General features: G+C 67.5%; 34 protein-coding genes and 5 pseudogenes. 12 read left to right on the top strand and 27 right to left on the bottom strand.

Annotation, left to right across the window (positions count from 1 at the left end; all coding sequences use genetic code 11):
* Nucleotides 1-579 precede the first annotated feature (579 nt).
* Nucleotides 580-3,030: a helicase associated domain-containing protein gene (locus tag AC07FK_RS33030; protein ID WP_479108601.1), complete on the top strand. Its 2,451-nt coding sequence runs from the start codon at nt 580-582 to the stop codon at nt 3,028-3,030.
* A gap of 164 nt (nt 3,031-3,194) precedes the next feature.
* Here AC07FK_RS33030 and AC07FK_RS33035 read toward each other — a convergent pair whose 3' ends face one another.
* On the bottom strand, nt 3,195-3,932 hold the full coding sequence (locus AC07FK_RS33035; protein WP_479108602.1) for a DUF6193 family natural product biosynthesis protein: 738 nt from the start codon (nt 3,930-3,932) through the stop codon (nt 3,195-3,197).
* 150 nt (nt 3,933-4,082) lie between these two features.
* Between AC07FK_RS33035 and AC07FK_RS33040 the strand changes: the two are divergent.
* Together AC07FK_RS33040 and AC07FK_RS33045 are read left to right on the top strand one after the other, a co-directional pair.
* Nucleotides 4,083-5,323 (top strand): annotated as a pseudogene (locus tag AC07FK_RS33040) (IS3 family transposase).
* 916 nt (nt 5,324-6,239) lie between these two features.
* Nucleotides 6,240-7,454, top strand: a complete 1,215-nt coding sequence (locus AC07FK_RS33045; protein ID WP_479108603.1) for an ice-binding family protein — start codon at nt 6,240-6,242, stop codon at nt 7,452-7,454.
* Between the two features lie 93 nt (nt 7,455-7,547).
* Here AC07FK_RS33045 and AC07FK_RS33050 read toward each other — a convergent pair whose 3' ends face one another.
* The 7 genes and pseudogenes from AC07FK_RS33050 to AC07FK_RS33080 all read right to left on the bottom strand — a co-directional run bounded on the left by AC07FK_RS33050 (nt 7,548) and on the right by AC07FK_RS33080 (nt 11,938).
* Nucleotides 7,548-7,847, bottom strand: coding sequence for a class F sortase (locus AC07FK_RS33050; protein WP_479108633.1), 300 nt, complete (start codon nt 7,845-7,847; stop codon nt 7,548-7,550).
* Nucleotides 7,824-8,384: pseudogene (gene lexA / locus AC07FK_RS33055) on the bottom strand (transcriptional repressor LexA); the annotation flags it as partial. The pseudogene lexA and the gene AC07FK_RS33050, both read right to left, overlap by 24 nt.
* 84 nt (nt 8,385-8,468) lie before the next feature.
* Complete coding sequence (locus AC07FK_RS33060; protein WP_479108604.1) at nt 8,469-8,654, bottom strand: hypothetical protein; 186 nt, start codon at nt 8,652-8,654, stop codon at nt 8,469-8,471.
* 537 nt (nt 8,655-9,191) lie between these two features.
* Nucleotides 9,192-10,037, bottom strand: coding sequence for a replication-relaxation family protein (locus AC07FK_RS33065; RefSeq protein WP_479108605.1), 846 nt, complete (start codon nt 10,035-10,037; stop codon nt 9,192-9,194).
* 345 nt (nt 10,038-10,382) lie between these two features.
* Nucleotides 10,383-10,796, bottom strand: coding sequence for a hypothetical protein (locus AC07FK_RS33070; protein WP_479108606.1), 414 nt, complete (start codon nt 10,794-10,796; stop codon nt 10,383-10,385).
* Between the two features lie 553 nt (nt 10,797-11,349).
* Nucleotides 11,350-11,585: pseudogene (locus AC07FK_RS33075) on the bottom strand (thioredoxin domain-containing protein); the annotation flags it as partial.
* Nucleotides 11,576-11,938, bottom strand: a complete 363-nt coding sequence (locus AC07FK_RS33080; RefSeq protein WP_479108607.1) for a hypothetical protein — start codon at nt 11,936-11,938, stop codon at nt 11,576-11,578. The pseudogene AC07FK_RS33075 and the gene AC07FK_RS33080, both read right to left, overlap by 10 nt.
* Nucleotides 11,939-12,702: 764 nt before the next feature.
* Between AC07FK_RS33080 and AC07FK_RS33085 the strand changes: the two genes are divergently transcribed.
* From AC07FK_RS33085 to AC07FK_RS33095, 3 genes are all read left to right on the top strand, one after another.
* The gene (locus tag AC07FK_RS33085) at nt 12,703-13,515 is read left to right on the top strand and encodes a helicase associated domain-containing protein (RefSeq protein WP_479108608.1); all 813 of its coding nucleotides are present in this window, start codon (nt 12,703-12,705) and stop codon (nt 13,513-13,515) included.
* A 482-nt stretch (nt 13,516-13,997) separates the two neighbouring features.
* Nucleotides 13,998-15,143: a hypothetical protein gene (locus tag AC07FK_RS33090; RefSeq protein WP_479108609.1), complete on the top strand. Its 1,146-nt coding sequence runs from the start codon at nt 13,998-14,000 to the stop codon at nt 15,141-15,143.
* Nucleotides 15,144-15,158: 15 nt separating this feature from the next.
* Nucleotides 15,159-16,448: an MAC/perforin domain-containing protein gene (locus AC07FK_RS33095; RefSeq protein WP_479108610.1), complete on the top strand. Its 1,290-nt coding sequence runs from the start codon at nt 15,159-15,161 to the stop codon at nt 16,446-16,448.
* Nucleotides 16,449-16,486: 38 nt separating this feature from the next.
* Here AC07FK_RS33095 and AC07FK_RS33100 read toward each other — a convergent pair whose 3' ends face one another.
* On the bottom strand, nt 16,487-17,323 hold the full coding sequence (locus tag AC07FK_RS33100; protein WP_479108611.1) for a trypsin-like serine protease: 837 nt from the start codon (nt 17,321-17,323) through the stop codon (nt 16,487-16,489).
* Nucleotides 17,324-17,481: 158 nt separating this feature from the next.
* On the opposite strand from AC07FK_RS33100, the gene AC07FK_RS33105 reads away from it, so the two are divergent.
* Nucleotides 17,482-17,712 (top strand): hypothetical protein, encoded by a 231-nt coding sequence (locus AC07FK_RS33105; RefSeq protein WP_479108612.1) that lies wholly within the window; start codon nt 17,482-17,484, stop codon nt 17,710-17,712.
* A 229-nt stretch (nt 17,713-17,941) separates the two neighbouring features.
* Here the strand turns inward: AC07FK_RS33105 and AC07FK_RS33110 are convergent.
* The 4 genes and pseudogenes from AC07FK_RS33110 to AC07FK_RS33125 form a co-directional block, all read right to left on the bottom strand.
* Nucleotides 17,942-18,421 (bottom strand): annotated as a pseudogene (locus tag AC07FK_RS33110) (transposase); the annotation flags it as partial.
* 722 nt (nt 18,422-19,143) lie between these two features.
* Nucleotides 19,144-20,157, bottom strand: a complete 1,014-nt coding sequence (locus AC07FK_RS33115) for a PI-PLC domain-containing protein (protein WP_479108613.1) — start codon at nt 20,155-20,157, stop codon at nt 19,144-19,146.
* 151 nt (nt 20,158-20,308) lie between these two features.
* Nucleotides 20,309-20,920, bottom strand: a pseudogene (locus AC07FK_RS33120) (IS5 family transposase); the annotation flags it as partial.
* Nucleotides 20,826-21,500 (bottom strand): cytochrome P450, encoded by a 675-nt coding sequence (locus tag AC07FK_RS33125; RefSeq protein ID WP_479108634.1) that lies wholly within the window; start codon nt 21,498-21,500, stop codon nt 20,826-20,828. The pseudogene AC07FK_RS33120 and the gene AC07FK_RS33125, both read right to left, overlap by 95 nt.
* Before the next feature lie 453 nt (nt 21,501-21,953).
* Between AC07FK_RS33125 and AC07FK_RS33130 the strand changes: the two genes are divergently transcribed.
* On the top strand, nt 21,954-22,166 hold the full coding sequence (locus AC07FK_RS33130) for a hypothetical protein (RefSeq protein ID WP_479108614.1): 213 nt from the start codon (nt 21,954-21,956) through the stop codon (nt 22,164-22,166).
* A 92-nt stretch (nt 22,167-22,258) separates the two neighbouring features.
* Here AC07FK_RS33130 and AC07FK_RS33135 read toward each other — a convergent pair whose 3' ends face one another.
* The 5 genes from AC07FK_RS33135 to AC07FK_RS33155 all read right to left on the bottom strand — a co-directional run bounded on the left by AC07FK_RS33135 (nt 22,259) and on the right by AC07FK_RS33155 (nt 27,281).
* The gene (locus tag AC07FK_RS33135) at nt 22,259-22,570 is read right to left on the bottom strand and encodes a hypothetical protein (protein WP_479108615.1); all 312 of its coding nucleotides are present in this window, start codon (nt 22,568-22,570) and stop codon (nt 22,259-22,261) included.
* Between the two features lie 143 nt (nt 22,571-22,713).
* Entirely contained in the window at nt 22,714-23,244 is a 531-nt protein-coding gene (locus AC07FK_RS33140; protein ID WP_479108616.1) for an N-acetyltransferase family protein, read from the bottom strand.
* A gap of 1,178 nt (nt 23,245-24,422) precedes the next feature.
* A complete protein-coding gene (locus AC07FK_RS33145) occupies nt 24,423-25,892 on the bottom strand; it encodes a UvrD-helicase domain-containing protein (RefSeq protein ID WP_479108617.1) in 1,470 nt (489 codons plus the stop codon).
* Between the two features lie 97 nt (nt 25,893-25,989).
* The gene (locus tag AC07FK_RS33150) at nt 25,990-26,859 is read right to left on the bottom strand and encodes a DUF6083 domain-containing protein (protein ID WP_479108618.1); all 870 of its coding nucleotides are present in this window, start codon (nt 26,857-26,859) and stop codon (nt 25,990-25,992) included.
* Between the two features lie 158 nt (nt 26,860-27,017).
* The gene (locus tag AC07FK_RS33155) at nt 27,018-27,281 is read right to left on the bottom strand and encodes a helix-turn-helix transcriptional regulator (RefSeq protein WP_479108619.1); all 264 of its coding nucleotides are present in this window, start codon (nt 27,279-27,281) and stop codon (nt 27,018-27,020) included.
* A 197-nt stretch (nt 27,282-27,478) separates the two neighbouring features.
* Between AC07FK_RS33155 and AC07FK_RS33160 the strand changes: the two genes are divergently transcribed.
* Nucleotides 27,479-28,501 (top strand): hypothetical protein, encoded by a 1,023-nt coding sequence (locus AC07FK_RS33160; protein ID WP_479108620.1) that lies wholly within the window; start codon nt 27,479-27,481, stop codon nt 28,499-28,501.
* Between the two features lie 160 nt (nt 28,502-28,661).
* Here AC07FK_RS33160 and AC07FK_RS33165 read toward each other — a convergent pair whose 3' ends face one another.
* Nucleotides 28,662-30,059 carry a sporulation protein gene (locus tag AC07FK_RS33165; protein ID WP_479108621.1) on the bottom strand — a complete coding sequence of 466 codons (1,398 nt, stop codon included), beginning with the start codon at nt 30,057-30,059 and terminating at the stop codon, nt 28,662-28,664.
* 333 nt (nt 30,060-30,392) lie between these two features.
* Between AC07FK_RS33165 and AC07FK_RS33170 the strand changes: the two genes are divergently transcribed.
* The 3 genes from AC07FK_RS33170 to AC07FK_RS33180 all read left to right on the top strand — a co-directional run bounded on the left by AC07FK_RS33170 (nt 30,393) and on the right by AC07FK_RS33180 (nt 34,018).
* Nucleotides 30,393-32,159: an asparagine synthetase B family protein gene (locus tag AC07FK_RS33170; protein ID WP_479108622.1), complete on the top strand. Its 1,767-nt coding sequence runs from the start codon at nt 30,393-30,395 to the stop codon at nt 32,157-32,159.
* Between the two features lie 28 nt (nt 32,160-32,187).
* Nucleotides 32,188-32,628, top strand: a complete 441-nt coding sequence (locus AC07FK_RS33175; protein WP_479108623.1) for an NUDIX domain-containing protein — start codon at nt 32,188-32,190, stop codon at nt 32,626-32,628.
* Nucleotides 32,629-32,698: 70 nt separating this feature from the next.
* Nucleotides 32,699-34,018, top strand: a complete 1,320-nt coding sequence (locus AC07FK_RS33180; protein ID WP_479108624.1) for a UDP-glucose dehydrogenase family protein — start codon at nt 32,699-32,701, stop codon at nt 34,016-34,018.
* A gap of 103 nt (nt 34,019-34,121) precedes the next feature.
* Here AC07FK_RS33180 and AC07FK_RS33185 read toward each other — a convergent pair whose 3' ends face one another.
* From AC07FK_RS33185 to cas3, 8 genes are all read right to left on the bottom strand, one after another.
* Nucleotides 34,122-34,937: an AAA family ATPase gene (locus tag AC07FK_RS33185; RefSeq protein WP_479108625.1), complete on the bottom strand. Its 816-nt coding sequence runs from the start codon at nt 34,935-34,937 to the stop codon at nt 34,122-34,124.
* On the bottom strand, nt 34,934-36,505 hold the full coding sequence (locus AC07FK_RS33190) for a transposase (protein ID WP_479108626.1): 1,572 nt from the start codon (nt 36,503-36,505) through the stop codon (nt 34,934-34,936). Before AC07FK_RS33190 ends, AC07FK_RS33185 begins: the two co-directional genes overlap by 4 nt.
* Nucleotides 36,506-36,528: 23 nt before the next feature.
* Nucleotides 36,529-37,176, bottom strand: a complete 648-nt coding sequence (gene cas6e / locus AC07FK_RS33195; RefSeq protein WP_479108627.1) for a type I-E CRISPR-associated protein Cas6/Cse3/CasE — start codon at nt 37,174-37,176, stop codon at nt 36,529-36,531.
* Entirely contained in the window at nt 37,173-37,964 is a 792-nt protein-coding gene (gene cas5e, locus AC07FK_RS33200; RefSeq protein WP_479108628.1) for a type I-E CRISPR-associated protein Cas5/CasD, read from the bottom strand. Before cas5e ends, cas6e begins: the two co-directional genes overlap by 4 nt.
* Nucleotides 37,961-39,121, bottom strand: a complete 1,161-nt coding sequence (gene cas7e, locus AC07FK_RS33205) for a type I-E CRISPR-associated protein Cas7/Cse4/CasC (protein WP_479108629.1) — start codon at nt 39,119-39,121, stop codon at nt 37,961-37,963. Before cas7e ends, cas5e begins: the two co-directional genes overlap by 4 nt.
* 129 nt (nt 39,122-39,250) lie before the next feature.
* Entirely contained in the window at nt 39,251-39,946 is a 696-nt protein-coding gene (locus tag AC07FK_RS33210) for a type I-E CRISPR-associated protein Cse2/CasB (protein WP_479108630.1), read from the bottom strand.
* Complete coding sequence (casA, locus tag AC07FK_RS33215) at nt 39,946-41,505, bottom strand: type I-E CRISPR-associated protein Cse1/CasA (RefSeq protein ID WP_479108631.1); 1,560 nt, start codon at nt 41,503-41,505, stop codon at nt 39,946-39,948. Before casA ends, AC07FK_RS33210 begins: the two co-directional genes overlap by 1 nt.
* A 352-nt stretch (nt 41,506-41,857) precedes the next feature.
* Complete coding sequence (gene cas3 / locus AC07FK_RS33220) at nt 41,858-44,731, bottom strand: CRISPR-associated helicase Cas3' (RefSeq protein ID WP_479108632.1); 2,874 nt, start codon at nt 44,729-44,731, stop codon at nt 41,858-41,860.
* Nucleotides 44,732-46,349 lie beyond the last annotated feature (1,618 nt).

A 46,349-nucleotide genomic window follows, 5' to 3' on the forward strand; every position in this document is an offset into this window, starting at 1 on the left:
CCCCGCGGAGCGGGTACCACAGCGCTGCGCGCTGTGCAAGGGAAACGCTTCGCTCCGCTCAGCGGAAACGCATTGCTTCGCAATGCGTTGAGGCGCTTCGCGCCTTAACCCCCTTGCTTCGCAAGGGGGTTCGGAATTACGCTTCGCTTAAATTCCGGAAAGCGGGCATGTCCGCTTCGCTCCCATGCCGGGTTCCGGCTCCGCCGGAACGGCTGGCTACAGGGGAAGGTGGGTGTGTCACTGCGGGCCTGTGTAGGATCCCGAAGAATACGGCACCCCCGGAACCATGACGGCCCATCACCCCGCGAGCGTGGCCGGCCTCCCGGAAATCCAGGGCTCGAATTCCGCTTCGCTCCATCCGAACCCTGACACCCACTCACTACCCAACGGGGCGAGCAGCATACGCATCAGTCTACCCGAAACTCCCCGCACCGCTCCCGGTTCCGCTAGGGTAAGACCTGTGCATCATTCGTCATGATGCATCATGGCGCGCCTTCGGATGCTGTGTGTAGCATCCCGAGCGAACTGCTACCCCCTCCGCCAGGGCTGTCCGCTTTCTCGCGATTTCTGGAGTACGGAATGCCGAATGCCGGTGAGATTCGTCTGTTTCCGCATCAGGTCGAGGCGGTTGACGCGGTCGTGCGGGGTTTTGATATCCCGCCGGGGAAGCGGATCCCGCGTAATGGCCTGCGGGCCACGGTAGTTGCTGCCTGTGGCACAGGGAAAACTTTCATCGCTGCCCATTCTGCTTTGCGGCTGGCGCGTAATGGGCGAGTTCTGGTGTTGCTGCCCACATTGGATCTGCTGACACAGACCATTCGGGAGTGGCGGTCGGTCGGGCATACCGGTCCTGCTGTGGCGGTGTGTTCTCTGGACGATGACCCGCAGTTGTGGTCGTTCGATGTGCGGTCCACGACCAACCCGATTCAGCTGTCCCTGTGGCACGGGGAGGGGCCAGTGACCGTCTACGGCACCTACGCGTCCCTGCCCGCTCTGGCAGAGGCGATGGAGGGAGCGTACGGGCAGAAAATGCTGCCGTTCGACCTAGTGGTGGTCGACGAAGCCCACCGCACAAGCGGATCTTCAGGTAAGGCGTGGGCTGCCGTGCACGACCAGGACGTCATCCCGGCCTTGCGCCGGCTGTACATGACGGCCACCCCGCGGATCTGGAAGGAACGCCCGCCCCGGCCCTCGTGGGCGGAGCGGCAGCCTGGGTTCGAGAACGCGAGGGATCCGCTCCCGCACGAGCTGGCCTGCTCCATGGACGACCCGAAAATCTACGGGCCCGTCGTGTACGAGCTGTCCCTGGCATCAGCGGTCTCACGTGGGCTTTTGGCGCGATATCAAATTGTGGTGGTCGAGTTGACCGACCCGGTGGTGACTCCGGCCCGCCTGGCCGGCGAGGAGAAACGGGAGGAGCATCTGCGGGGGGAGCGGATGGGAGCGTTGCAGGCCGCGTTGCTGGAGACGATGGCGGAGCACCAGTTGCAGACGACCATCACGTTCCATCACCGGACCATAGAGGCTGCCGCGTTCACGAAAGGCTTGCCGCGGGTCGCGAAGCGGCTGCACGCGTCGGATCCGGACAGGTACCCGCAGCGGGTGTGGGCGGACTGGCTGTGCGGTGAGCACGAGGCCGACCATCGGCGCCAGGTGCTCGGGGACTTCGGCCGCCGGGCCGGGCGCGCGGTGCTGTCGAATTGCCGTGTCCTGGGTGAGGGCGTCGATATCAGGGCGGTCGATTCCGTGGCCCTGTTGGACCCGAAGGGGTCGGCGGTCGATATCGTGCAGGCCATTGGGCGGGCGTTGCGTCAGAAGCCGAATCAAGGGAAGCTCGCGACGCTTATTGTGCCCGTGTTTTTGGCGGCTGATGAGCGGCCTGAAGACATGTTTACTTCCGCGTCGTATCGCCCCTTGGTGAAAGTCCTTGAAGGGCTTCGGGCGCATGATGAGCGTGCTGTGGAAATGCTCGCTATTCCGCAGGAGGACCAGAAGCGCGTCGTCGATCCGTCGCAGACCATTGGTGAGGAACCGGAGGACGGTGAGGAGGAGTCACGGCTGCTGCTCCGCTTCGCCGCCCCCAGGGACCCGGTGATGATCGCCAAGTGGATCAAGTTCCAGATCCTCGACACCGAACGCCAGGACTGGACCCGCGGATACGACGCCGCCCGCCGCTACCGGGACCGGGAAGGCACGCTCGACGTGCCCTACGAGCACCAGGAAGGCGCCTACCCCTTGGGCCGGTGGCTGTCCGACCAGCGAAGGGCTTACCGGGCCGGCACGATGCTCGGCTCCCGGGCGGACGAGCTGGACGAGCTCGGCATGATCTGGGACACCGCCGACGCCCAGTTCGAAGAGAACCTCGCCGCGGCCCGCGCCTACAACGCCCAGGCCGGCACCCTGGCCGCACCCCGCCACGCCACCATGCTGGACAAACCCGTGGGGCAATGGCTGACGAATCTCCGACGCCCCGGAGGGCTCGGGAAGGACCCGGAGCGCGCGGCGCGACGTGCGCAGCAGCTCGCCGCGATCGACCCCGACTGGAACCCCGGCGCGTTGGGGTGGACCGTCGACTGGCAACGCCACTACGTGGGCCTGCGGGCCCTGCTGGAGGCCGGCGGCACTCTGGAGGACGTCCAGCCGGGGGTGACGTATCGCGGCGACGACATCGGCCGCTGGCTCGCCCGGCAGGCCCGCGACTGGGGCCGGCTCAACGAGGAACAGCAGCGCCGACTGGGTGAACTGGGCGTGAAACCCGCTGCACGGCCGCAGAAAGCCCCCGCACGGACCGGCGCGAAGGCTGGGGCAACGAACGGCTCCGACGCGTTCACGCGAGGCGTAGCAGCCCTCCAGCAGTACATCGCCCGGGAAGCCCGCACCGTCGTACCCCGCGGGCACACCGAACACCTCGAAGACGGCACCCCCGTACGGCTCGGGGTATGGCTCTCCAACCAGAAAAACCGACGCGAACGGCTCGACGAACAGCAGCTCGCCGCACTCGCCCAACTCGGATACGACTGGGCGGCGTAAGCGTGAAGGCGAAGAGGGCCCCGCCGCAATCCGGTGGTCTCTCTTCGCCAGGACCAAGGGCCAGCCTGAGTCCGCGTCGGCGGCGGCTGAGTCGGCGGTAGAGCGAAGCTACCGCCGACTCAGGTGCGGTACCTGTAGATCACCAGATCCCTGGCACTCCTTGTTCAGGCTGCTCCAGAAGTGACAGGGTCAAGGCCAAAGGGCAGGTGGCGCACAGCCGTTGCCACGGCCTCCTGCGCTGTCGTCGTCTCGACGAGGACTTCACCCATGTAGTGGGCGCTGACGGTGTACCGGCTCTCCGGACGAGCGGCGGCCAGGCAGATCGGAACGTCGGTCAGCCGAGGGCGGGTAGTCGTGGAGAATTGCAGACTCCAATGGCTGGTGAACGGGTAGAGCCCCCGCAGCGTCGGCTCGGCATACGCCGCCTCGATCAGTGCGTGGTATTCGGGCCAGTCCGTCTCACCTGCCTTCGTGCGCAGGTGCTGCCACTCGGACTCGGCCAGTTGCACCGGATCGCGATCGGGCACCTCGAAGCGGCCGGTCAGGTGCACGAACGGAGCGGCCCGGTGGATATCGGCCAGCTCCGCCCCGTCGTACCAGGCTTGCGCGGCTTGGACGACCTGGGCGAGATCCTGTGTGTCTCCGTCGACGAGTGGCATGTCCTGGAACGACTCACCCCCCCGGATCGACCAGCGTCGTTCGGCAAGCCGAGCAGTGATGGCCAGGGGCGCGCGATGCGGAACGGTGCTCTCAACGGCGGCTTCGCGCAGCAGGTCGGACTCGGAGACCGTGAACGGGACGGAGAGGCCGTTCTTGGTCGCGGTGGCTTGGAGCGCCGCACCGAGGCTACCTTCTGCCGCAATGTCGGGATACAGAACGGCGAGATCAGTGGATGTGGCCATGGATCACGATTGTGCCGTAGCCACCATCCCATGGTGCGATGTACCGCCTTCATGGCAGTGAGCCACCTGCGGATGTACGGGGCCTCCCCCTGAGTGGTGGACACGCTGATACTGGATCTGCTTGATCCGGAGGAAGCGAGAAGACCGCCGATGGCGATGAAGGACTACTCGGACGAGTTCAAGGCTGATGCCGTGGTCCTGTACGAGTCCACACCCGGGGCGACATACAAGAGCATCGCTGCCGACCTGGGTGTCAACCGGGCGACCCTGCGGGAGTGGGTGCTGCGGGACCGCGCACGCCGTGGCATCACCGCCGCGGTAGCGAAGCCAGGCGCCCAGCCTCGGGAGGCGGCGCCGTCCGCTGATCCGGACGAGCGGGTGCGGCAGCTGGAGGCCCGGGTGGCCGAGCTCGAGGCAAGTGAGCGCAAGCTCGCGACCGAGCGGGACATCCTGCGCAAGGCGGCCAAGTATTTCGCCGGAGAGACGAACTGGTGAGGAGCCGCTTCCAGTTCGTTGACGACCATCGCAACACCTACGAGGTCAAGCGGCTCTGCCAGGTCCTGGACGTGAACCGGTCCAGCTACTACAAGTGGCTCGCCGGCGCCGAGGTCCGGGCGACCCGGCAGCGGCAGGACCTGATCCTGGCCGAGGAGATCCGCGAGGTCCACGGCGAGTCCGGCGGCGCCTGCGGCTCACCGCGCGTGACCGCCGAGCTTCGCGAGAGAGGGCGGCGGGTCAACGAGAAGCGGGTCGCCCGGATCATGCGGACGTTCTCCATCACCGGAATCCGCCTGCGCAGACGCGTGCGCACCACCGTCCCCGACCCGGCAGCCTCACCGGTCCCGGACCTGTTCCAGCGGGACTTCACCGCCACCGAGCCGGGGCGGAAGTACATGGGCGACATCACGCATCTCCCACTCTCATGCGGGAAGTTCCTCTACCTCGCGACCGTGCTGGACTGCTTCAGCCGCAAGGTTGTCGGCTGGTCCATCGCCGACCACATGCGCACCGACCTGGTCGCCGACGCGCTGCGGATGGCAGCCGCGACCCGCGGCCGCCTGGACGGCGCCGTGTTCCACTCCGACCACGGGGCGCAATAAGGATCCCGGGCCTTCGCCCGCCTCTGCGACCAACTCGGAGTCACACGGTCGATGGGCGCGGTCGGCACCAGCGCCGACAACGCGGCCTGCGAAAGCTTCCACGCCTCCCTCAAACGCGAGACCCTCGGGGGCGCCCATGACTACGGTGACGCCCGCACCTGCCGCAGGACCGTCTTTGCCTGGCTGACCCGCTACAACACCCGCCGCCGGCACTCCGCCAACGGCCACCTCAGCCCCGACGAATACGAACGCCGACACCACACCGTTAAACTCACGCTTGCCGCGTGGTAAATAACCGCGTGCCCACCTTCACGGGGGAAGGCCCCTCCGGCTTATGGCGATGGCGGCCGCTGACACGGGGTGGTGCTTTTTGTCTGGGCGGCTGGCATGGAGCGGTACATCCGCAGGTGGCTCACTGCCCTGAAGGCGGAACATCGCACCTGCGAGAGGTGCGCTGAGCGTTCATGCCTTCAGAATGAGCCGCTGCGGGATGCGCAACATGTCGTGAGGCGGGTCAAATCGCTGGGGCAGAAGCCACACGGATTACTTGACCTTCCGGCTACGTATTGCATCTCCGCTTATAAGCAAGACCCGGAAGCGAAGGTAGCGGGGGCGTAGTCCGACCAATGAATGCGCGAGGTGGCAGCGATGCGTGGTGCCGTGGTGGGCGGGAACCACGGGCCGCCTGGCCGCACTACCCCGCCCCGCCAGCTGACCGGCCGCCCCCCTGACACCTACGACCCGACGGACCTTGGAGAAGCGGACCACCGCGCCGGGACGCCACCATGCCCACCGGCCGGCACCGCCTCAAACGACCCCGCTCAGCCACCCAACTGCCTCAACTGAAACGGCGAGGCTAAGCAATATCGCCACGCCCGTCTGCGGTGAGCTCGTGAGATCACCTGGTTGGCAGCACTCTTCCAGGCAGGGTTGAGTTTGAGGTATGAACAGGGGGCACTATCGGCTCATTTGAAGTATTGCAGCCTGCGCGTTTGGGGGTATGGCGGGCGATAATTGGAATCAATTTGCAGATTATCATCACGCTTCGCCGTTTTGTTGAATTTCTCATTACTCCCCTCCCTGTCCTTGCTTATGCTGGTGCGGGAATGTTCCTGCGTAATATGCAGGAGCGATATAAGGAAGGCTTCCCGGGCGATCGGTGGGGCCCGGGAAGCCACGCCCCGCCCTCACAGGAAATGGCCTCTCGATGAAGCAACAGTTCCCTCAAGCGGCTCGGCGCCGCATCTTGTCCGGCTGGCTGGCCTCGGCTCTCGCCGCAACGGTCGCCGCCGTCATGGTCGCTGTGACGCCGACACAGGCCCTGGCCATCGCGACCCCCGTCCCTCTGGGCACAGCCGCCAGTTTCTCCGTTCTGGCAGGTTCGGAGGTCACCAACACCGGACCCTCCGTGATCGACCACGACCTTGGGGTGCACCCGGGCACAGCCATCAGCGGGTTTCCCCCCGGCATCGTGCTCGGCGAGATCCATTCCGCGGACGCTGTCGCCCAACAGGCCAAGTCCGATCTGGTCGTGGCGTACAACAACGCGGCCGGCCAGGCCACGGACTTCGCGCTTCCGGCAGGCATCGGCAACGGCGACACGCTGCTTCCGGGCGTCCACACCGCTGTATCCGGTGTCGGACTCACCGGCGACCTGATCCTGGACGCCGGGGGAAACCCCAACGCCGTCTGGGTGTTCCAGATCCCCGAAGCGCTGACAACAGCGTCCTCCAGCCGGGTGCTCCTCACGAACGGCGCCTCGGCGTGCAACGTGTACTGGCAGATCGGCAGTTCGGCCACCCTCGGCACCGACTCCACCTTCGTCGGCACGATCATGGCCCTGACCTCGATCAGCGTGACCACGGGGGCGAACATTGAGGGCCGCGCACTGGCCCGCAACGGCGCCGTGACGCTCGACACCAACCGGATCTTCCTCGGCGGATGCGCGACCACCACCGGCGGAACGACATCCGGCACCACCACCGGAACCACGACTGGCACCACCACCGGAACCACGACTGGCACCACCACCGGAACCACGTCCGGCACGACCACGGGCACGACCACTGGTGGAACCTCGGGGAGCATCTCCGGCAACACCGCCGGGAACACGCGGGGCAACACCGCCGGGATCACACAGGGCAACACCTCCGGGAACACCGCGGGCAACACCGCCGGAAACACCACCGGCGGGAACACCCAGGGCAACATCGCCGGAAACACCACCGGCGGACACGGCGACAAGCCCGGCAAGCCGGACCACCACAAGCCCGGCTGGCCTGGCCACCACGACAAGCCGGGCGGGCCCGGCCACCACGACAAGCCCGGCGGGCACGGCCACCACGACAAGCCGGGCCACGGTGAGGAGCACGACGTCTACAGTTACGGCTACGGCGACAAGCCCGTAAACCACCAGCGCTAACCTCACCGTTTCGGTTGCGCGCGCCCGCAACAGGGGGCCCTGGTATCCGGGGCAGGTCCAGGGCCCCCGCCGGCGAGGTATGCGCCGGGGGGCCTATCGGCGGTGTGCGGTGATGACGAGGTTGGACCGGTAGTCGTTGGCCGCGTCGCCCCAGTCGGCGCAGGTGATCAACGTCAGCTGAGGGGTGGGGGTCGGGGCGTAGACGCGCTCCGAGGGGAAGTTGTTCTTGGGCCAGACGGTCATGGTGGTGACGGTGAAGGTGGCGGTGGTCCGGTCGCGGCGTGTGAGGGTGATGCGGTCGCCGTTGCGCAGGGCGCCGAGTCCGTAGAACGCTGCGGGGCCGTCGGAGGAGTTCAGGTGCCCGACCAGAATGGTGTTGCCGTTCTCGGCCACCGGCTGACGGCGTACCGTCACCCAGTCACCGTCACAGATCGCCGCCTCGACATCGAGTCGCCGACGACCTTCAACGCGAACAGAGGTCCCTCGCCAACGAGCTGCGCAGGGGGACGTACGACGCGGCGGGCTTGCCGGCCGTGTCGGTGGGCTGGGTGCTCGGCTGGTCCGAACCCCGCACCTCGTACGCCCAGGGGCGGTGCGGGTCACGGCGCAGGAAGCCCTTGCGCTCGAGAGCCATCAGCTGATGGGCCACGGAAGAGGTACTGGAGAGGCCCACCGCCTGACCGATCTCGCGCATCGACGGCGGGTACCCTCGCCGTTGCACCGAGTCCCTGATGACCTCAATGACCCGTCGCTGCCGATCAGTGAGGCCGGAACTGTCCGCCCGGATTCCTGGAGGCCGGCCGGGCAGCGAGCGTGAAGGCTTGGGGCCCTCCGGATGTGTGGCTGCTTCATTCATGGCATGCACCGGTTCGAGTCGGCTCTGGGATCGGTCCTGGGCAGTGATAGTTGCCTGTCGGCGGTGGTGGTCACGTCGGCCCCTCTCGAGATGTCTCTCTCCCTGGGGCTGCACAACGATAGTTACTTTTCGAAAGGTCGCGCCAAACACACGTTCGATTAAAAGAAGGGCGGAGTGGTTTTCTCCATCGCAACCGCCAGGGCCATGTCCAGCAGGATCTCGACCGGATCGTGAATCCCCCAACCTTCCGCCATGGCGCCAGCGCCGCTGATATCGCGGTCGGAACCGTCCGCAAGGCCGGCTTGGCGAAAGCACCACCCGGCCGCCGCCCTCAGTGCGGACATTCGGGAGAGCCGAGAGTGCTCCCGGACAGCAACGATGGGACTTGTCTAGGGTCCTGTTGGCTGCACGGAGCGAAGCACTCTCCAGTGAAGAACCTGTTCGACGCGCGCGAGGTGCAAAAAATGCACCAAACCCTAGATCTAGTAGTCGCACGGCTACAGCTGCCCACAAGTTGTGGTGCAAGTGGGCTCCGCGGACCGTCGGAGACTTGAACTCCCTTATGCTGAAAGCTGCTTCGACGGGTTGACCCCTCTCGTTCTTCGCCGGTGAACGGTGAAGGCCCGGGATTCCAGGGCTCATGGGGTCAGTCGGAAGGAGCTGCCGATGGATCCGAAGGATCTGTGTGCCTACTGCGAGCAACGCCCGCCGTTCAGGCAGGTACTGCTCGCGTGGATACCGGTGATCGCGGTGATCGTCGAAGGCGTGCTGCGGTTCGTACGGTGAAGCTCACCGAACGAAACGTGACCTCGGACGTACGGCGCGGACTCAGCAGTGAGCCCGGCCGGATAAAGGACGGCCGGGCTCACTAACTGCTGCACCTACGAGGGGCCTGCCGCCGGAGGCAACCGGCGTCGGGCCCTTCCCGCCTTTCCGAGGCCGGTAAGCGGGATCCATTGCATCGTACGTGACCCGTCCCGGGCGACAACATCCCTGCAGCCCGACACGGGCCCCGAGCACGCTCGGGTGTCGAGACGGCGCACACGGCCCTCCCCTCTGCACCAGAACCGCCGACCCAAGGGCCTTTGGCTGACCTCGCCACCGGGGTTTTCAGGGCGCGGCAGCTGTCCCGCCGTCCTGGGGGTCGTCCTCGCGGCGGGGCGTTGCTCTTCCCGGGTGTGGAAGGCGCGGTGGTCGTCCGGGTTGTCGAGAGCGACTTCGAGGGTCTCCCGGTCGGAGTGGCCGTATCGCCACCAGGTGGGGCCGTGGGGGCCGTGCTGCTGGAGGCGGGCCAGGGTCGTGACGATGACGGGGACGGTGTCGTCGTAGCCGCGGTAGCCGTCTTTGCCGTACATGCTGGCGTTGTTCCAATGGCCCTTCCAGCACTCCAGGGAGAGGTCGCGGACGGCCTTCATCCGGTTCATCATCGCCTCGGGGCCGACCGGTGCGGTGAACACGAACGCCACCGGCGGGTAACCCGCACGGTCATGGTCACGGGTGTGGTCGCTGTAGAGGGTTTGCCACATCGGGATGTCCCGGCCGTTGGTGTCCTTGACGGTGCGGCGGAAGAACCTGCGGTACTTGTGAATCTTGTTCGCGATGATCTCCCGGGGTTCGGTGCCGTTGTCGACCTCCACGAACAGCACCGGCAACCCCGCCTCCGGAGCCGTCAGGACGGCGTCCGCGCGGGGACTGCCCTTGCTCGGGTTCGCCAGCGTTGCGCTCACCGGAAACACAACCTCCGTCTCCCACCCGGCCAGCGTCCCCAGCCCAGCCGGCCGGGCCAGCTTCGCAGCGGTCGTCCGAGCCGGGACAGGCCGGGGCGGCTGGTTCTTCCTCACTCGCGTCCCAGTCAGCAAACCGTGCCATCCGGGGGCGCCGGCATGGGGACACGGCTTCCCCGCTCCGGTCTACGGCCAGGACACAGACCGCGCGACCGGCGCCAGCGGGGCGGCGCGACAGTGAAGGCCCTCACCACTGCCCGGTGAGGGCCTCGCCGTGCATTCCCATACCTCAGAGCCGAGCTGCCTTTCGCGCAGCGTGTCAGTCTCCGGAAGGCTGGTAGGGCTCTGCTACTCGATCCACATCTCGACGGCTTCCAGGTTCAGAGCCTCGCCCGTGGTGCCGAGGTGGATCTGAAAGCCGGTGTCAGGCTCCAGCCAACCCTTGTTCTGGACGTGGGCCCGCCCGTGGAGGCCCAAGTAGTCGGGTTGGACCATAACTTGTTCGATGCGCAGCGACTTGCCCACATCTCCCACCCTGATGACCTGGCCGCTGTTTGCAGACTGGGCGCCCTGCCAGCCAACATTCCGGATGTGGGCGTTCGCGACGAAGCTGCCGAGCCCCCAGACCTGTATCTCAAGGGCCTCAATGGGCGCGTTGACACCAGTGAACCCAGCCTGCCCACCACCGCACTTCCAGCCCTGCCAGCCGTAGTTGGCGATATGGGCCCGGTAGCAAACCTTTCCCTCCGCAGCGTGGGCCACACCGCCCGTCAGTAGGCCCGATACAATTACGGTACTAAGTGCCAGGAATGCACTAATGGCGCGACGTCGCACAATAAGACCCTTTGTTCGCCCGATTGGAGTAAGCGCCCAAAACATACACGATCTTGATCGCGTCGCTGGCAGGGGCGCTGCCTGGGAGTCCACCCACCGCCTCACCAGGAGCGGCAAGCGGAGGGAGCCCCGTCTTCTTCCATGTCGGCCCGGTGGGCGAGCAGCCCAGCCCCACAGCTCGCGACTCAAGTGGCGGCCTCCTGGTCGAAGCCGCTGCTGTGCCTCCCGCGATCGATGCTGCCGTTGCCGGTGGTCAGTGAAGCCTCGCGAACGCACGGCTCGGGCCGGGCAGGGGCGCAGGGAAGGGGCAGGCATGAGCCTGAAGGGCTATCCCATGCGGCCCAGGATGGGGACGTTGATAGGGAGGACCGCGTTCTCCTGTGGCAGGCCGAGGTTGCCGCATTGGTTGGCGGGGGCGGTCGCCGGGGAGCACCTGGTCTCCGAGAGCAGCGCCCCGCACGGCTCGGGCGAGAAGTTCGAGGACGGCTGGGACGGGGGCGTGCGCGCGGTCGCCGTCGACCTGTTGCGCATCGCCGGCTCCAGCCGGGTCGCGCCAGATGTCGACCCAGTGCATCTGGCGGGCGCTGCGGCCCCCCGGATGCGCAGTCGAATGCAGTATTTGCAGCCGGGTCGCCAGAAGACGACCGGCCGGCCGTCGACCGCGCTGCGGCGTTGCGCCTCCAGCACGCCGGTCGACCTCGGGAAGATCAGAGGAGTCCGACTGGTACCGGATCGTCCGTGGTCTGGAGGAAGGCCGCCTGGACGCGCAGCAGGTGGGTTTCGGGGTGGGTGTCCTCGTAGCGTTGCAGGAGCTTCTCGTAGCGGCCGGCCGTGAACAGTTCGGGGGCGTGCTTGTCCTCGTCCATGCCGCACGCCATGGCGAGCTTCGCTCCTTCGTGCAGAGCGGCTTTCTTCGAGGGGTACACCCAGACGTCCAGGCGCCCGCATCCGCTGTAGCCGCGGTGAGCCAGCGTCCACACCGCCGGATCCTTCGTCGTCTGAACCGTGCCGTCCGGACGGTACAACTTCGAGGAGATCCGCTGCTTAATGAAACGGGCGTAAACGGTCACCTCCGGGAGGCTACCCACACCCCGACCCGTGTTGGCTGGATCCGGCGAAGTTTGAAAAGGCCACGGCGAGCGCGGAAGAAACTGCGGAAACACGCCTCGGGGCCGACCGCGCTCACTACGGTCGGCCCCTGGAGGGATGTGCACCATGTCGCAACCACTCACTCATCCGTCGAGTGCCCGCTCGAGACGACCCTTAACGCCCCTCCTGTACATCCGACCCGTGTCCCTGGGGCCGCCGACGCCGTTGTGCCTGACGACCCGTGTATGGATCCCCCATGCCATGCGCGCGCCGCAGGGGCCCTGAACCGCGCCTGGCCCAGGGCCCCGCTCCAACCCTTCGCGCCCACGCCCAGCCGGTGAGCGCGTGCCAGACCGGCAGAGCTCCGGTGCTTCACCTTCGCAGGAAGCCGCAGATGCCGTTCTCTCTGCGCCACACATCCGCTTCCGCCTTCGCTTGCGCCTCCTCAGCGGCCCGTTCTTCGGCCTGCTGGCGCTCGCGCTCCTTGCCTCGGATGCAGATGTCGCAGTCGCCGCCACGGGGTACGGTCTCCCACCCGTCACCGCTGGGCCAGACCTCACGCCCACAGGTCGGGCACGCCCACGCGCGGGCCTTCTGCCGCCGCCGGGTCTACGCCCGCTCCCGCTGCTCCTGGGCGCGGCGCTCGGCCCGGCGTTGCTCTTCCCGGGGCGTGGAAGGCGCGGTAGTCGTCCGGGAGTACGGACTCTCACCCCAATGAACAGGGATTTCTCATCGCGAAGCAGCCATGATCCTCAAGCCGTGTCCGACCATTGCGCTCGTTGAACGCCCCCTCCCAGGGCTCTCAGATCCAACTGACTCCGGCACCTCAATAAGAACTCACCTGGGCAACGAGGTGAGAGTCAGCACCGCAGACGCCGCCTTCGAAGAGAACCTCGCCGCCGCCCGCCCCTACTACGCCCAGGCCGGCACCCTGGCCGCCCCCAGGCACGCCACCTGTCTCGACAAGCCCGTAGGGCAATGGCTCACCAACCTCAGGCGCCCCGGCGGACTCGGCAAAGACCCCGGGCGCGCAGCGCGGCGCAGTGAGCAGCTCGCCGGGATCGATCCGGACTGGAACCCGGGGCAGTTGGAGTGGACCGTCGACTGGCAGCGCCACTACGTGGGGCTGCGTGCCCTGCTGGAGGCCGGCGGCACTCTGGAGGAACTCCTGCCTGGCGTCACGTACCGGGGTGACGACATCGGCCGCTGGCTGGTGAGGCAGGCGCGCGACTGGGCGCGCCTGACCGAGGAGCAGCAGCGGCGCCTGGACGAGCTCGGGGTGAAACCCGCTGAGCGGCCTCAGAAGGGTTCGGCGCGAACCAGCGCGAAGGCTGGGGCAGCGAAGGGCTCTGAGGCGTTCACGCGGGGTGTAGAAGCCCTACGGCAATACATCGCGCGCGAAGGGAAAACCATCGTAGGGCGGCAACACGCAGAAGCACTCCCCGACGGGACGTCCGTACGCCTCGGTGTATTTCTGAGCAACCAGAAGGCACGCCGCGACCGGTTGAGTGAGCAGCAGCTGGCGGCGCTCGCCCAACTCGGTCTCGACTGGGCATAAGCATTGGGTTGATGGGCGGCCTGTCAGGTACGAGCAGCCCGCTCATCTCGTCACGTGACGGTGACTATCCCCGCCGCCCCGGCCGCAGCCCCACGCGAGGTGTAGACGTTCGCCTTCAGACTGATGGTGGTGGGCGAGTAGATCGGCAGCTCGGTAGTGGCCTGGCGGCTACATCCCCGCGTGCGCGGTGATGGATTCTCACCGCAATGAGACCTCACCTGGGCAACGACGTGAGAGTCAGCAACTGAGAGATCGCAATTCGAGCCCGTACAGAACCACGGCATGCGGGTGAACTAATCGGTTTGGTGCGTGGGGTCGGGGGCGGTGCGGGTATCCGAATGGCGTCCCCTGCGATTTCAGCGCGCCGTGCCCCACGGCGCGGCGTCTGGCGCCGGCGCGTGCCCGGCGGCGGCCGCCGGCCGTGTGACCGGTGTGCGTTGCGCGGAGGGACGGGCCGCCCCTGCCGACGGGCGGCTGCGCGGATGCGCCGCATCCGGTCCGCTCCACACCGATTGGTATATCGCATGGCTGAACCAATGACCGTCACCTGTTACAAGGGAACCGGTTCCAACGACGAGAAAAAGCTCCAGCTCGATCCGGAATCCACCCTCGCGAAGGTCCGTAAGGAACTGGAGAGTTCCGGGTTTCTGACACCGGACGACGGGAAGCAGAAGTTCCGGTTCGTCAATACCACCACGGCGTCGAAAGAGGACCTGGCGAAACGCGGCGGGGGGATGATCGAGCCGAAATTGGAGAAGTACGTCCCGCTGAGCGAGGTCCTGCGCAACGAGAACTTCTTCGTCACCAACATCGCCGCCGACCGGCCCGACCTGCTCGGGGTCCGCAACGGGTTCTTCGAGGACAGGCACCTGTTCGTCCGAGTGCGCCTGAACCAGGGCGACGGCAAGACGGAGAACGCGCAGATCAACGCGTTCGACCCGATCATGCTGACGAATGTCAAGCCGACCAACCCCGACAGCCCGGCCGCCTACTACGACAACGTCTGCGTCGTCGTGGAGAACAGCGTCGTGCAGTTCGACATCTGCAGCTTCGCCTCCGCCGGGTTCGCGTTCAAAGTCGAGCCGAACATCGTCACCGGCGAGATGGCTGTGCTCCGCAACCCCAGCGAAAAGCGCGACTACCTCACCACCACATTGGACCGCTACTCGGCGGCCGAGAACACCATCAAGATCGTCGGGGCGGAGCAGGCGAACGTCCAGCGCGGCCGCAGCGTGCGGTTCCAGAAGGTCACCTTCACCTCCCGACGCCTGACAAAATTCAGCACAACCGGGCAAATCATCCAGCGGGACATGCAGCCGCCGAACCTCACCCGGTCGAGCGGGCCGACGAGCCGAGTGCTGTTGTCCGGTGTGCCGGAAGGCGCAGCCACCGCGTTGTCGAACCTCCAGGTGGTGCCGGGCAGGTCGGTCAAGGTCGGTGGCCCGGTCCAAGGCAGCATTTCGAAGACGAAGTTCGGGGCGGCGGCCGGTTGGGAGGGCGACGACTGGACCCAGGCACTGGGTCAGATCACCATCTACTTCTTCGTCTTCGCCTCCTGGGCCGATGCGAAGAAGGTCGTCGACTCCTACAGCGCCCCCGAAACCACCACCTGGGACGACCGGTACTAGGCAAGGAGCACGTTCATGAGCAGCATCGAGAAGCTGGCCGACAGCACCACGAAGAAGCTGGTGACCGTCACGAGCACCTCTGGCGCCAGCGGGGCGTACCGGCTCGACCCGAACAAATCGTTGAGGGACGCCCGGGCCGTCCTGCAGAAAGAGCGCTTCATGAAGGAGGGCGACGCCTTCCTCCTGAACGGCAAGACACCCGTCAGCAGGGCTGACGAGGCGGACACCAAGCTGTCGGAGGTGCTGGGCAAGGACAACACCCTGCAGATCGGCGCGCCCCCGGTCGATGACCTGTTCAAGAAGGACGGCGTCGACCGGTACAAGCGGATGAACCCCACCAAGCAGAAGGCCCTGTTGGACCTGCTGGACGTCTTCCGCGGCCGGACCTTCACCCAAAAAGACGGCATGGTACCGACGTACAAGGACGTGTACACCGCGGAGGAGGGCTACCTGCCGGCGGTGAACCGGCCGCGGACCACGAGTGAGAAGTCCACCAGCTTCACCTTCTCCGAAACCGTCCGCGAGACCACCGTCTCCGGAGTGCAGTCCGGATCGGTGTCCCTCAACGCCTACTTCGTCGAAGCGCAGGCGGAATTCAACCGCGAGCAGAGCAAGTCCAAGACCAGCAAGAAGGTCACCGAGCACCTGATCAGCCGCTTCATCGTCCGCAAGGCCGAACTGGAGACCGACCGCACGAAGCTGCGCCCGACCGCAGGCTTCGTCCAGGCTGTCGCCGAAGCCGTCGACAGCGCCAACCCCGGCCGCAAGCCCACCGTGCAGCACTACGACGCACTGATCGAGGTGCTGGACACCTGGGGGTTCTACATCCCCGTCCGCTTCGCCATCGGCGGGCTGGTCTACGCCACCGAGAGCACCCAGATCACATCCTTCGAGCAGTCGGAGAAGGAGAAGAACGAGTTCGGGGCATCGTTCAAGGCCCAGTTCAACAAGATCGGCGGCGGTGCCGCCTACAAGCAGGCCAAGGGCACCGAGAACACCACGACCAGCAGCACCAAGTACCAGGAGACCACCATCCAGACCCTCGGCGGAGTCGCTCTGGCCTCCACCGACGACTACAAGGACTGGGTCATCTCCCTGGAGAACGCCCAGAACTGGACGATCATCGAATACACCAAGTTCTGCCCGACCCTCCTGCTCCTCGCCACCGCAGGCCAGGACGCCATCCAGGCCATGAACAAGGCCATCAAGACCATCGAGGCCTGGCGGACGACGCACCCGCACCCCCTGCTGAACATGGAGGAGTACAACCTCAGCATCCAAGAGCAGCTCAGTTTGTACCCGTAAACCGGGCCGGGGATCCCCCGCGGCCCCGGGACTGCCGGTCAGTCCTGGGGCCGCGCCTCAAGCTCCCGGCGCCAGCGCGAGACGATCCCGACCGTGGTCCGGCCCTCCGCCGGCCGCGCGACACAGCCCTCGTCCGGCCCGGAGATGATCACCCCGGCCAGCACGTCGACGCCGTTCTCGACCAGCACCACCGGCCCGCCGGAGTCGCCCGAACACGCCCGGGCCCGCTCCGGGGTGTCGTGGACGGCACTGTAGACACGAGGGCGTGACAGCCGCCGCTCCTGCGTCGTGGCCGACAGCCGGTTAACCGCCGTGGCCGCACCCGCAGGGGTCGTCCCAGTGCCGTACATGCGGACCTCCTTGTTCAGCACATCCGCCTTTACCCGCGACCGGATCACACGCAGGGGCTGGGTCCCGCTCAACGGTTGGGGCAGAAACAGGCGCCCGATATCCGCGTCATTGCTGTAGTTATCCTGGTTCGGAGGCGAGATGATCTCCGGCGCGTACGCCACCGCCGAGGTGGTGGAACCGACCAGTGGCCGGAACACGGTGAAGACCGCCCCCTCGGCAGGCTTCGGAGGGCTTTCGTCCTTCGGGCCCCGGGGGCCCGTCAGGCAGTGCGCGGCCGTGACCACTGTCCGCGCCGTGGTCAGCGCCCCGCTGCACCTCCAGGTCTTCCCCTGCGGCGTCCTCACCTGGAGAGAGACGTAGAACGCGGGCACCTCTGCACCCCGCAATTCGGCGTAACCACCGGTGAACGCCTCCGCCGTCGGCGTAGGCACGACCAATGCAATACTCCCCGCAGCCGCAGCCGCAGCCGCAGCCGCCAGCCAGCGGCGGCAACCCGCCCAGACACAGACCTTGCACTTCGCCATCATGGTTCCTTGCCCTCGCCAACAGCTTCCGGCGCGAGCAAAACGCTGCCCGCCAACGTCCCGCCGTGCCTTCGGCATGTTCCCCGCTCGTCGGCCGATCAGTGCACGCCATCCGAGTCACAACGCCACCGACCCGCCGCACGTGGGCCTTCACCCGGGTGACGAACTGGCCGGCGCAGGCGGAGTCGGCCCATCTCGTCGACCAGGCGCCGTACCGCCTTCATGTCAGTGCGGTGGGTGTCAGCGAGCGCCCGCTCCAGCCCCTGGCCGTCGTCTTCGGCGGTGTCGCCGGCGGCGGGGAGCGAAGACCGGCGGAGTTCGTCGACGGCCTGGCCGCGATAGCGCGGACCACCGTCCACTCGGGCTACCCGGCCTGGGCAGCGGTCTAGCCCCGGCCGGCGGACGCCTGAGACAGAGCACTCAAACTCGCCCCCGCGTTCCGTCCGACCAGGAAGCCGCCGAGACCGTCCTCGCCCGGTACGCGGACACCCTCGGGATCGATGTGGAAACGGCACTGGGCCCTACGCCGCTACGCCCTCACCGGCGACCGCCGAGCGCTGGAAGGCACCTGGCTCCGAAAAGAGCGTTTTGTCCCAGCGAGGTTGTTTGGTTCGAGGTTCAGGTGTCGCGCCAGTTGGGGGTGGATTCGCGGGTGAGTCTGCGGCTTATCAGGTCGATCATCGCGACGCGGATCATGGCTTCTGAGCGGTGGGGGTGGGTCTCGTAGTCGCGGGCGAGTCGACGGTGTTGCATGAGCCAGCCAAAGGTCCGCTCGACAACCCAGCGTCGGGGGATGACTTTGAACCCTTTGACGCCTGGGTCGCGTTGTACGACCTCGACGTCGACGCCCAGACGTGCGCCGTGGTCGATGGCTTTGGTGCGGTAGCCGGTGTCGGCCCATGCCTTGGTCACGCGCGGGTGGGTGGCGGCGATGTGTGACATCAGGTGCATGCCGCCGACGTTGTCGGAAACACTCGCCGCGGTGACCCAGACGGCCAGGAGCAGGCCGAGGGTGTCCACCCCGATGTGGCGCTTGCGGCCTGCGATTTTCTTGCCGGCGTCGATGCCCTGGCCCACCGCGGGTACGTTCGCGGACCGTCGGGCAGCCCGTCTCTCCAGGGCGCAAACAGCGCCAAGCGGGGGCGCCTTGGGATCAGACAGGAGCGAACCGAAGGAAAAGGGCTGCCGAAGGAAAGCACCTGCCCCATCCGTCACATGGAGCACCTCCGCCCCATCAGCCCTCCCCAACTCGCCCTCTGAAACCCCACCAAACAACCTCGCTGGGACAAAACACTCTTTGAGAGGGTGTTTTAGCCGTAATCACAGTGATTTTAATGGATATCGATGTCGGGTCGATTAGGGCCGCTGAGACTAATGTGGCCTGAGTTGCAGGAGGGCTGATCGTGCGGGCGTCTTGGCCTGCCTGCTCCTGTTTCATCCCATGGCCGTGCACTCCAATTCCGGAACCCAGATGAGGGTGTCCTCGATGTAGTGGGTCAACAACCAGCGTTCGTTTCGCGAGTCGGGAAATCCGAGTCCGCGATGGCGGCGTACCTTTTGACCAGTGAGTGCTTCTCTGCGATGAATCCCAGGGCGGCTATCCGGGTTCACCACTCGGCTTCGAAGCGCCGTCACACTCTGCCCTGGTCCGCCTGGTCAAGTCGCCCGCTGCCTGCCAGCGTGCTCCGGCGGTACAGGGCGACTTGCGAAAACACCCCGGACAGCCGGAGGGCCACCTCTACCGGCGGGCATCTTGCTCCCCGCTGTCTGGGCTAGGATTTCGGACCAAAGGGCAAGCCTTGAGGACTGGTATCAGGACGTCATAGCGGTACAATTCTCGGTCCCTGCCGGACGATGTCGTCTATGTCGACCGGCACGAATTGGTCTTTTGTGGTCGCCATGCGCCAGCCAGAAGTGCCGTTTACGTGCTCCTTCAGGACCTTGAGCCACTGTCTGGTCTTTTCATTGGACTGATAGTTCCACGTGTCGAGACCGTAGATGATGCCATCCGCGCCGGAATTGAGGATGTATCTGGCATAATTTTCGAGCGCCACCTTTTTGTCGGGCGGTATCGGAAGTGACGGGTAGGCCGCAGTCCACCCGAGTACGCGATGATACTTTCCGTCCTCATCCCTTTCCTTGACACCCTTCTGTATGCCTTCGAGGACCGTCGTGTCAATCCTCGGGATGCCCAGATAGGTAATGCCTCTACTCATCACGCGTTTGCGCGTCGGCAGTCGGCTGCCGGCGAGCTTTTCGAAGGTTTTTGCGACATCACGCTTCCCGTGCTGTCCGTCCACCACCACACTTTCACAGACGCCGACATTCATCAAGAGATTCCATGCGGCGCCTCCCTCTGCCTTGTCGATCTGCCAGAGCACCTGGATGCCATCTTCAGTCTCCATCCTTTTTAGCGGCTGAACCAGAATTTCGGTCGCCATTTTTGCTAGCTTGGCAATGCTACTTTCCCCTTGCGCGAATTCATCTGGGTTTTTTACATCCAGCCACACGAGGCTGATATTGGCTCCATTCTTTACTCTGTAAGCGATGTGCTTGAAGAGGTCTTCTATTTTGTCTCCCCACGTCCCGGTCGGGAAACTCCTGCCATCATGGTCGGCATACCATCCCCGCCTCGCTCCCCAACTCTTCGGATTGAGACTGACTACGCCCTTATTGTTCCAGGCCGTACAATCGATTTCCAGCGCATTGGCACCATCGGAGATAGCCGCGTCAACGGCCCCCTTGGTCAAAACTCGGTGAGCGATCAACCAAATCGGCTTGTCGGCCATAACTGCTCCAGATTTCAGGCGCTGGTTGGCGCTGTCGTATGCCAAATGGACTCCCCCTATTTACTCACAGGAATTGGCCGCAGGCGCGCCCAGAGGTGGTCCAGTGCGCCATATGGGTGAAATCTTTCCGGGGTAGGTTCCGAGACCGCTGAGAGGGCGTTGCGTCCCGTTGTTTCATCCCGAATTGCTGGGGTGGGCCGCGCCATGTTGGGTTGGATTCGGCGGTGAGTCTGCGGGTCATGAGGTTGATCATCGCAAGGTGGATCATGGCTTCGGACCGGTGTGGGTGGGCTTCGTAGTCGCGGGCCAGGCGTCGGTGGTTCATGAGCCATCCCAGGGTCCGCTCGACGGTCCAGCGGCGGGGCAGGACTGCAAAGCCCCTGGTGGTGGGGTCACGGCGGACGATGTGCATGTCGATGCCGAGGGCGGCGGCGTGCTCGACGAGGTGCTGGCGGTAGCCGCCGTCGCCCCATGTCTTGCGGACGGTGGGATGCTCGGCGGCGATCCGTTCGATGAGGGTTCGGCCGGCGGTCGAGTCCTGCACGCTGGCTGCGGTGACCAGCACGCCGAGGAGGAGTCCGACGGTGTCGATGACGATGCTCCGCTTGCGGCCGACGATCTTCTTGCCGGCATCGATGCCTTGCCCGGTGGCGGGAACGTTGGTAGAGGTCTTGATGCTCTGGGAGTCGATGACGCAGGCAGTTGGTTCCTCGTCACGGCCTTCCTGCTTGCGGACCTGGCGCCGGAGCAGGCTGTTGAGCTGATCGAATACGCCTTCTTCCTGCCAGCGGGCGAAGTAGGCGTAGACGACGATTGGCCGGTGTGGGGATTTTCGCCCAGCTGGAAGGGGTGATGGTCTGGGCAAACGCACCGTGCAGCAGCACCGGAAGCGCCCACCGGAAGGTGTCCACGACCGTCCGCCCGCGATCCCCGGTGAACAGTGTCCCCGCCGTGACCGAGATCATCAGATCCTGCATGGCCTGCAGGATCTCCACCGTCTGCCCCTCCCGCCACGTGCCCGCGAGATCGGCAGCGCTCTGGCTGGAAGCTTCGATGATGTGGGCGGCCTGCTCGCGGTGGTACGCCGGCTGTAGCAGGCGCCGCATCCGCTGGTGCGCGGCCCCGTTGGTCGTGCCGACGCTGGTTCCGATGAAGCGGCTGGCCTTCATGAACATGCGGCCCTTCTCGAACCGCGAGGCATCAGTGACCAGAACCTGATGAAGCAACTGCGGGTCATTGACGACATACACCGGCAACGGCCCTACATACATTCTGGCGACCGGCCCGCACTGGGGCAGCGAGGCCATGAACGACAGCGGCCGACGCAACAGCGAAAACGTATGCCCCACAAAGGGAAGCCGGCCCGCAGCGACCGGCGGCCGATCCATCGGTGAAACCGTACCCACCAGCACAACACCTCCCAGTTCAAACTGCACCGTGGCACGGAAAGACCCCCGAACAGCGCAGGCACCACCCCCGCAGCCCCGAAATGCCCACGATGCGATGCGCAGGCAACCGCCCCCTATGTGAAGCGGCCAGACCAGCCAGATGGCATCGAGAACATGACGCTTCAGGGCGAGCGTCCCCGTGGACGCTGGGTAGGGCGCACCGCTTCAGAGGGCGGACGGGAGCGGACAGCGGTATCGGGGAACGAGTGATCTCGTCAGAAAGGACAGGGCAAGATGCGGCAGGGAGCCGGAGGACCTGATCGAGGTCACGCCCATCATCGGAGCTCTCTGTCACCGTATGGCCCACCAGTTCGGGCAGCCCCGCTGCGCAGTCCAGACGATGAAGGCATCCCGGCGCATCACGCCGGGCCTCCGTCAAGAAAGGAAGACGTCATGCGCCGTCTCAGCACCGCCCTGCTGGGAGCCGCCGTACTCCTCGGCATCCTCGCCATTCCCGCCCACGCGGTCCATGCCACCGCAGCACCTACCGCGTCCGCAGCTGCCCCCACCGACCCCCCGCCCCCGAACCTTCTTCCTCCCGGGATCAAGCTGCCCGAGATCAAGCTGCCCGATATCCCCGGTATTGAGCTCCCCGATGCCAACTGACCAAGGTGCGGTCGCATAGCACCGTGTGAAGCTCGGCGCTGAGGGCCTCGGAGGGATGGCGGAACAGCGGACAGCGCAGCAACCGCTGCGCTTCAGAGGCGGTTCATCAGACTTCCCCCCGCTGGAGATTCGTCAGGGCGAGGCCGCAGTAGCTGGAACACGCAGCACAGACGGCGACAGCCGACGACCGCGCCGACCACCGCGAGGTCCTCGCCCCGGTCATCCAGGCACTGGCCCACATCACCGCCGGGCGGCCAGGCCGGGCGGCAGACCTGCTGGAGAACCTGGAGCAGACCCGCCGTATCCGCGGGGTGCGCGTCGAGCGTGAAATCATCCAGGGCACCCTCGCCCGCGCACTGATCGACGCAGGCCACCCCGACCGCGCCGCCCACCTGCTGCACCATCGCCGTACCACCCGCGGCCACCACACCTACGAGGACCTGCTCCTTGGCTCACAGACACCCGGACAGGCGCTCTCGGAACGCGGTTCTGTCACGCATCTTGGGGAAGGTCGCGGAAGGGGTCGGCAAACTCGCTCGGTTCCGTATCAGTCCTCCGCGGGCAGCGGATCGGCGAGCTGGCACTGGTACAGACGAAAGTCCAGCCACTGGCCGTGCCGGTGGGCCATGCTCCGCAGCAGTCCGCATTCCTCGAACCCGTACCGGCGAGCGTAAGCGTCCGTACGCGGTGCCGCGGTGGTCTGCGCCACGGCTCCGATGAGTTGACGCAGGCCGGCCTTCCGGCTGGCTTCGATCAGTGGCCGCATCAGCGCATCCCCCAGTCGGCGGTCGGTGTGACCAGGCGCCAGGTAGGCGGAGACCTCACCGGCGTACCGGTAGGACGGCCCCGGCTTCCACGGATACACGCATGCGTAGCCCACCACCTCATTCTCCAGCGCCACGAGAAACGGCAGGCGGCGCGTGCGCAGGTCGTCGGCGAACTCCTTCCACTGCGCCATGGTGCGTTCCGTTTCCGGTACACAGGTGAGGGTGTTCTCGACGTAGTGGCGGTGGATGGCGGCCACAGCCGCCAGGTCCTCATCATCGACGGGACGCACACATACCTGGCTATCGCTCACAGGGACCATGATTTCCCTCACGGCGCTTCTACCAGCCCACACCCCGCCGGGCCTCACCCGTTTTCTGCAAGGGCTCCCAGCTGTCCGCGGGCGCACGCCGCTTTCGGCGTGGGAGGAAGACCCGGCGCTGCTCCGGTGTAACGGCACCGACCATCTGCGCGCCGCCTCATGCCCGCTGGGGCGGAGCGGGCCGTGCAGAAGGACGGCATCAACTTCTGGCTGACGTCACCCAGAAGGTGTACGAGCGCGGTGGGCAGCGGATCCAGATCCGCTACATGGCCCACCACGACCGGACCATCGCGGTCTACCTGGGGCACCGGTTGGGTTGCGGAAGAAGGGTCTCAGGTGCAGGGCCGGTCGGGGCACAGGGGCAGCATCCGGCACACCAGGGCGGCGACCCGCACGTCCGGATCGTCTTCTTCCTGGTCGGGGGTGGAGTCCGGGATATAGGCGGCCCAACGCAGTGGATCCCTTTCTCGCCGCGTTCCAGGCGCATCTTGGCGTGGTGGCCTGCATGGGTGCGTACGGCGACCGTGGCGCTGGGCGCCCCTGCTTCGCCGATCAGGTCGATGGCGCCGGTGTTGAAGTCGAGCTCGCGCTAAGACGGCCTCTCCCGCCCGGCCTGCACGGTGTCCACGCGGGCCGGGCTGGGCAAGCCTCCCCCCCGGTCGTTGCCGGAGTCGGGAGCTTGCCGCCCCAGCGCAGTGCGTGGTGCATGGTCGCGGTCATCCACTCCATCGCCTGGGTGTTGGTGGTTCCGTCATTCGGAACGTGGCGCTGATCAAGCGCATGCCGCCGTTGTGCTGGGAAGTGCCGGTCATGTACTCCCAGACGTAGACGCGCGGCTCTTCGCGGCGCCGCTGCCGGCGGTGCGTCGGCTCTGGTACTGAAGGGTTACCGGTGGCCGTGCACAGCGCCGCCGACACCTCCGCCAACGCAGGGATGAGCTGCTGGAGGTCCTTGGACATCCACAGACGGATCGGTACCTGCCCCTGTGACAGTGATCCAGCAGCCCCCAGTGCAGGAATGTGACTGGTAGGCAGAGTTCACCGACGGAACGCGCTGCTGCGACAAGGAAACGGGTAGGCGTCCCGCCGTTCGGGCGGCCGCCATGAGGCACCGCAGTCGTCTGCGGCTACGCCGCACGCGCATGCGTCTGTTCCTCTCCCCGCTGCCGGCTACGGCGTGGGCAGGTGGCCGTCTGGGTGGCGGTCGATCCAGGAGAGACCGCCGAGGTCGAGGCAGTCGCGGGTGCGGGTGACCGCGACGTAGGCCAGGCGGGCTTCAGCGTCGTCGATGGGACCGGGAATGGGATCGCCGTTCGCGTCCTTTTCGCTGGTGTCCTTGGGAGGGGTGAAGTCGTCGGCGATCCTGACGTTCGACCACTCACGGCCCTTGGCCCGGTGAGCGGTGGAGATGGTGACCTGTGCCTGCGCTTCGGGGGCAAGCTGGTCCACTGCGGCCAGGACTGCGGCGGGTCCGTGCCGGTCGATGAGGTCCACGAAGGGGCGCAGGTCGCCTCCGGCGGGGTCGTGTTCGGCGTAGTCCTGCAGCTCGCCCCAGGAGGAGAAGAGGAGCAGTTCGGGGTGCCAGGTACGGCGCCCTTCCTTGAGGTCGCGGGCGGCGGTGGCCAGGGCCCGCAGGCTGTCCCCTCCCCCGGTCAATGCCACCTGTTGGCCTGCGGCGAGGTGCTTCATGACTTCGGTCATGGCGCCCACATTGGTCCGGCACAGCACCGCGTCGGGGCTTTCGACCGGACGGAGTTCGGTGGGGATGGTGATCGTGCCGGCCAGCCGGATGGGGGCATCGGCGATCGACAGCCACCGATTGGCTTCGGCGGCGAGGCGGGGGCCGAAGCGGAAGGACTGCGACAGAGACAGGGCTCGGCCGTCGAAGCCGGTCATGATGTCGCGGGCGCCGCGCCATCCGTAGATGGCCTGGGCGGAGTCGCCGACCATGACGAGCTGGGCGTGGGTGCGTTGGGCGGTGAAGACCTGTTCGAGGACGGGGTTGGTGTCCTGTGCTTCGTCGAGCAGGAGGAAGTCGGTGTCGATCTTCGGTTCGGACAGGGCCCACATCTTCAGGTAGTGGTCGTGGTCGAAGCGGACGCTTCCCTCGTCCGGGTGCTGGAGGTCGGCCCAGGCCTTGCGGGCGAACGGCAGTACAGCCCTGCTGAGTTCGGCGTGGCGATCCTTGTCCTCCAGGCCTCGCAGACGGGGGACGTGGTAGCGGGTGATCACAGAGTCGGCGGAGTGGCAGAAGCGCGTCACCGTGCGCAGCACCGCGTGGGATAGAGCCTTGTGGGAGACGTCGCGTTCGCCGATACGGATGCTTTTGGTGAGGCCCAGGGCCATGCCGGTCTTCCAGCCGGCCTGGCGGGGGCCGCCCAGGCGGCGGGCGTAGCGGTGGCCGATCGCCGCGTAGGCGAGGGCGTGGGCGGTCTTGCAGGTGACTGTGCGGGGGAAACGCTTGGTCGCGTCGAGGGCGATGGGCTTGTTGAAGGCGATGTAGCGGCCGCGGCGCGGGGTGGTGGAGGCGAGCAGGACGAGCGTGCTGGTCTTGCCGGTGCCCGCACCGGCCTGCAGGGCCAGGTGGTCGCCGGCCGTGAAGGCATCAGCGGCTGCGGTCTGTTCATCGGTGGGGGTCAACACCCGGGTACTCCTCGTAGAAGGTGGGACGAATGCGAGGGTGAGCAGCCGGGCGGCTGTGCAGTGAAGCCTTCGGCGGCCGGTTGCGAAGCTGCGCTCATGACCGCCTGCTGCGCTTGAGGGTGGTGACGGGCAGACGACTGTGGATGTGCTGGTGGTGGAGCCGCGGGTCGAAGACTTCCCACTCGGCGAGGGCGACGTGCGCGACGTCGGGTGCGGTCGCGTGGTCGGGGCAGTGCTGCGTACGCCAGCGCAGCTGCTCGGCATAAGACAGACGAGTGAGGTCGTAAACGGCCATGCCAGCCGCGGGCGGCCCCGGACTGCCATGCCGATTGACGGCTGCGGCAGGAAGGAGCGCCCACTCCCCCGCCGGCGCATCCGGGGTCAGGACGGGGTGGAGGCAGCGGTGGCGTCGGCGGGTCTGGGCGACGCACTGGATCGCGTCGACCGGACTGGCGGCGAGGTAGCCGCGGTTCAGGATTCGCACGATGGGCCGCGCCGGCCGACACACCGCGGCCCTCGCTGCCTCCGGCGGGAGAGGCTGGAACGTGGTGATGGCGCCAGTGTCGATCAAGCGGCGAGTGCGGAGCGCGAGGCGCCGGCGCAGCTCGATCAGCTGTGGGGTGAGAGACATCGCGCTCTGTTCGCTGGGGCACAGGGTGTGGTGAGCGACTCGGCACCAAGGAGTGCCGTCGGCTGCGGGGTGGGCGATGCCGGAGTGGACGTGCCAGCGGCAGGAGGCGGGGACGGCGGCGGCCTCGAGTTCGTGTGGGTGCAGGGCGATGCGTTGTTGATTCGTGCGGGTGTACCAGTGGATGAGGTTGCCGCAGTCGTGGCACCGGGCCGGCTGGGCGCAGCGCAGGAGCCGGGTGGGGCTGTCCGGGTGGATGCGCAGGGCGCGCGGGCGGCACGCGGCAGCAGAGCTGGGGTGTGGGCAGTGGTCGGGTGAGGCGGTGGTGGAGCACATGGCCGCGAAGGTGACAGGCGACGCGCCGCACACGCGGCCACCGTGCCGCCCCTGTCCCGCGAACGGCCCAATCCGTGGGAACGGGTGCGCAATGGCCGACCGTATGCGCTACGGCGGCGACCGGATCGGGTGATCCGGCGACGGGAGGGCGAGGGGAGCTATTCGGCCGCTTCGGCAGGGGGCGTGTGGCCGTCGCAGAGGGTTGAGAAGAGGTGGTCGACGGAGACGTTCAGCGCGTGGGCGAGGGCGTGCCAGGTGCCCAGGGATCCGACGGTGCGGCCCTGCTCGATCTCGATGAGGGTACGTCTGGACAGGCCACTGCGGCGGGCCAGTTCATCGTAGGTCCACCCGCGCTCACTCCTCAGCCGCCCGAGCTCCAGACGGAGGGCGGGGAGGCTCGGGTCAGGCGGGAAGATCGTCACCCCACCATCCGACGGTGCAGAACCCTGCCCTGTCAGTGCAGACCTCTGCCCTATTTCCGCAGTGACCACCCCGCGCACAGGGCAGAGGTCTGCACTACGGTGCGGCCAAGACCCCCGCTCCCCCACCGAGGCAGACGGGAGTGGGCCGGCATCGCGCCGGAGGCAGGAGGAAAGCGCGCACGATGAGGCTGTGCACCATGCACCCACCGGTGCCCCGCACCTGGACCGTGGAACTACGCCCCCAGCAGCACGGCCCGGTGCTCTACTGCCCGATCTGCTCATCGGGCGGACAGACCGTGCGCGTGGCTGCGGCACGGCCCGCCGCCCTGGCTCATCTGGCCCGGCATGCCCGCAGGGACGTCCTCCCGGCCCATCTGCGCACCTGCCAGTGCCAGGAGCGCGGCTGCCGCTGGCACCCCCGACACCGCGGATGCGCCGGCCCCGTACTGCTCGTCCTGACCCGCGAGCGCGGCGGTCGCATCTGGCGCCTGGCCGACGTCTGCGCGGCCTGCGCCAGCGCTACCCCGCACGCGGCCGTCGTCCCCGACACCGTTCTCACCGCGACACATAAACAACCTCCCGGTACGGCCTCTGATTCGAGGAGGGCGCAGCGCAAGAGGCAGCAGTTGGGCCCGTCGCAGCAGATCCGAGTGCAGGAGATGCTCAGTTATCTCGCCTCGGCCCTGCCCCCTTCGGCCAGCGCCGAGGCGAGACTGCTGGCCGTTCAGTGCGCGCTGCGCGCCAACACCGTCGGGAGAGTGTGGCTTCCCGTCGGACTCCTGCGCAGCATGCGCCTCGGGCACGAACACACGCCCTGGAAGGAACTCGAAGCCATGCACTGGCTGCGCAGGGAATCACAGAGCGCTGCAGAGCTTCACCGAACCGGCATCAGCGTCCAGCTTCTCGATATCGCCATCCTGGCTCAGGCCCCCGGCCGCCCAGAACGCCACCGGGCCGCCGACTGGGCCGCCCGTACGGCCTCGTGCGTGGCAGCACGGCGGCTGCCTGCGACAGCACGGCTGACGAAACTGGCTCTGGCCGCCTACCTCGGACCCCGAAGCCTCCAGGGGGTCGCGGAAGCCGACCGCGTCCGTCGGGCATGCGGCCTGAGCCTTCACGCGTTCTTCGCCACCCTCGACCAGCTCGTCACCACGGGCGCAGTCGCCGCATGGGCACTCTGCCCAGCGACAGAGGATCTTCATTGGGAATTTGGGACCTGACAAGGTCAACCGCCCATCAGAGCCCAGTAGGAGCCGGTGTCCAGCCCTCTGTCGGGCCGGCTGCTGCGTGACGCCGTTCGCCGGAGCTTTCCGTCCGGCGGCGGTGCACGGACGGGCGCTCCTGCCTAATTGGCCTGGTGGCAGCTGACCTGTGCGGTGTTCAGGCGGCGATGCCGAGTTCTTTGCGGGTGCGGTGGACGAAGTCACGCACGGCCGGCTCGCGCCGCCAGGGGGCGAGGGCGGTGTTGAACTCGCGGACGTAGTCCTTGGCCCGGCTGGACTGGACGCGGGCGAGGATGTCGACGGACCGGTTGCCCAGTTCGAGGCCGTGGTCGAGGTCGCGGGCCTGGAGGTGAGCGGTTCCCACGATCGCCAGGCGCATGCCGACGGAGCGGGTGAAGGCGCCGGACGGCATGGCTGCGGCCCGCTGGTTCCAGGCCAGGGCCGCCTTGGGGTTCTTCAGGTCGCGGAAGATCTCGGCGGCATCGGCGGACAGCCTGGCGTGGTGATAGAAGTCGATCCACGCGGGTTCGTCGCCGCTGTCCTGCTTCGCTTGCTCGAGCAGGGTCTCGGAGGCGGCCAGGGCCCGGGAGGCGGCTCTGGGGTCGTTCTCCCGGGCGTGAGCGCGGGCCTCGATCAGCTTGGTGAACGCGAGCACCCGGGGCACTGCCTGTCCCTTGGCTCGCTCGAAGGCGCCCTGGGCCATGTCGACGGCCTCGCTTGCGAAGCCGCGCAGGAGGGCCTGCATGGCCATCGTGGTCAGGACGTAGCAGCCCAGCTGCACGTCCCCGCCCGCGCGGGCGAGGCGGAGCGCCTGGATGAAGTGCCGTTGGGCGACGTCGTGTTCACCGACGTCGAAGGCCGTCCATCCGGCCAGCCGTGACAGCTCGGCGGTGACGGAGAACAGTTCGCGGCCGACGTCGTCGGCGAAGGAGCCTCGCAGCAGCGGTGCGGCCCGCTCCTGGAGGCAGGTGGTGACGGAGTTGGCTTTCCAGTTCCCGCCGCCGTATTTGGAGTCCCAGCGCCTTGCGTCGTCGGCGGCCTCGCGAAGTTCGTCGAGGTCTGCGCGGCCGACCTGGTGGCTGCCGTCGTGGTCGGCAGTCTCGTCGGCGGGGGTGACCAGCCAGCGGGTGACCGGGGTGGTGAACGCGGACACGGCGAAGCCGGAGGCGCCTGTGGTGAGGAAGTCGCGGCGGTTCACGGAGCTCCAGAACGAAGTGGCGACGCGGACGGCGTCTGCGGGATCTCGCGGGAAATCCAACCCCATGTTCGCGTCCGGTGTCTGCGCCTCGCCCATACCGATCTCGGCAAGGCCGACGGGCCTCCCCAGCCGTTCACTGATCGCCTGGGCGAGTAGCTTGGGGGCTGGCCACTTCGGGGTCATCCCGCGCCGGCACCAGTTCGCCACGGACGTGTGCGAGTACTCCGTGTGGATCCCGGCCTGCTGGGCGAGCTGATTGACCCGGTGGGCCAGGGACTTGTGGCTCGCACCGCAGCCTTCGATAAGCCGGGCCAGATCCGCGTTGGGCGGACGGCTCCGGCGGACAGTCGATGCCACGACGTCCCCCTGACCGGTTGCTGGAGCACTGCGCACTCGAGGTCGTACTGATCGGAGCACAGAGGCCGTACGCGACTGAGAGCTTTCCTCGGTACGCGACAGCCCACGGGCGTTTTCATCCGTACGCGGTGCCGTGTGCGTTGGGTCACCGAGGGTATTACCTGCGGGCCCGCGATGAACCGCGCACGCGAGTTGTGAGCCCCCCTGCGAGCCCTCCCCTGGATGATCTGCGGCCGCTGTGATGAGGGTCCGGGCCACCGCCGGAACTGGAGAGAGCTTCTTTTGGCGGTGGCCGCCGCCCAGGCATCCCAACCACCCTCGGGGGTGAACCAGATGTGCGGAATCGCAGGACTGGCCGGAGACGACGCCTCCCGGCACGAGATGATGGTCGGCGCGATGGGCTCCTCGCAGGCCCACCGCGGACCTGACGGCACGATGCACGCTGCCTCGGTCGACGGGCGGGCGGTGCTGGCCATGAACACGCTGCTGATCGCCAACCCGCAGGCCATGCCCGGCCCCTACCTCGACCGGCCCACAGGGGTGCTGCTGGCCTTCAACGGTGAGATCTACAACTTCCGCCAGCAGGCGAATGCCTGGGGGATCGAGCTTGCCGACCGGGAGTCGGACGCGCACTTCCTGCTGCGGGCCTGGGCCAAGATCGGACCGTCCTGCCTGGACGGGCTCGACGGCATGTTCGCCCTCGCTGTATATGACCCGCGCGTCCGCAAGCTCTTCCTCGCCCGGGACCGGCTCGGGGAGAAACCGCTCTACTGGCGCCTGGACGGCGGCCGGCTCGCCTTCGCCTCCGAGGTCACCACTCTGACCGGCTACGGCAGTGCCCCGCCGGTCCTGCGGCCCGAGATGGTCTCCATCGAGACCCCGACCGGCGCCGACACCCCCTTCCAGGGGATCCAGCTGCTGGCCCCCGCCACTGTGATGGCCTTCGATACCGCTACCGGCTCCCTCGCCCAGTACACCTGGTGGTCGCTGGAAAGACGCCAGCCTTTCGAGGGGAACTACAAGGAGGCCCTGGCCCGCTTCTCGGTCGTGCTGGCCGAGCAGGTCCCGCTGCGGGTCCCGGCCGGAGACTTCGCCTTGCTGTTATCGGGCGGCCTGGACTCCTCGGTACTGGCCTACCTGATGCGGCCGCCGGTCTGCATCACGGTCCGCTACCCGGGCCAGGACCGACTGGACGAGTCGAGGACCGCCGCGGTCGTCGCCCGCGACATCGGCGCCGAGCTGGTGGTGGTCGAGCCGGATACCGCGGACTTCACCACGGTGCTGCCGCACATGGTCTCGGCGCTGGACTATCCGATGGGCAACGCGTCGACGTTCTCCGAGTACATGGCCTACCGCAAGGCGTCCGACCTCGGCTTCAAGGTCGTCGTCGGCGGGCTGGGGCCGGACGAGTTCCTGATGGGTTACGTCCGTCATTCGCTCGTACTCTTCGGCCCCGACGCCGTCCTGGCCGCAGGGCTGGAGGCATACCGGCCGCTGGCCGCGAAGCTGATGCACACCGCCGGTCAGACGCTGGACCCGGCGGAGGCGGTCACCCGTCTCGTCCTGCGCGGCCCTGACCCCGAGGGGCGGATCCGCGACCTGGTCGGCGGCGCGATGAGCCGGGCCGGCGGGGACCTGGCCCGCGCGCTGACGCTGGCCGATCTGGCCACAGCCTGGCGACCGCTGGTGATGACCAGCGACAAACTCGCCTCCGCCTACGGCCTCGAACGCCGCTCGCCCTACCTCGCCCGGGACCTGGTGGAGCTGTCCTACCGGCTGCCCGTCGAGCACAAGATCGCCGATCCGGCCGAGGGGAAGCGCATCCTGCGGGACGCGGCCAAAGCCCTGGGCCTGCCGCGGGAGGTCTGGGGAAGCCGGGACAAGCTCGGCTTCGCCAGCCCCGTCCCCGCCTGGTTGAACGGGCCCCTCGCCGCCTGGGCCGATGATCGGATCCGCACCGCCCTCACGGAGGCACCGTTGGCCTGGCGGCCGTTGCTGGAGGGCGGGCTGAAGCGCGGCGGCCGGTTCGACCGCTCCCGGACGCAGGCCCTTATGGCAGCCGCCTGGTTTTCGGATCAGACGGTGAGGGCTGCCGCATGATCTCCAACTCCGTTACTACGGTGGTCGGATGCAATCCGACACCACCACCTCCCCCCAGCCGTCCACCGCCCGTGGAGCGGTCGCGGTCATCGCCAACCAGCGCGGTGAACTCCTTCTCCACCTGCGCGACGACCTACCGGGCGTCATCGCCTGGCCCGATCACTGGAGCCTGCTGGGAGGCGGCGCGGACGGCGACGAATCCCCGGTCGAGGCGATCGTCCGCGAGCTCGACGAAGAAGCCGGCCTGACCGTCTGCGACCTGACCGAACTCTTCGCGATCCGCGACGTCCACGGCTCCGGCCAGATCATCACCTTCTTCTCCGGCATCTGGAACGGCGACGAGACCCAGCTGCCTCTCGCCGAGGGCGTCAAGCTCCAGTTCTTCGCCCCCGAACACCTCGACATCCTCACGATCCCGCCGTTCATCCGTGACGGGATCAACCGCTACCTGGCCGCCCGGCCCGCCTGAACACCCCGCCCTTCCGGGCGGGGAGGGGTGGGGCCGCCTGCGGCGGCCCCACCCGGAAGGACATCCGCTCGTGAAGCTCACTGTCATCGGCTGCGGCTACCTCGGCGCCACCCACGCGGCCTGTATGGCCGAACTCGGCCACGACGTTCTCGGCATGGACACCAACATGGACAAGGTCGCCGTCCTCAACTCCGGCAAGGCCCCCTTCCACGAGCGGGACCTCGACGAGATGCTCGCCCGCCACACCGCCTCGGGGCGCCTTAAGTTCACTGCCTCCTACGCGGAGGCCGCCGCCTTCGCCGACCTGCACTTCATCGGGGTCGGCACCCCGCACCAGCCCGGCGAACACGCCTACGACCTCAGCCACCTCTTCTCCGCCGTCCGCCAGCTCGCACCCCGCCTGAAGGGCCCGGCCGTGGTCGCGGTGAAGTCGACTGTCCCAGTCGGCACCGCACCCCGCGTCCGCGACCTGCTGCACGAATTCACGCCCGCAGCCGAAGCCATCGAGGTCGCCTGGAACCCGGAATTCCTGCGCGAGTCGTTCGCCATCGAGGACACCCTCCGCCCCGACCGGCTCGTCCTCGGCTTCGAGACCGAGCACTCCTGGGCCGAAGCCGTACTGCGGCAGTGCTACGGGAAGATCATCGAGGCCGGGACGCCGACGATCGCCACCGACTGGGCCACCGCCGAACTCGCCAAGGCGTCCGCGAACGCCTTCCTCGCCACAAAGATCAGCTTCATCAACGCCATCGCCGAAATCTGTGAAGCCTCCGGCGCCGACGTCACCCAACTCGCCGACATCCTCGGCCACGACGCACGCATCGGCCGCCGCGGCATGCGGCCCGGCCTCGGCTTCGGCGGCGGCTGCCTCCCCAAAGACATCCGCGGCTTCATGGCCCGCGCCGACGAGCTCGGCGTCGACCAGGCCCTGACGATCCTCCGCGAGGTCGACGCAATCAACAACCGGCGCCGCGAACGCATGGTCGATCTCGCCCGCCAACAACTCAACGGCAACCTCGCCGGCAAGCGCATCACTATCTGGGGCGCCGCCTTCAAACCGAACACTGACGACATCCGCGACTCACCCGCCCTCGCCGTCGCCCACAAACTCCACGAACTCGGCGCCACCGTCACCGTCACCGACCCCAAAGCCCTCGACAATGCCCGCAAACTGCACCCCGAACTGGGTTACATCGACGACCCGATCGCGGCCCTTCAGGACGCCGACCTGCTGCTGCACCTGACGGAATGGCCGCAGTACAGCCACACCGACCCCCACCAGCTCGCCACCCGGGCCACCAGTCGGAAGATCATCGACGGCCGCGGCACCCTCGACACCACCCGCTGGCGCGAAGCCGGCTGGACCATCCGCACACTCGGCCGCCCCTGACCTCGCTGCCCCAGCCACAGCTTGGGTTGGGTGTGGGCTGCGTCAGAGCCAGCTCGGGACAGCTCCGCAGTGGCCATCCCTTTGGGGGCAGGCCCGGAGGTGTTCAGCTGTTCGGCGGGATGCGGCGGGTGGTCGGGTCAAGGCGGCTGAATGCCCAGCGCACGAGGTCTTTGGTCAGGGTGAGCTGGGGGTTTTCCTCGAGGGCGTCGTGGAGGTGAAGGGTGAGGTTGGCCCAGTTCCGGAAGGAGCCATGGCCGGCGTAATCGTCGGTGTAGAGGATCAGCTCGCGGTCGGCGTCAGCCCAGATGGGGTGATAGGCAGGGATGGCGGCCAGTACCTCACCAGGCGCCAGGGGTTTGAACTGGTACCACTCGAAGATCCGGGAATGCAGGGCCGGGCAACTGAGGATCCTCTGACGGGTGTTGCCGGTGCCGACGAAGATGACGGTGGCTCGCTGCGCATCGTCGCCCCACAGGTCGCGGATGTATTCGAGGGCCGTCTTGCCCAGCCACTGGGCCTCGTCAAAGAGCAGGACACGTCCGGGCTGCTGCTCAAGCGCCTCCTTGATGTGCAGTCCGCACAGATCTGCCGACTGGGACGGTTCGCCGGATAGGTCCAGAGCACGCCAGAGAGCCCCGCGGAGTTCACTCATGTTGGGTGACTGGCGAAAGCGCAGGCGCAGGGTTGTGTCCGGGGCGTAGCGGCGTAGGACGGTATGGACTGCGAAGGTCTTTCCGAGGCCGACGTTGCCGTGGATGCAGGCCATGGCGTTGTACTTGATGATCTTCCGGATGCGGTCTTCGGTCTCGGTGACGGCTTTGGTGCCCACGGCGTTGGCACCGGTGAGGCCGAGGAAGTGATCCTTGCTGGGCGGAGGCAGCTGGCTGGGGCGGCGGGGCGGGATGTGCGTCTGGGTCATGTCGGGTCCTGGTCGGAGTCGGTGCGCCTGTCGGGGCCGTGGGGCGCGGGGTCGATGGGGCGGGTCCAGTCGTCTGCGGGTTTAGGTAGGGGGATGAAGTCGGGTAGTGCTTCGGCGTGTAGGTCGAAGGCATCGAGGTCGCGCAGGTGCTCGAGGGCTTGGTCTTCGGGCAGGGCCACGAGTGGGGTGGGGGGTTGGGGCTCGGTTGTGGCGGCGTAGCGGATGCGGCGGTTCTTCTCGGCCTTCTTCAGTTGGGCGCGCAGGCGGTCGGCTTCGCGGCGCTGGGCGCGTTTGAGGTCGCGGATTAGCTGGGGGGTTGCTTGGTTGGCCATGAAGGCGGAGCCGAGGTGGTGGCCTGATTGTGGGTCGTAGAGCTCGACGCGGTGGTCGTGGTGGGGTAGGTAGCGCAGGTTGACCTTTTCGCCGACGAATCCGTGCATCCAGTCAGCGATGTAGTCGGCCTTTCGCCAGCGCACCCCGGTGTTGTTGATGGTGAGCGGGTTGCCGTGCCGTTCGAGGGTGTAGGTGTGCAGGTTTTCGGCGCTGATGGTTTCGATGAGGGCTGTGTCGGCGGTCCATGCCTCGATGGGGGTCTGGCCGTTGAGGGCTTTGATGGTGTTCTCGTGGTTCCACCAGTGGACCCAGTCCCGGATGAGGGCGACGAAGGCTTCGAAGTGGATCAGAGGCTGGTCTGGGTCGACGGGCTTGCCGCCTGGGAAGGTGGGGGCGTGGGTGTAGCCGGGCATGCCGGCGAAGAGGGTTTTCTTGATGGCGCCGTTGACGGCTTCGACGGCGGGTTTTCCTTCGGGGGTGAACGGAGGCAGGACGATGAGTTCGGTGCCTAGGACGCCGAGTGCTTCGCCGACGGTGGCGCACAGGAATTCCTTGCCCCCGTCGACGCGGACGCGGTCGGGGATGCCGCCGAAGGGGCCGTGGTGTTCGTCGATGAGGACGGCGTCGCGGATGGCGACGAGGACCGCTTCTCGGCTGGGGCGTTGCGGGGTGATGGCCAGGCCGCAGATGGCGCTGGTGGCGCAGTCGACGAAGAAGGTGATCCATGGCTTGCGGATGTGGCCGTCGATCCTGACCTTGACGCTGGCTTCGACGTGGTCGGTCTCCCAGGCGTAGTTGCGGTGATGACGTTGGCGTCTTCCGGCGACGTCGTAGGTACGGCGGGCGTTTTCGCCCAGGCGCAGGCCGGCACGCAGGCCAGGTGTGAGGGCTCGGTTTACGGCCCGGTGGAAGGTTGCCAGGGTCGGCAAGGGGGGTTGACCGGGTTGGTGGTCGGCGTGGAGTTCACGCCAGGCGGCGGTGGCGTTGCCGCGCCAGCGCGCTACCGCGTCGAGCATGTGGTTGGTGAGTTCGAAGCGTTGGCGGGGGGTGGGGGTGTAGGTGCCGTTGTTGGCGCGGGCGTTGTCCAGCCAGCGGTCGACGGTTCGGTGGTCGACGCCGAAGGCATCGGCGACACCCGTGATCCGGGTGCGGGTGAGTTCTTTGTCCTGTTCGAGCTTGAGAAGTCGGCGGACGGCGGTGGCGCGCAGGGCGGTCAGGTCCGTGCCTGGTTGCATGGTGCGGTCTTTCGGTTGTGGGGTCAGGCGGGTGCGAGCGACAGCAGGCCGGCTCCGTAGGGTTTCGCTCTGCCGATGCCGCTGTGCAGGGAAATTCTGAGCTGGTGGGGGTCGGTGACGCGTGCGGTGCCGTCGAATTGCATGAGGGCGTCGTAGGGGCCGGGGCGGCTGCGGTCTTTGCGGTTGAAAGGGCGAGGAGCCGTCGCAACGGTGAGGATGTCGAGGCCCGCGGCGGCAGCGCGGCGCTGCCACCATGCGATGGCGTCGTCGCCGGTGAGGGCGGTGATCTTGCCGCGACGTCGGCCGGTTTCCGGGTGGGGTACGGCGGTGGCTGACAGTGCGGCGGTGGGGGCCGCGGTGATGCGATAGCGCACGCTCAGGCCGGTGGCGAGGGCTTGGAGCATGGGGGTGAGGTCGCGGGACTGTGCGGTGCCGTAGTGCTTCGGGAGGCGCGTGAGGTCGGGATGGTGGGAGGTCTGGATGAGGAGGACGGGGTCGGCTCCTTGCTCCAGGCGGAACAGGAGTCCTGCTGCGGCCCTGGGGCTGGGGCCGAGCCCGTCGGGGACCAGGCGCATCAGGGTCTGGTGGAGGCTGACGGCGTCGGCGAGATCGGTGCGCACGGCCTTGTGGTGCGGGTTGAGCGCGATGCGGGTCAGCGTGGGGTGGGTCATGGGCAGCCTTGCAGCATGTAGGCGGATAGGGCGTCGATGGGCCGGGCGCCCGCGTACAGGGAGGTGCGCAGTCGTTCGGTGGTCAGCCACAGCGGGCGGGGCAGGTGGCGGCGTGCAGCACTGGTGAGATCGACCGGTTCACTGGTGCTTTCCCGGTCTGGGGCGGCGTTGGCGGCCGTGGGAGGGGGCTTCTCCCAGACGAATGTGACGGGCAGGTGCGTGCTGCTGTCGCGGGGTGGCGCGGCCAGCGTCAGGGGAAGGCGCTTGCGTAGTTCGGTGACGGGGTCGGTGCTGTGGGCGCTGACAACGAGGGGTTCGTCGGGCAGGCAGGAGCGGCGGCCGAGGTAGGGCGCGAAGCGCGGTTGGGCCAGTGTGCTGGCGATGTGGTCGATGAGGGCGTCGGGTCCTTCGACGGCGACAGTGAAGACGGCGCCGGTGAGGTAGTCGCGGTGGGAGACGAGAGTGGAGCGCACTGGTGACCGCTGCCCGCCGTCACCGGTGCGAAGGCGCCGTTCGGGAGGGTGGCCTCCTCCGACGGTGTGGAAGTCGCGGTGGAGCGTGCCGGGGGTGTCGATGCGGATGGTGAAGGTCAGGTCCTTGTGACTGGGGGTTCCGGGCAGCTGCTGGTAGGGGCTGAGGGCTTCTTCGCGGGATCGGCCCTGGGCGGCTGCGAACATGCCGATCAGGGCGGACCGGGTGGGGAAGGCGGTGGTGTCGCGGTGGTGGAAGACTCCGCGCTCACCCCAGGACTGCTGTAGGCCGGCCAGGCGCAGGACGAGGCCGGTCACTGGTCGTCTCGCGGGGTGAGGGCTGCGCCGGCGCAGGCTGCGGCGAGGTCGTCGAAGGAATCGTGGTGGGCGCCCAGTTCGGTGATGGGCTTGTGGTGGGCGCCGGCGTGGCCGTGGGCGATGCGGCGGCGGGTTCCCACCAGGCGGTTGATGGCGGTCGCGTAGTCGGTGAGGGCCTGGCGGGCGGGGGCGATGTGGCCACCGCCGGGTGCGGCTTTGACCGGTTGTTCGAAGGCGGCGCCGTAGGAGATGGGGCGGCTGTCGCGTACGGCGTAGTGGACGAGGTCGGGGATGGTGTGCGGGGCGGTGGCGGTCTTCTTCCCTTGCGGCATGCTCATGATGAAGTGCCAGGTGAAGAGTTCGATCAGATCCTTGATCGTGTGGGCGGGAGCATTCCCGCCGAGGTTGCGTTGCAGGTCGGTGATGTTCAGCGTGGCGAAGCGGTAGAAGACACCTGCCGTCAGGAACGCGGTCTGCAGGTGGGCGCTGCCGTTGTCGCCGGGCTGGGGCCAGTCCTCGACGGTCGTGAAGAAGTCTGGCTGCAGATCACTTCGGTGGACAGTGAACGCTGGGGCCATCTGCACGGCTGCTTCGACATGACCGGTGGGCAGCTCCGCGAGCATCCGGCCGAAGAGATTGATGCTCGCGGTGCGGCGGGTCAGTTGGGCGGCGATGTCCTTGGCTGGCAGGACAGGTGGCGGTGTCTGCTTCTTCGAGGTGCGGTGTTCGGCAAGTGCCTCCTCGAGTTCACCCCGGTGCTTCTCGCACAGGCTGATCAGGTCCTCGGTGACCTCTTGGGGCATGTAGAGCATGGCCTGGGTGCGGTGGTTCTCGTTTGCGTTGTGCTTCAGCCCGTCCTTCTTGGCCGACAGGATGATCTGCGCGGCGGCGAACGCGGCGAGCTCGTCGAACCAGCCGTGGTGGCGTAGGCGTTCGGCGATGACGACAGGGAGCATGCGGGTGCGGGCTGCGGGTTCGTCGAGATCCCGTTCGACGTCGAGCCGCAGTGGGCGCTTCCATGCCTGGCTGGAGATGAAGGCGCGCATCACGTTGCCGAACTGGATGGTCTTCGGTTCGTTGTTCTCGTCTCGGTTCGTATTGGCGGCGGTGACGGGCTGAAGGACGTGCAGGTCGAGGAAGCGGGCGGGCACAGGCATGCGGGGTCCTTGTCTGATGTGCGGGAGACAGCGGGCGGGCCAAGGCGGCTTTGTGAGGCAGGGCCGACGTCCGCTGGTGGTGGCGGGCTCTGCGCGTGACCGGGCTCGCCCTTCAGGGGGCCGTGTCCCTCAGGTCGGGAGGGATTTGTTGACGGCACGCATGTGGTCTGGGTTTTTGAGGGTGAGATAGAAGGCGTCACGCCAGCGCAGGCCGACCGGGGCGGGGTCGAAGGTGCGTTGGATGAGGTCGCTGAGCAGGACGGCCCAGTCGGGTGTCAGGCCGTCGCCCAGCAGCCGTGCGACATGGGAGGGAAGGCGGCGGTGCAGCTGGTCGTCACCCAGACGCGTCAGCACGTGCAGGTGGTCGTCGGTTCGGTCTTCGTTGTATCCGGCGCGCCGTACGGCGCTGGCCAGGGTGGCACCGAGGTTGGGGCGCCGGTGCCAGGCGGCCGCGACGTCACCTGCTTGGGCGGTGGCCGGCCCGGCGGCGCTGAGGGTGGGGGTGGAGGTCTGAGGCTGAGCGCTGTCGGCGGGCACAAGACCGGTCGAGGTGGTGCTTGTGGGGTCTTCGGTGGCGGGGCGCACGCCGATGGTGTGGGCTTGAGGGCCGGCCAGGGCGATGAGGCTGGCGGTGGTGTAGTAGGCGCGCCGGGCAGGGCGTCCGGCGGTGCTCCGTGTCAGGAACCGGTCCAGGGGGGCGCATTCTTCGACGGGGCGTCCGCGTCCTTTGCTCAGAGTGGTGCGGATGCCGGGGTTGGTGCACAGGTCGTGTACGTAGGCGATGTACATGTCGTATGCGAGGCGGTGTTCGGCCGTGGTGGGCATCAGGTGCTCTTCCGGGACGGGCTCAGTTGGCCGAAGAGGCCGTTGACCGCTGTGGCGATCGCGCGGGCGGCTGTCTTGTGGCGGGCCCGGGCGGTTGCGGTGGTTTCGCGTAACGCGGTTGCGGCGGCTTTGGCGAACGCGCTGGAGGCGGGGGTGTCGGGTTCGTCCAGCAGTCTCCAGAAGACGGCTTCTGCCAGTGGCCAGTACTTGGCGCGGGCCTTGTGGGTCCACGCGCAGTCCTTGCCTTTGCGAGCCTTGGGAGGTGGTTCGCCTCCGGTGCGGGGGGTGGTCGTCTCGGCCCAGGCCCTGTTGGTGACGGTGGTCAGCCGCTTGGCGATGTGTTCGGCGGCTTGGCAGCAGTCGGCGATGCGCTGGGCGCGGTCGGGATCGTGTTCTTGTGTCCAGTTCAGTAGGGGCGGGGTGAGGGCGGTGTACCACTGCCAGTCGATGGTCTTGGGGTCCTGATCGAAGCCGTGGACGCGGATGCGCAAGGTGCTGCGCAGGGGTGGGGGCAGGTCGTTGAGGGTGTCGAAGATTTCGGGGCGGTGCTGGGTGCTGTGTTCGTCGGGGGCGAGCAGCAGGGTGTCCAGTTCGCGCCACCAGGCGCGGTCGGCGTCTGCTCGGCGGACGGTTCGGCGGCGCTCAACGGGCTTGTTGGGATCGAGGTGGTAGGCGAGGTAGGGGTCGGTGGTTTCGAGTTTGGGGTGTTGGGTTGACCAGGTGAGGTAGGCATCGCTGACGGTGCTGCCGTCAAGGCCGGGCAGCAGGAGCAGCGCCTGCCGGGAGCGGCCGGTCAGCAGACGCCCCGGCCAGGTGACCGGGTGGGGAGCGGCGAGCGGGTCGGCCGGCTCGGGGTCCTCCCACGGGCATGCGTCGGGCAGCAGTTGTTCGTCGCCGAGGTACTTGGGCAGGCCGGCGAGGAGCGTTTCGTGAAGGGTGCGGCCGAGCGGGTGGAAGGAGACGCTGGCTCGCAGCGGACCGCTGGAGAGGTACTTGCTGCTCGTGGCGCCGACGGTGCGGGGGGTGCCGGCGCCCGCGCGGCCGTAGAAGTGGTGGATGAGCAGGTGCTGCAGTGCTTGGGCGGTGGGCACGGGGGTGGCGGTGTGGTGGTTGTGAGGGCTGAACCAGGCCAGGTTGTTGCCGGCGGGGCGGCCGGGGACGAAGGCGTTGATGCCGGTGGGGCGGTCGCACTGCTCGCGCAGGGTGGGGTCCTGCAGCCATGGCCGTACCGGGTCGAACACGCTGAAGTGGTGGCGGTCGAAGTAGGCGTGCACGGCGTCGGGATCGAATTGGCCGTCACCGAAACTCTGGCGCCGCAGTGCGGTCCACTGCGCGGCGCTGAGGTCGGGGTCGTCGAGCCCGGTGACGCGGGCGGTGATGGCGACCGCGATACGCAGCAGCGCGGACGCCGCAGGCGGACTGGGCACGGCCAGGTCGTCGAAGGTGTGAGCCCGCAGCAGCAGGTTCCGCAGCCCTACCGAGTCGTAGGTCTGACCCGTGCGGACCTCGATCCAGGGATCGTCCGCGGCGCTGAACAGGGGTAACGGTAACGGGGGCATGAGGAGGCCTTTGCGAACTGGCGATGCGGACGGCAGGAGGGCTGCCGAGGTGAGGAACGCTGGTGCTGCTGCTGGTGTGATGCGTCGCCCGTGGTACGTCCGGTAGCGGACGGTGGTGCTGATGCTCCGGCCATGCCCGCAGGGCTGCATCCTGCGCGGCCGAACAAGGCCGGCACTGCGGGAGGACCTGCCAAGTGTCCTTATGAGACGGCAGATGTGGCGTGCCTGGTGAGCGCACCGGCTTTGCGTGGATCAAGCCAAGCACGCCGTTCGACGGGCGAACAAATGATGCGAAAGTCCGACTATCAACCGGTGGCCGTAAGTGATCGCCTCCCGTCTTCGTGGTGAGTGATCAACGCTGGTCCCGGTGGTGCACCAGGCCCAGTTCGTCATCGAAGCGCAGCGAGTAGTGGCCGGTACTCTCCCACTCGTTCGGGTGAGCGGGATCAGTCGGCAGCAGGACGATGTCGCTCAGCAGGGCGTGCTGCTTCCAGCTGGCCGGGGGCTGGTTGCGGGGACCGCAGCGGACAACCCAGGCGGCGGGGACGGGCAGGGTGTGTTCGAGAATGCTGCGGACGTGGCGGGTGCTGAGGTGCGGCTGGTCGGGCAGCGGATGCTCACCGGCGGCATCCAGGGTCAAGGTGCCACTTTCGGTGCGGTAACACGGCAGAAGGCGGCGGGGCAGGGTTCCCAGGCGCGTGGCCGCCTGGGCCGCGGTGAGATGCTGGCGGTGCACGTCAGCCAGTGACGACACCCGCCGCGGCGCAGGCACCAGATGCACTGCGCTCCAGTGCTGCTCCCGACTGGTGCGGGCATGGTGGCCGGCCAGCAGCTGCTGGAGCTGCGCGGTCTCGGCGGCGAAAGCCGAGCCCGCGCCGTGGACCTGCTCGACCAGGTCCTGAACATCATCGGGGAGCGTCAGCGGCTGCTTCTCCAACATGGGGAGCATCTGTGCGGTGGCGTGCAACACGGCGGCGGGTTCGACTTTGGCCCAGCCAGGCGGCAAGGCGGTGTCACCGCGCGTGTTGACCGGGTGCAGGACGGTCAGGCACGGCCCCTGCTCGGTGTTCCACCAGGTAGGACGGCGCTCGACATCGTCCGCCCACAGGCGGGCGAAACGGCCCAGGCGCCCCAACCGTTGCAGAAGCCTGGCCACGGATGCCAGGTCGCTGATCATGAGGTCGACGTCGATGTCCAGGCTCATGTCGAGCAGGCTCGTGGTCACCACGACCAAACGCTTCGGGCGCGGACCACTGGAACCCAGCTGGTGCCGCAGTCGGCGCAAGGTTTGCTCGCGCCGGTGTGCGGGAGTACGGGCATGCAGGAGCACAAGTTCCTGGCTCGGGTCTGGCCACAGGCGGCGCAGGTACTGGTAGGTGTCCTGGGCGTCGGCGACCGTGGCGCACACCACCGACGCGCAGCCCTCCCCATCGAGGACGGGCGCGAGGACCTTGCGGATCGTGGCGAGGCGCTCGCCTTTGTCCACGTGCCGGCTGGGGTCATCCAGCCGGCGATAAGCCACCGGAAGAGCCTGGATGCGGACGGTACGGCGCTGCGCGGCCACGTGTTCGGCTCGGGCGATTTCGTCCATGCAGTGGGGGGTGGCGGTTTCGGCGTCCGCGAACACCCAGCCCGGATAGTGGGGTGCGAAAGACCGGGTGGTGAGGGTACGGCTGCTGTGCCCGGCCCCGGACAGATAGGCGCGCACCAGCTCTGTGGTGGTCGAGGCAGGCAGCGTCGCCGACAGCAGCACGACCGGGCAGCGCAGGGACCCCAGCCAGTTCAGCAGTCGGCACAACTGCAGTTGGCTGAACGGGCTCAGTGCGTGCGCTTCGTCGATGACCACAGTCTTGCCCGACATCGCCAGCATGCGCAGCGCGCTGTAGCGCACCGGCAAGACGGCCATCTGAGCCTGGTCGATGGTGGCGACCGTGTACTGGGCGAGCAGAGCGTTGTTCCAGCCGCGCAACCACGGATCAGGCCCCGCGATGCCCGGCCCCTGCTCCTCCTCGACCGCGGCCTGGTGACCAGTGGGGTCGTCGAACTGCTCCCGGGGGCCGTCGAGGGTGGATCCGTCCTGCGAAGCCAGGGCCTGGTCGCTGTAGGCCTCGGTGAGCCAGCTGTGGCTGTGCACCAGCGTCACCGGAGCACGGTCCGGGCGGTGAGCCCGTACGTAGAGGTCCAAGAGCTCGTAGGCGGCATCCGCCGCGGCGGTCGTCGGCAAGAGCCACAGGAGGCCCTGCGTGCCGCAGTGCTCGTTGAAGATCCGCGCCATTTCCAGCCCGGTGACGCTCTTGCCCGCCCCTGTGGCGTCCGTGACCACCGCGATGCCACTCCCCCGCGCCTTCACGATGGCCGGCAACTGCTGAAGGACTGATGCCTGCAAAGGGTTCGGAGCGGTAAGGCGCGGGTGGGCGACGGGGAACGGAACTCTGTCCAGCGCGAAGCGGCCGAGCCCGGATCGTTCCACTTCCTCTCGCGCCTGGCTGCGTGCGTGGGCGTAGTGCTCATGGGCGCCGAAGGCGGGCACGTGGGCGTTCGGCAGCCAGAACCGTCGCTGGCTGGCCAGCCGGTCCGCGACCATGCACAGACCGGTGATCAACACCGTAGCCTCCACCGACATGCACTGTGGGGCCTTCTCGACACTGAACAGGTGCCACAGCAGACGCGTGTAGCGGCGCCGCAAGTCCTGCCACAGGGGTCCACCCAGAGTGGCGTCCACGCGCCGGGCGGAAGCTGCCTGCTCCACGTCGATCTGCAGGAATCTCCCGTGATGGCCGCCCAGGCACTGCGCAGCCCTTACGGCCGAGCTGTCATTGCCCGCCAGCGGGAAGCCCAACTCTGCAAGCAGGCCCAGCGCCGTATGCATCGAGGCCCGGCCGTGGCCGACGGGCACCATCAGGTCGATGTCGGCCAACAGGTCATCCGCCAGGCGGAGACGCGCGGACGGCTCACCGCACTGGAAATGCGGGATCAGCTTGCCAATGTCGTGCTGGGCGGCGAGGAAAGCAACGAGTGAACCAGCTTCCACGTCCGGCAGCCCGACGCCAACTGAAATCACCGTGCGCTGACTCGTGGTGAGGAAGCACTCCCACAGCTCGGCGGCGACAGCCCCTGCATCGATCATGTGAAAGAGCAGCGGATACGCCGTCAGCGTCGCAGCATCGAACTTCCCCCACGGAGACAGATCAATACCACCGAACCGCCCGTCCTCTGCAACGCCCATGACGTAACCCTCGCAGCGTCAGCGGACGCTGCCCTACCGTTTCCTCGAAGCGGCAGACGCGAGGTCGCGCCAGGGCCCCTCGTGGTGTTCTACTGAAACTGCTCCGGGGACACCAAACCGCAGTATCGGCTTCCAGCGCGGGAGTGCCCAGCAGCAGTGCATCAAGTCGCAACCTTGGCGAGTCCGATGTGCGCGGGGGTGACGCCGGCTGGTGGACGTGGTCCAGCACATTCAGCGTTCTATGCGCGAGCAGGAGGCGACTCGTCTATGGACGATGAGGTCTTCCACCTCGAGAGTTACGCCCAGACGAGCGGAGGTGCTCCGCTGGCAGATCTCCCGCGCCATCGTCTAAGCGTCCGTAGCGATGAGACCCGCCCACAGTCAAGAATCGCAAAACGTACAACGGACCAGGTCACGAAGCCTGGACCCTGCGCAAGCGGGGGTGACTCATAGCCTGGGTGCTCGCGGACGTACGCGGTGACGACCTGCGAAGCGGGGGGTGACTCGCCGAAGGGTCCGTACCCGGACGCTGCCGATGCCTGGGGCCCTGCGCAAGCAGGGGTGACTCGGCACACCACCTGAGGGAGCACGCCTGTTCCGGAGCCCGCTCTCGGCAACAGGCGGAGGGCTGGACGCTGAGAAGGACAGCTGCCGCAAGGGCCGATGACCGTGGGATCGGACCAAGGGTCTCGGGCCGGTGCGGGTCCGGTCGCACGTGTCCCCGCCGCTCATCTCCCCACCTCGATCGGGGTGATGGGCGGCGGCCGTGTTGCCGGAGATTGAGGAGAGCTCGAACCCGGGGAGGAGACCTGAGCCACTGTCCGGTACTCGCCTCGCCGTGGGAGCTCGGGGTGGGACGCCGTGATGCACCTCATCGGAGTCTGGGCACTGATGGCCAAGCGGGTCGTCGACTTGAAGACGTCGCAGATCCGGGCTGGGCTCTTTAACCGTCGGCCGTCTACCGCCATCCAGCATCGGGCGACAGCAGATGCCGGATCCGCTACCAGCCCCTATCGGTGGACTCCACGTCGGCGCCGCCCCCCACGCCGCGGCTGAGCTCTCCATGCGGTCACCGGCCCGACCTGATCAACACGCTGAGAACCGGCTGGCGCGCTTGCTAGGCTGCGGGCGAGTGGTCTGAAGACCCGCGCGAGCGGGGGTGACTCGGCTTCGGCTTCGTTCACGCCGTGCTGGAAGACAATGTGAGGCGCCGGCTGGGAGCGCACTCGCCGGTTGCGCGCCTGCCGCGTGCTGGCCTGTGCGCGCGTACCGCCTTGCGCGCCCGACCATGGGAGGTCAGCAAACTCGGCCCCGCGTCGCAAGCGGGGGGTGACTCGATGTCAGCCCGCGCAAGCGGGGGTGACTCGGCCAGCGCGTCACGCAGCTGCGGAACCAACCCGCAACCTCGCGCCAGCGAGGGTGAACGGTGTGCGGATCGGGGCAGCTTGCAGGTCGGCTCTGCGAGGTCGAGGGGGCTTCGCCTGAGCAACTGCGTGACGTCGACACGGCGATACTCCCGCCACTACTGACCTTGAAGGCGGGTTGTCGTGGGGGCTGACGGTTGGTGATCGTCGCGGTATGCCGGTGGTATGAGGTATGCGCAGGGTGGGGGTCTGAC

Source organism: Streptomyces sp. NPDC046122, from assembly GCF_056429965.1.

Excerpts from the sequence above, each read along its gene's own strand:
- AC07FK_RS33030 (WP_479108601.1), top strand. The coding sequence starts at position 580 with ATGCCGAATGCCGGTGAGATTCGTCTGTTTCCGCATCAGGTCGAGGCG.
- AC07FK_RS33035 (WP_479108602.1), bottom strand. The coding sequence starts at position 3,932 with ATGGCCACATCCACTGATCTCGCCGTTCTGTATCCCGACATTGCGGCA.
- AC07FK_RS33045 (WP_479108603.1), top strand. The coding sequence starts at position 6,240 with ATGAAGCAACAGTTCCCTCAAGCGGCTCGGCGCCGCATCTTGTCCGGC.
- AC07FK_RS33060 (WP_479108604.1), bottom strand. The coding sequence starts at position 8,654 with ATGTCCGCACTGAGGGCGGCGGCCGGGTGGTGCTTTCGCCAAGCCGGC.
- AC07FK_RS33085 (WP_479108608.1), top strand. The coding sequence starts at position 12,703 with ATGATCCTCAAGCCGTGTCCGACCATTGCGCTCGTTGAACGCCCCCTC.
- AC07FK_RS33090 (WP_479108609.1), top strand. The coding sequence starts at position 13,998 with ATGCGCCGCATCCGGTCCGCTCCACACCGATTGGTATATCGCATGGCT.
- AC07FK_RS33095 (WP_479108610.1), top strand. The coding sequence starts at position 15,159 with ATGAGCAGCATCGAGAAGCTGGCCGACAGCACCACGAAGAAGCTGGTG.
- AC07FK_RS33100 (WP_479108611.1), bottom strand. The coding sequence starts at position 17,323 with ATGGCGAAGTGCAAGGTCTGTGTCTGGGCGGGTTGCCGCCGCTGGCTG.
- AC07FK_RS33125 (WP_479108634.1), bottom strand. The coding sequence starts at position 21,500 with ATGGATCGGCCGCCGGTCGCTGCGGGCCGGCTTCCCTTTGTGGGGCAT.
- AC07FK_RS33130 (WP_479108614.1), top strand. The coding sequence starts at position 21,954 with ATGCGCCGTCTCAGCACCGCCCTGCTGGGAGCCGCCGTACTCCTCGGC.
- AC07FK_RS33135 (WP_479108615.1), bottom strand. The coding sequence starts at position 22,570 with ATGGTGCAGCAGGTGGGCGGCGCGGTCGGGGTGGCCTGCGTCGATCAG.
- AC07FK_RS33150 (WP_479108618.1), bottom strand. The coding sequence starts at position 26,859 with ATGTGCTCCACCACCGCCTCACCCGACCACTGCCCACACCCCAGCTCT.
- AC07FK_RS33160 (WP_479108620.1), top strand. The coding sequence starts at position 27,479 with ATGCACCCACCGGTGCCCCGCACCTGGACCGTGGAACTACGCCCCCAG.
- AC07FK_RS33170 (WP_479108622.1), top strand. The coding sequence starts at position 30,393 with ATGTGCGGAATCGCAGGACTGGCCGGAGACGACGCCTCCCGGCACGAG.
- AC07FK_RS33175 (WP_479108623.1), top strand. The coding sequence starts at position 32,188 with ATGCAATCCGACACCACCACCTCCCCCCAGCCGTCCACCGCCCGTGGA.
- AC07FK_RS33185 (WP_479108625.1), bottom strand. The coding sequence starts at position 34,937 with ATGACCCAGACGCACATCCCGCCCCGCCGCCCCAGCCAGCTGCCTCCG.
- AC07FK_RS33190 (WP_479108626.1), bottom strand. The coding sequence starts at position 36,505 with ATGCAACCAGGCACGGACCTGACCGCCCTGCGCGCCACCGCCGTCCGC.
- cas6e (WP_479108627.1), bottom strand. The coding sequence starts at position 37,176 with ATGACCCACCCCACGCTGACCCGCATCGCGCTCAACCCGCACCACAAG.
- cas7e (WP_479108629.1), bottom strand. The coding sequence starts at position 39,121 with ATGCCTGTGCCCGCCCGCTTCCTCGACCTGCACGTCCTTCAGCCCGTC.
- AC07FK_RS33210 (WP_479108630.1), bottom strand. The coding sequence starts at position 39,946 with ATGCCCACCACGGCCGAACACCGCCTCGCATACGACATGTACATCGCC.
- casA (WP_479108631.1), bottom strand. The coding sequence starts at position 41,505 with ATGCCCCCGTTACCGTTACCCCTGTTCAGCGCCGCGGACGATCCCTGG.
- cas3 (WP_479108632.1), bottom strand. The coding sequence starts at position 44,731 with ATGGGCGTTGCAGAGGACGGGCGGTTCGGTGGTATTGATCTGTCTCCG.